This is a genomic window from Streptomyces sp. NPDC045846, assembly GCF_056431605.1.
Window position 1 is genome coordinate 1 of record NZ_JBWKKJ010000002.1, and the last position, 57,671, is coordinate 57,671.

Annotated in this window: 44 protein-coding genes, 1 rRNA gene and 1 other RNA gene (1 of these 46 running past the window's edge); 26 read left to right on the top strand and 20 right to left on the bottom strand. The window is 71.8% G+C overall.

What is annotated here, in order from left to right:
• A 5S ribosomal RNA gene (gene rrf, locus AC07F3_RS05035) occupies positions 1-71 on the top strand; the annotation flags it as partial.
• A 135-nt stretch (positions 72-206) separates the two neighbouring features.
• Here rrf and AC07F3_RS05040 read toward each other — a convergent pair.
• Genes AC07F3_RS05040 through AC07F3_RS05060 form a run of 5 tightly spaced genes read right to left on the bottom strand, consistent with a single transcriptional unit; the run spans position 207 to position 5,611 of the window.
• Positions 207-1,517, bottom strand: a complete 1,311-nt coding sequence (locus AC07F3_RS05040; protein ID WP_479110635.1) for a DUF58 domain-containing protein — start codon at positions 1,515-1,517, stop codon at positions 207-209.
• A 9-nt stretch (positions 1,518-1,526) separates the two neighbouring features.
• Positions 1,527-2,510 (bottom strand): AAA family ATPase, encoded by a 984-nt coding sequence (locus AC07F3_RS05045; protein ID WP_479110637.1) that lies wholly within the window; start codon positions 2,508-2,510, stop codon positions 1,527-1,529.
• On the bottom strand, positions 2,507-3,679 hold the full coding sequence (locus AC07F3_RS05050; protein ID WP_479110639.1) for a DUF4350 domain-containing protein: 1,173 nt from the start codon (positions 3,677-3,679) through the stop codon (positions 2,507-2,509). The genes AC07F3_RS05045 and AC07F3_RS05050 overlap by 4 nt, the downstream gene beginning before the upstream one ends.
• Entirely contained in the window at positions 3,676-4,365 is a 690-nt protein-coding gene (locus AC07F3_RS05055) for a DUF4129 domain-containing protein (protein ID WP_479110641.1), read from the bottom strand. The genes AC07F3_RS05050 and AC07F3_RS05055 overlap by 4 nt, the downstream gene beginning before the upstream one ends.
• Before the next feature lie 4 nt (positions 4,366-4,369).
• Complete coding sequence (locus AC07F3_RS05060) at positions 4,370-5,611, bottom strand: DUF7847 domain-containing protein (protein ID WP_479110643.1); 1,242 nt, start codon at positions 5,609-5,611, stop codon at positions 4,370-4,372.
• Between the two features lie 158 nt (positions 5,612-5,769).
• Here AC07F3_RS05060 and mtnA point away from each other — a divergent pair, with 158 nt between their 5' ends.
• The 7 genes from mtnA (at position 5,770) to AC07F3_RS05095 (ending at position 14,432) form a co-directional block, all read left to right on the top strand.
• Positions 5,770-6,918 carry an S-methyl-5-thioribose-1-phosphate isomerase gene (mtnA, locus tag AC07F3_RS05065; RefSeq protein ID WP_479110644.1) on the top strand — a complete coding sequence of 383 codons (1,149 nt, stop codon included), beginning with the start codon at positions 5,770-5,772 and terminating at the stop codon, positions 6,916-6,918.
• A gap of 4 nt (positions 6,919-6,922) precedes the next feature.
• Positions 6,923-7,612: a two-component system response regulator MtrA gene (gene mtrA, locus AC07F3_RS05070; RefSeq protein ID WP_189389435.1), complete on the top strand. Its 690-nt coding sequence runs from the start codon at positions 6,923-6,925 to the stop codon at positions 7,610-7,612.
• Position 7,613: 1 nt separating this feature from the next.
• The gene (gene mtrB, locus AC07F3_RS05075; protein ID WP_479110646.1) at positions 7,614-9,614 is read left to right on the top strand and encodes an MtrAB system histidine kinase MtrB; all 2,001 of its coding nucleotides are present in this window, start codon (positions 7,614-7,616) and stop codon (positions 9,612-9,614) included.
• The gene (locus AC07F3_RS05080) at positions 9,604-11,487 is read left to right on the top strand and encodes an LpqB family beta-propeller domain-containing protein (RefSeq protein ID WP_479110648.1); all 1,884 of its coding nucleotides are present in this window, start codon (positions 9,604-9,606) and stop codon (positions 11,485-11,487) included. Before mtrB ends, AC07F3_RS05080 begins: the two co-directional genes overlap by 11 nt.
• Before the next feature lie 106 nt (positions 11,488-11,593).
• Complete coding sequence (locus AC07F3_RS05085; RefSeq protein ID WP_479110650.1) at positions 11,594-12,421, top strand: ComF family protein; 828 nt, start codon at positions 11,594-11,596, stop codon at positions 12,419-12,421.
• A gap of 314 nt (positions 12,422-12,735) precedes the next feature.
• A complete protein-coding gene (gene hpf, locus AC07F3_RS05090; protein WP_479110652.1) occupies positions 12,736-13,425 on the top strand; it encodes a ribosome hibernation-promoting factor, HPF/YfiA family in 690 nt (229 codons plus the stop codon).
• Positions 13,426-13,673: 248 nt separating this feature from the next.
• Entirely contained in the window at positions 13,674-14,432 is a 759-nt protein-coding gene (locus AC07F3_RS05095; protein WP_479110654.1) for a response regulator, read from the top strand.
• Here AC07F3_RS05095 and AC07F3_RS05100 read toward each other — a convergent pair.
• Together AC07F3_RS05100 and AC07F3_RS05105 are read right to left on the bottom strand one after the other, a co-directional pair.
• Entirely contained in the window at positions 14,425-15,591 is a 1,167-nt protein-coding gene (locus tag AC07F3_RS05100) for a winged helix-turn-helix domain-containing protein (RefSeq protein ID WP_479110656.1), read from the bottom strand. The two genes, AC07F3_RS05095 and AC07F3_RS05100, sit on opposite strands and share 8 nt — an antisense overlap.
• Before the next feature lie 42 nt (positions 15,592-15,633).
• Positions 15,634-16,206 carry a GNAT family N-acetyltransferase gene (locus tag AC07F3_RS05105; RefSeq protein ID WP_479110658.1) on the bottom strand — a complete coding sequence of 191 codons (573 nt, stop codon included), beginning with the start codon at positions 16,204-16,206 and terminating at the stop codon, positions 15,634-15,636.
• Between the two features lie 198 nt (positions 16,207-16,404).
• On the opposite strand from AC07F3_RS05105, the gene secA reads away from it, so the two are divergent.
• Positions 16,405-19,254: a preprotein translocase subunit SecA gene (gene secA, locus AC07F3_RS05110; protein WP_479110660.1), complete on the top strand. Its 2,850-nt coding sequence runs from the start codon at positions 16,405-16,407 to the stop codon at positions 19,252-19,254.
• Positions 19,255-19,308: 54 nt separating this feature from the next.
• Here secA and AC07F3_RS05115 read toward each other — a convergent pair whose 3' ends face one another.
• Positions 19,309-19,716, bottom strand: coding sequence for an Rv3235 family protein (locus tag AC07F3_RS05115; protein ID WP_479110662.1), 408 nt, complete (start codon positions 19,714-19,716; stop codon positions 19,309-19,311).
• Between the two features lie 279 nt (positions 19,717-19,995).
• On the opposite strand from AC07F3_RS05115, the gene AC07F3_RS05120 reads away from it, so the two are divergent.
• Positions 19,996-20,502: a DUF6912 family protein gene (locus AC07F3_RS05120; protein ID WP_388982363.1), complete on the top strand. Its 507-nt coding sequence runs from the start codon at positions 19,996-19,998 to the stop codon at positions 20,500-20,502.
• Positions 20,503-20,558: 56 nt separating this feature from the next.
• Positions 20,559-21,254: an HAD family hydrolase gene (locus AC07F3_RS05125; RefSeq protein ID WP_479110664.1), complete on the top strand. Its 696-nt coding sequence runs from the start codon at positions 20,559-20,561 to the stop codon at positions 21,252-21,254.
• A gap of 13 nt (positions 21,255-21,267) precedes the next feature.
• Here the strand turns inward: AC07F3_RS05125 and AC07F3_RS05130 are convergent, their stop codons facing one another.
• On the bottom strand, positions 21,268-21,834 hold the full coding sequence (locus AC07F3_RS05130) for a DJ-1/PfpI family protein (RefSeq protein ID WP_479110666.1): 567 nt from the start codon (positions 21,832-21,834) through the stop codon (positions 21,268-21,270).
• Positions 21,835-22,292: 458 nt separating this feature from the next.
• Here AC07F3_RS05130 and AC07F3_RS05135 point away from each other — a divergent pair, with 458 nt between their 5' ends.
• Entirely contained in the window at positions 22,293-27,293 is a 5,001-nt protein-coding gene (locus tag AC07F3_RS05135; protein WP_479110667.1) for an NAD-glutamate dehydrogenase, read from the top strand.
• Between the two features lie 65 nt (positions 27,294-27,358).
• Here the strand turns inward: AC07F3_RS05135 and AC07F3_RS05140 are convergent, their stop codons facing one another.
• The 3 genes from AC07F3_RS05140 to AC07F3_RS05150 all read right to left on the bottom strand — a co-directional run bounded on the left by AC07F3_RS05140 (position 27,359) and on the right by AC07F3_RS05150 (position 30,494).
• Complete coding sequence (locus AC07F3_RS05140) at positions 27,359-28,684, bottom strand: glycosyltransferase 87 family protein (RefSeq protein ID WP_479110669.1); 1,326 nt, start codon at positions 28,682-28,684, stop codon at positions 27,359-27,361.
• 96 nt (positions 28,685-28,780) lie between these two features.
• The gene (locus AC07F3_RS05145) at positions 28,781-29,590 is read right to left on the bottom strand and encodes an ABC transporter ATP-binding protein (protein ID WP_479111874.1); all 810 of its coding nucleotides are present in this window, start codon (positions 29,588-29,590) and stop codon (positions 28,781-28,783) included.
• 10 nt (positions 29,591-29,600) lie between these two features.
• Entirely contained in the window at positions 29,601-30,494 is an 894-nt protein-coding gene (locus AC07F3_RS05150) for an ABC transporter permease (RefSeq protein WP_479110671.1), read from the bottom strand.
• A 211-nt stretch (positions 30,495-30,705) separates the two neighbouring features.
• On the opposite strand from AC07F3_RS05150, the gene AC07F3_RS05155 reads away from it, so the two are divergent.
• Positions 30,706-31,338, top strand: a complete 633-nt coding sequence (locus tag AC07F3_RS05155; protein WP_479110673.1) for a TetR/AcrR family transcriptional regulator — start codon at positions 30,706-30,708, stop codon at positions 31,336-31,338.
• Positions 31,339-31,427: 89 nt separating this feature from the next.
• On the opposite strand, the gene AC07F3_RS05160 is transcribed toward AC07F3_RS05155, so the two are convergent.
• The 5 genes from AC07F3_RS05160 to AC07F3_RS05180 all read right to left on the bottom strand — a co-directional run bounded on the left by AC07F3_RS05160 (position 31,428) and on the right by AC07F3_RS05180 (position 40,909).
• Positions 31,428-33,677: a bifunctional glycosyltransferase/CDP-glycerol:glycerophosphate glycerophosphotransferase gene (locus tag AC07F3_RS05160; RefSeq protein ID WP_479110675.1), complete on the bottom strand. Its 2,250-nt coding sequence runs from the start codon at positions 33,675-33,677 to the stop codon at positions 31,428-31,430.
• Positions 33,678-33,856: 179 nt separating this feature from the next.
• Entirely contained in the window at positions 33,857-34,738 is an 882-nt protein-coding gene (locus AC07F3_RS05165) for a carbohydrate ABC transporter permease (protein WP_479110676.1), read from the bottom strand.
• 79 nt (positions 34,739-34,817) lie between these two features.
• Positions 34,818-36,170, bottom strand: coding sequence for a carbohydrate ABC transporter permease (locus tag AC07F3_RS05170; RefSeq protein ID WP_479110678.1), 1,353 nt, complete (start codon positions 36,168-36,170; stop codon positions 34,818-34,820).
• Positions 36,171-36,177: 7 nt separating this feature from the next.
• On the bottom strand, positions 36,178-37,569 hold the full coding sequence (locus tag AC07F3_RS05175; RefSeq protein ID WP_479110680.1) for an ABC transporter substrate-binding protein: 1,392 nt from the start codon (positions 37,567-37,569) through the stop codon (positions 36,178-36,180).
• 232 nt (positions 37,570-37,801) lie between these two features.
• Positions 37,802-40,909 carry an FtsK/SpoIIIE domain-containing protein gene (locus tag AC07F3_RS05180; protein ID WP_479110681.1) on the bottom strand — a complete coding sequence of 1,036 codons (3,108 nt, stop codon included), beginning with the start codon at positions 40,907-40,909 and terminating at the stop codon, positions 37,802-37,804.
• 397 nt (positions 40,910-41,306) lie between these two features.
• On the opposite strand from AC07F3_RS05180, the gene AC07F3_RS05185 reads away from it, so the two are divergent.
• From AC07F3_RS05185 to AC07F3_RS05200, 4 genes are all read left to right on the top strand, one after another.
• The gene (locus AC07F3_RS05185) at positions 41,307-42,956 is read left to right on the top strand and encodes a serine/threonine-protein kinase (protein ID WP_479110683.1); all 1,650 of its coding nucleotides are present in this window, start codon (positions 41,307-41,309) and stop codon (positions 42,954-42,956) included.
• Between the two features lie 142 nt (positions 42,957-43,098).
• Complete coding sequence (locus AC07F3_RS05190) at positions 43,099-44,343, top strand: serine/threonine-protein kinase (protein ID WP_479110685.1); 1,245 nt, start codon at positions 43,099-43,101, stop codon at positions 44,341-44,343.
• 59 nt (positions 44,344-44,402) lie between these two features.
• Positions 44,403-45,509 (top strand): peptide chain release factor 2, encoded by a 1,107-nt coding sequence (prfB, locus tag AC07F3_RS05195; RefSeq protein ID WP_479110686.1) that lies wholly within the window; start codon positions 44,403-44,405, stop codon positions 45,507-45,509.
• Between the two features lie 442 nt (positions 45,510-45,951).
• Positions 45,952-46,830 (top strand): hypothetical protein, encoded by an 879-nt coding sequence (locus tag AC07F3_RS05200; RefSeq protein WP_479110688.1) that lies wholly within the window; start codon positions 45,952-45,954, stop codon positions 46,828-46,830.
• Positions 46,831-46,903: 73 nt separating this feature from the next.
• Here AC07F3_RS05200 and AC07F3_RS05205 read toward each other — a convergent pair whose 3' ends face one another.
• Positions 46,904-47,095, bottom strand: a complete 192-nt coding sequence (locus AC07F3_RS05205; protein WP_114036588.1) for a hypothetical protein — start codon at positions 47,093-47,095, stop codon at positions 46,904-46,906.
• Between the two features lie 264 nt (positions 47,096-47,359).
• Between AC07F3_RS05205 and ftsE the strand changes: the two genes are divergently transcribed.
• From ftsE to ssrA, 5 genes are all read left to right on the top strand, one after another.
• Positions 47,360-48,049 carry a cell division ATP-binding protein FtsE gene (ftsE, locus tag AC07F3_RS05210; protein WP_114036589.1) on the top strand — a complete coding sequence of 230 codons (690 nt, stop codon included), beginning with the start codon at positions 47,360-47,362 and terminating at the stop codon, positions 48,047-48,049.
• 46 nt (positions 48,050-48,095) lie between these two features.
• Positions 48,096-49,013 (top strand): permease-like cell division protein FtsX, encoded by a 918-nt coding sequence (gene ftsX, locus AC07F3_RS05215; RefSeq protein ID WP_114036590.1) that lies wholly within the window; start codon positions 48,096-48,098, stop codon positions 49,011-49,013.
• 80 nt (positions 49,014-49,093) lie between these two features.
• Entirely contained in the window at positions 49,094-50,290 is a 1,197-nt protein-coding gene (locus tag AC07F3_RS05220; protein WP_479110691.1) for a S41 family peptidase, read from the top strand.
• A 34-nt stretch (positions 50,291-50,324) separates the two neighbouring features.
• A complete protein-coding gene (smpB, locus tag AC07F3_RS05225; RefSeq protein ID WP_469838818.1) occupies positions 50,325-50,852 on the top strand; it encodes an SsrA-binding protein SmpB in 528 nt (175 codons plus the stop codon).
• A gap of 80 nt (positions 50,853-50,932) precedes the next feature.
• Positions 50,933-51,302, top strand: a transfer-messenger RNA (tmRNA) gene (ssrA, locus tag AC07F3_RS05230).
• 108 nt (positions 51,303-51,410) lie between these two features.
• On the opposite strand, the gene AC07F3_RS05235 is transcribed toward ssrA, so the two are convergent.
• Together AC07F3_RS05235 and AC07F3_RS05240 are read right to left on the bottom strand one after the other, a co-directional pair.
• Positions 51,411-51,830, bottom strand: a complete 420-nt coding sequence (locus AC07F3_RS05235) for a hypothetical protein (RefSeq protein ID WP_479110693.1) — start codon at positions 51,828-51,830, stop codon at positions 51,411-51,413.
• A gap of 76 nt (positions 51,831-51,906) precedes the next feature.
• Complete coding sequence (locus AC07F3_RS05240; protein ID WP_479110695.1) at positions 51,907-53,145, bottom strand: MFS transporter; 1,239 nt, start codon at positions 53,143-53,145, stop codon at positions 51,907-51,909.
• Positions 53,146-53,247: 102 nt separating this feature from the next.
• On the opposite strand from AC07F3_RS05240, the gene AC07F3_RS05245 reads away from it, so the two are divergent.
• The 4 genes from AC07F3_RS05245 to AC07F3_RS05260 all read left to right on the top strand — a co-directional run.
• On the top strand, positions 53,248-54,255 hold the full coding sequence (locus AC07F3_RS05245; protein WP_479110697.1) for a LysR family transcriptional regulator: 1,008 nt from the start codon (positions 53,248-53,250) through the stop codon (positions 54,253-54,255).
• Between the two features lie 154 nt (positions 54,256-54,409).
• Positions 54,410-55,078 carry a hypothetical protein gene (locus AC07F3_RS05250; protein ID WP_479110699.1) on the top strand — a complete coding sequence of 223 codons (669 nt, stop codon included), beginning with the start codon at positions 54,410-54,412 and terminating at the stop codon, positions 55,076-55,078.
• A 189-nt stretch (positions 55,079-55,267) separates the two neighbouring features.
• A complete protein-coding gene (locus tag AC07F3_RS05255; protein ID WP_479111876.1) occupies positions 55,268-57,370 on the top strand; it encodes a bifunctional polysaccharide deacetylase/glycosyltransferase family 2 protein in 2,103 nt (700 codons plus the stop codon).
• Positions 57,367-57,671, top strand: partial view of an acyltransferase family protein gene (locus tag AC07F3_RS05260; protein WP_479110701.1) — the 5' portion only. The gene runs 853 nt beyond the window's last position; the window shows 305 of its 1,158 coding nt (coding positions 1-305); the start codon lies at positions 57,367-57,369; its stop codon lies off the right edge, out of view. Before AC07F3_RS05255 ends, AC07F3_RS05260 begins: the two co-directional genes overlap by 4 nt.

Sequence of the window (57,671 nt, forward strand, 5' to 3'; positions counted from 1 at the left end):
CGGAAGCTAAGCCTTTCAGCGCCGATGGTACTGCAGGGGGGACCCTGTGGGAGAGTAGGACGCCGCCGAACAAATTGTGGGGAAAGCCCCGCACCGAGACCCGTAGGAATACGGGTTCATGGTGCGGGGCTTTTTCGCGTTCACGGGAGGAATCGAAAGTCTGGAAGGGGCCTGGAGGAAGCCCTCCAGGCCCCTTCCCCCCTGGTTTACAGGCGGCCCGCCGCCTTCAGCTCGAGATACGCGTCGGCCAAAGCAGGCGCCAGTCCGTCCGGAGGGGCGTCGACGACCGTGGCGCCGTGGCGCATCAGTTTCTCGGCGATGCGGCGCCGCTGCTGCTGAGCCTGGCTGGCCGCTGCGGCTTCGTAGACCGCCTCGATGTCACCCCGTGCCGTTGCCATCCGCTGAATGTGAGGGTCGGCCACAGACGCCACGAGCACCGTATGGCGCTTGGTCAGTTGCGGCAGTACGGGGAGCAGGCCCTCTTCGGCTGCCGCTGTATCCAGGCTGGTCAGCAGGACGATCAGAGAGCGGCGAGGCGCATGGGTCAGGGCTGCTGCGCTGAGGCCGCGGGCGTCGGTCTCCACCAGGGAGGGCTCCAGCGGGGCCATCGCGTTGACCAGTGCGGGCAGGAGTTCGCCTGCGGCCCGGCCCTGCACCTGCGCGCGTACCTGGCGGTCGTACGCCAGGAGATCTACGCGATCGCCGGCTCGTGAGGCCAGGGCCGCGAGCAGCAGCGCGGCGTCCATCGCTGCGTCGAGCCGAGGCACGTCGCCGACTCGGCCGGCCGAGGTGCGACCCGTGTCGAGGACGACCAGGACGTGGCGGTCGCGCTCCGGACGCCAGGTTCGAATGGCGACATTGCCCCGGCGGGCGGTGGCACGCCAGTCGATGGAGCGGGTGTCATCGCCAGGAACGTACTCGCGGAGGCTGTCGAATTCGGTTCCCTCGCCGCGGGTCAACACGCTGGTGCGGCCGTCGAGTTCACGGAGCCGGGCCAGGCGGGACGGAAGGTGCTTGCGGCTGGTGAAGGGCGGCAGCACTCGGATGGCCCAGGGGACGCGGTGGCTGCCCTGGCGGGCGGCCAGGCCGAGCGGGCCGTACGAGCGGACGGTGACGCGGTCTGCGTGCCGTTCGCCCCGCCGGGTCGGCCGCAGCGTGGTGGACAGGCGGCTTCGTTCGCCGGACGGGATCGTCAACGGGTGCCGGGACGCGGCCTGTTCGGTTCCGGTCGGCCAACTGCTGGGTGGCCAGGCGTCCCTGAGCTGGGCGCGGAGGCGGCGGCTGGACGGATTGGTGACGGTGAGGCCGACCTCGACCGCGTCACCAAGTCGAACGGATGTATCACCAGTTCGGGTGAACTGGAGCTTCCGTACTGGCGCGGCGCAGGCGTAGTCGCACAGAATTGCGAGTGCAAGGGGGCCGTCGACTGCCAGCATCCCGGTCCAGCTCGGGGCGAAGACGCCCACGGGAATGGAGCCGAGAGCGGCCAGGAGTGCGGAGCGTCCGGTGAGAGCCATGGGGGCGCCTCAGCGGGGCACGGGGACGTGGGCGAGGACCGAGGCGATGACGGAGTCGGCGGTCACACCCTCCATCTCGGCTTCGGGGCGCAGTTGGATGCGGTGGCGAAGTGTGGGGAGTGCCAGGGCTTTCACATCGTCCGGGGTGACGTAGTCCCGGCCGGTGAGCCAGGCCCAGGCCCGGGCCGTGGAGAGCAGTGCGGTGGCGCCTCGGGGGGAGACCCCGAGGTTGAGCGAGGGGGATTCACGCGTGGCACGACAGATATCGACGACATAGCCGGCGATCTCGGACGAGACGGAGGTCTTGGCGACGGCGGCGCGGGCGGCTTCGAGGTCGGCGGGACCGGCGACCGGGCGCACGCCCGCAGCCTTCAGGTCGCGGGGGTTGAAGCCGTTCGCATGCCGGGCCAGCACGTCTATCTCGTCCTGGCGTGACGGCAGCGGAACCGTCAACTTCAGCAGGAACCTGTCCAGTTGGGCCTCGGGCAGCGGGTAGGTGCCTTCGTACTCGACCGGGTTCTGTGTGGCGGCCACCAGGAACGGGTCGGGCAGCGGACGCGGGGTGCCGTCGACCGTGACCTGGCGCTCCTCCATTGCTTCGAGGAGGGACGACTGGGTCTTGGGCGGGGTGCGGTTGATCTCGTCGGCGAGCAGCAGGTTGGTGAAGACCGGCCCCGGCTGGAAGGAGAACTCGGCACTGCGGGCGTCGTAGATGAGCGAGCCGGTGACGTCGCTCGGCATGAGATCGGGGGTGAACTGGACGCGCTTGGTGTCGAGTTCGAGGGAGGCCGCCAGCGCCCGCACCAGAAGGGTCTTGGCGACACCCGGTACACCTTCGAGCAGCACGTGGCCGCGGCAGAGGAGGGCCACGACCAGGCCGGTCACGGCCGAGTCCTGGCCGACCACGGCCTTGGCGATCTCGGCGCGCAGGGCTTCCAGGGAAGCGCGGGCGCTGTCCGGGTTCGCTGCGGACTCGGGGGTGCGGTCGCTCATGAAGTGCGTACCTCTCTTTCGAGGGCGTCGAGGTCGTCCGCGAGGCGGACCAGTGCGGCGTCGTCGGCGGGTGTCGGGCCGAAGAGCAGGGAAAGGGGGTCGCGGTCGGCGGCGGGGAGCCGGGCGGCGACGGCGGGGACGAGCGCCTCGGGTGAGTGTGCCGCGGAGGCGGCCACGCCCAGGAGGGGGGCCAGGCGGGTGCGGGTGGCCGAACGGAGGGTGTCGGCCGCACGGTCGCGGGCGTTCGCCTTGCGGTAGAGGCGGGCGCGGCCCTCCGTGGCCTCGGACGCGCGGATGGCGACCGGGAGTCGCTCGATGACGAGCGGGCCGAGCCGGCGGGCGCGCCAGATGGCGGCGAGCACGGCGGCGAGGGCGAGTTGGAGGGTGGCCCAGCGCCATCCGGACGGGATCAGGTCGAAGAAGGAGCGTTTGCCGGCGTCGGTGGCAGACGCGTCACCCAGCGAGGGGAGGTACCAGACCAGATGGGGTCGAGCGCCGAGCAGTTGGAGAGCGAGAGAGGCGTTGCCCTCTTTGTCGAGCCGGTGGTTGAACAGGATGTCGGGGGCGCCGAGCAGGACGGTGTCGCCCTGGCCTCGGCCCGCGGTGTGGAGCAGGGTGGGAAGGCCGCCGGCCGCGTAGCAGCCCTCGGCGTCCTCGTCAGGGGCCACGTAGCGGACGCCGCCGGTGTCCGCACGGCCCGCGCGCAGGGCGGCGGGCTGCGTGCAGGCGGGGTCACGGGGCTTGACCGGGACGGGGCTCTCGGTGTGTACGCCGGGGGCGAGGACCGTCAGGGACGCCTCGGTGGGGGCGACGAGGATCGTACGGCTGCCGGAGTCGGCGGTGGCGGTGCGGAGTTGGCGCTGCTGTGCCTCGGTCAGGAGGTCGGGGACGGCGACCAGCAGGGTGGTGCCGGGGCCGACGGAGGCTGTCGCCTCGTCCAGCGTGGTGACCACACGGGTGGAGACACCCTGGCCCTGGAGGAGTTGGGCGACGGCGCGGCTGCCGTACTGGTCGGCGGAGCGGGGGTCGAGGCTGCCGTGCCGGGAGTCGGAGTGCAGGGCGGCGAGCGCGATGCCGGCCGTGAGCAGGACGGCGAGGGCGAGCAGCAGGCCGCGCGTGCGGGTCCACAGCTGGTGTGCCGTGACCGAGGTGGAGGTGGGTGCGGTCATGCGACGGCCCCCGGGGTCGCGCCGCTCAGGACGGGTTTGGTGCGGGCGAGGTCCTGGTCGAGGTCGCGGAGCCGTGCGTATGCCGCCTCGTCGGTGGCGCGGCCGCCGTATGTGACGTCGTCGAACGTCCGGGCGGCGGCGCGGAGCCGGTCCGTGTGGCCGGGCAGCGTACGGCCCGCCTCGGCGGCCGCTTCGTCGGCGGTGCGGCCGGGGCGCGGGTCGAGCAGGGCCCGCTCCTCCAGGGAGCGGACGATGGCCCGCATCCGTTCCTGGACGGCTTCGTTCCAGCGCCGGGCCGCGGCGTGCGCCTCCGCGGTGGTGCGGTGTTCGGCGGCGCTGCGCGGGCGGTCGTCGAACACGGTGCCCCCGGAAGTGGCCGTGCGCTGCGGGCTGCCGAGCCGCCACCACAGTGCGGCGATCAGCGCGAGGACGACGACGGCGATCACGATCAGGCCGAGCGGGCCGCCGGGGGCGGCACCGGACGCGGAGTCGAAGAGCGATCCGACCCAGTCCCAGAAGGCGTTGAGGGCTCGCTGGAGGAGGCTCGGGTCGTTCTGGTGGTATGCCGGGTCGGACAGTTCGCGATGGGCCGCCTCGCGGGCGGGGTTGCGTCCGATGTCCACCGGAGGCTGTCCGGATGCGCCGTTCAGCAGTCGTGCCGTGATGAAGCCCCCCGCTCCTGACACTCCATCAGCTCCCGGGTGTCTCGTAGCCGGGCACGCCCGCGGCGCGGGCCAGTTCGAGGTCGAGTGCCTCGCGGCGGATGCGCTGGTCGATGTAGAGCAGCACGCTGACACCCGCGGCGATGGGGTAGGTGATGGCCGACGCGATCACGGCTCCGATCCCGGAGATGACCAGGTACGTCCAGCCGAACTCGGGGGTGGTTCCGCTCAGCAGGTCGTGGAAGTTGTCGCTGTTCACCGCCATCGCGATCCCGGTGAACGGGAACATGATGATCATCGAGACGATGCCCATCAGGATCGACGTCAGCAGGGTGATGCCGAGGATCCGCCACCAGGAGCCGTTGACCAACTTGGTGGAGCGGCGCAGGGACTGGACGATGCTCTGCCGCTCCAGCATCAGAGCCGGGGAGGCCAGGCTGAAGCGGACGTACAGCCACAGGGCGACCACGGATGCGGCGAGGCCGCCGAGTACGGCGAGTGCGGCGCCACCGCCGCCCCCGAGGAGCGCGCCGGGGAGGATGCCGACGGCGAAGATCGCGCCGAACATGACGAACAGGAGGGCGAGCAGCCCGAGCAGGCTCAGCAGCCGCGGGCGGGCCTCGGCCCACGCGGCGCCCAGGCTCACCGGGCGGCCGAGCACAGACCGGCTGACCACGATGGTGAGGACGGCCGTCGTGAAGAGGGTGGCGAGCTGGCCGATGATCAGGGGCGGCGTGAGGTCGAGCAGGCTGGACTGCAAGGAGTCGAAGGCCTGGTTGATGGCCTCGGTGCCGGTGGCGTTCGGGTCGACCGCGGCCGGGGTCGGCAGGATGAAGCGGACGGTGAGGATCTGGGCGATCTGGGAGATCACCGCAACGGTCAGCGTCAGCCCGAGGACGGTGCGCCAGTGGGCGCGGGCGGTGGAGACGGCCCCGTCGAGGATCTCGCCGACACCCAGCGGGCGCAGCGGGATGACACCGGGCTTGGCGGCGGGCGGACGGCCGTAGTTCTGGTTCCAGTTGGGGCCCGGGGGCTGCCCCGGCACCTGGCCCCATCCGCCGCGGCCCTGCTGGCCGCCCCAGCCCGGTGCGGGCGGCAGAGGCGTCTGACCGGCTCCCGGAGGGGACCACTGGGTGGCCGGGGGCTGGTCCTGCGACCACTTCGAGGAGGCGCGGGCCCGGTCGGAGGGCTCGGGCGCCGGGGGCGTGCCGGAGTCTTCGCCGTCGGAGGGGGCCGATCCGGGCGAAGCCCAGCCCGGAGAGTCGTTCACGGTCGTCCACCTCGTGGATTGGTCACGGGACCGGCGACTGCGCCTGCCGGCTCCTTCGGGTTGGCTGCCATGGTGCCATGTGGATCCCGGCCGCGGACCTGCCCTCGTATCTCGTTCGCACCTTCAATTGTCGGCCGCTCACGGGGCAGACTGGGCAGATGGCTGATCAGGACGTGCGAACCACCACGGGACCCGGCCCTTCCGGAATCCCCTCGCTGCGCTGGGACGAGCCGCCGGAGGGCCCCGTGCTGGTCCTCCTGGACCAGACCCGACTGCCCGCCGAGGAGGTGGAGCTCGTCTGCACGGATGTGCCGGGGCTGGTGCTGGCCATCCAGACGCTGGCGGTACGCGGGGCCCCGCTGCTCGGCATCGCCGGGGCCTACGGGGTGGCGCTGGCCGCCGCCCGCGGCTACGACGTGGAGGAGGCGGCGGCGCACCTCGCGGGGGCGCGGCCCACCGCGGTGAACCTGGGGTACGGCGTGCGGCTGGCGGCCGGGGCGTACCGGGCGGCTCTGGAGAAGGGCGTGGGGCCGGTTGAGGCCGGGGCGGCGGCGCTGGCCGCGGCCAAGGAGCTGCACCGGGCCGACGCCGAGGCGAGCGCGCGGATGGCCCGGCACGGGCTGGCACTGCTCGACGAGCTGATGCCGGGCGGCAGTCACCGCATCCTCACCCACTGCAACACCGGCCGACTGGTCTCCGGCGGCGAGGGCACCGCCTTCGCGGTCGCGCTGGCCGCGCATCGCGCGGGCCGACTGCGGCGGCTGTGGGTCGACGAGACGCGGCCGCTGCTGCAGGGCGCGCGGCTGACGGCGTACGAGGCGGCGGGCAGCGGGATGGCGTACAGCCTGCTGAGCGACAACGCGGCCGGCTCGCTGTTCGCGAGCGGCGAGGTGGATGCTGTCCTCGTCGGCGCCGACCGCATCGCGGCCGACGGCTCGGTGGCCAACAAGGTGGGCAGCTATCCCCTCGCGGTGCTCGCCAAGTACCACCATGTGCCGTTCGTCGTGGTCGCGCCGGTCACCACGGTGGACCTGGACACTCCCGACGGCGCTTCGATCGAGGTCGAGCAGCGGCCCGGCCAGGAGGTGACGGAGTTCACTGCGCCGCAGGTCCCGGGGGGCGGCTGGGGGTCCGCATCCGGGCTGCCGGTGGCACCGCTGGGAACGCAGGCGTACAACCCCGCCTTCGATGTGACACCGCCGGAACTGGTCACGGCGATCGTCACGGAGGAGGGCGTTCTGTCCCCGGTGACAGGCGGCGGGCTGAGGGAGCTGTGTGCCAGGTCACGCCAGGTAACGATTAGCTAATGGGATGATGACGTTTATGAAGGGACGCGTCCTTGTCGTCGACGACGACACCGCACTGGCCGAGATGCTCGGCATTGTGTTGCGTGGAGAAGGTTTTGAGCCGTCGTTCGTAGCGGATGGCGACAAGGCACTGGCGGCATTCCGTGACGCCAAGCCCGACCTGGTGCTGCTCGATCTCATGCTGCCCGGACGGGACGGCATCGAGGTCTGCAGGCTGATCAGGGCCGAGTCGGGTGTGCCGATCGTCATGCTCACCGCGAAGAGCGACACCGTGGACGTGGTGGTCGGCCTGGAGTCCGGGGCCGACGACTACATCGTGAAGCCGTTCAAGCCGAAGGAGCTGGTCGCCCGGATCCGGGCCCGACTGCGCAGGTCGGAGGAGCCCGCGCCGGAACAGCTCGCCATCGGCGACCTGGTCATCGACGTGGCGGGGCACTCGGTGAAGCGGGACGGGCAGTCGATCGCGCTGACCCCGCTGGAGTTCGACCTGCTGGTCGCGCTCGCCCGCAAGCCGTGGCAGGTGTTCACTCGGGAGGTACTGCTCGAACAGGTCTGGGGCTACCGCCACGCGGCGGACACCCGCCTGGTCAACGTGCATGTCCAGCGGCTGCGCTCGAAGGTCGAGAAGGACCCCGAGCGGCCGGAGATCGTGGTGACCGTCCGTGGGGTCGGTTACAAGGCAGGACCGAGCTGAGATGACCCAAGAAGCTGGGCGCAAGACGTCCTGGGGCGGCCGGTTGCTCCAGGAAGGAGCGCCCGGCGGTCCGGTGCTGCGCCTCGTCGTGCGCTGGCTGCGGCGCCCGCTGCTGCCCGCCGCACGGCTGTGGCGGCGCAACATCCAGCTCAGGGTGGTCGCGGCCACCCTGCTGATGTCGCTGGGCGTCGTCCTGCTGCTCGGCTTCGTGGTCATCGGCGCGGTGCGCAACGGCCTTCTCGAAACCAAGGAGAAGGCGGCCGAGAGCCAGTCCGCGGGCGGTTTCGCGGTCGCGAAGGACAAGGCGGGCGCGCCCGTCTCGACCGGTGGCGACGACACCACCGCGGGCCGGGGCTCCGGCTCGTCGGTGAGCTGGCGCAACGACCTGGTGACCCAGCTGGCGAGCAGCGGCCAGGGCGCGTTCTACGTCGTCGCCCTGGGGTCGGCCTCATCGGACTCGGACTCGGCTTCCAGCAACAGGGGGCCGCGTGCCTCCGGATACGTCGACCCTCGCGCGAGCGTTCCGCAGAGTCTGCGGGACAGCGTCGACGAGGGGGCCGGCGCGTTCAAGACGTACACCTCGATCAAGTTCACCGACGGCCAGGAGGCCGAGCCGGGCCTGGTCGTGGGCACCCGGCTCAAGGACGTCGACGGGCAGTCCTACCAGCTCTACTACCTCTTCCCGCTGGTGCAGGAGGAGAAGTCGCTCACCCTGGTCAAGACGACCCTGGCGACCGCCGGGCTCTTCGTCGTGGTGCTGCTCGGGGCCATCGCCTGGCTCGTGGTGCGGCAGGTGGTGACGCCGGTCCGGATGGCCGCGGGAGTCGCCGAACGGCTCTCCACGGGCGTCCTCAGAGAGCGTATGAAGGTCACCGGCGAGGACGACATCGCGCGCCTCGGCGAGGCCTTCAACAAGATGGCGCAGAACCTCCAGAGCAAGATCAACCAGCTGGAGGAGCTGTCGCGGATGCAGCGGCGGTTCGTCTCCGACGTCTCGCACGAGCTGCGCACCCCCCTGACGACGGTACGGATGGCAGCCGATGTCATTCACGAGGCGCGGGTCGACTTCGATCCGGTGACCGCACGCTCGGCAGAGCTGCTCGCCGGGCAGCTGGACCGGTTCGAGTCGCTGCTCGCCGACCTCCTGGAGATCAGCCGCTTCGACGCGGGAGCGGCGGCCCTGGAGGCCGAGCCGATAGACCTTCGCGAGGTCGTACGGCGGGTCATCGAGGGTGCCGAGCCGCTGGCCGAGCGCAAGGGCACGCGGATACGGGTGGCCGGTGACGAGCAGCCCGTGGTCGCCGAGGCCGACGCCCGCCGGGTCGAGCGGGTACTGCGCAACCTGGTCGTCAATGCCGTCGAGCACGGCGAGGGCCGGGACGTCGTGGTGCGCCTCGCGGCGGCGGGCGGAGCCGTCGCGGTCGCGGTGCGGGACTACGGCGTCGGGCTGAAGCCCGGCGAGGCGACGCGGGTGTTCAACCGGTTCTGGCGGGCCGATCCGGCGCGCGCCCGTACCACCGGTGGTACCGGCCTCGGCCTGTCGATCGCCGTCGAGGACGCCCGGCTGCACGGCGGCTGGCTGCAGGCCTGGGGCGAGCCGGGCGGGGGTTCCCAGTTCCGGCTGACCCTGCCGCGCACCGCCGACGAGCCGCTGCGCGGATCGCCGATACCGCTGGAGCCGGAGGACTCACGGGCCGCCCGTGAGCGGGCGCGGACCGAGGCGGCGTCCGCGCAGACGCAGGGCAACCGGCTCTCCACCGTGCCGACGCCGCGGCTCGACCGTTCCGCGCTGCCCGTGCCGCCCACGGCCCCGGTGCGCCCGCGCACCTCGGGGCCCGCGGCCAGCCCCGCTGGGCTGCCGGGTGGTGGCGGGGGCCGGGTGGTGGCCCGGCGCACCGAAGCGGAGGGCGCACGCCCCGGCGCGGAGCGCGGGGAGGACGCGGTGGGCCAGGAGCGGCTCACCGAAGTGACCGACCAGGAGGGATCGGCCCGTGGGCGCTGACCGGGGGAGGGGCCGCGCACTGCTGCGGTCGGTGGTCGTGCTGGGTGGCGGCTCGCTGCTGGTGTCGGGCTGCGCGTCCATGCCGAGCAGCGGCGACGTGCACTCGGTTTCGGCGTCCCAGCGGGCCGATTCGCAGGTGCAGGTGTACGCGGTGCCACCGCGGCCCGGCGCCGAGCCCAACGAGATCGTCGCGGGCTTCCTCGAGGCGATGACCAGCGACGACCCGAAGTTCGCGATGGCCCGCCAGTACCTGACCGTGAAGGCGGCCAAGGACTGGCAGGCCAACCAGGTCACCGTGCTGGCCGACGGCCCCGACCCGCAGCCCAACCGGTCCAGCGACCGCGGCGCGGACTCGAACGGCTTCACGTTCACGGTGTCCGGCAAGCCCGTCGCCGTGGTCGACAAGCAGCGCGCCTACCAGCCGGCCAAGCCGCAGGACACGTACAGCCAGACCATCCACCTGGTGCGCCAGAGCGGGCCCGACGGCACGGGCAAGGAGTGGCGCATCGACGCGCTGCCGGAAGGGCTGCTGCTCGGGCAGTCCGACTTCCAGCGCATCTACCGCTCCGTCAACACGTACTACTTCGCCGCCGGGCAGAACCGCCTCGTCGCCGACCCGGTGTACGTGCGCCAGCGCACCGACCCCGAGACGCAGATGAACCTGGTCACGCAGACGGTGCAGTCGGTGCTGGACGGTCCGACCAACTGGCTGAAGCCGGTGGTCACTTCGACGTTTCCGACGGGGACGGCGCTGAAGGGCGGCACCAAGTCGCTGTCCCTGGACGATCGCAACGCCCTGAAGGTGCCACTGAACGAGCGGGCCTCCAACGCCGGTGGGGCGCAGTGCAAGCGGATGGCGGCCCAACTCCTTTTCACCCTGCGGGATCTGACGAATACGCCGATATCCCAGGTGGAGTTCGACGGGGCCGACGGCTCCCCGCTGTGCGTGCTCAGCGGTGGCCAGGCCGAGACGTACGCGCCGGACCGCATGTCGACCAGCCCCGGTCAGTACTTCGTGGACGCTGGTGGCCATGTGGAGCGGATGCGGGCCGACGCCGGCGGCTCCGACAGTTCGGACAGCTCGGACGACTCGGTGGTGACCGAGCCGGTGCAGGGCCCGTTCGGCAAGGGCGAGCAGCAGGTGCGCACGGTCGCGGTCTCACGGGACGAGAAGCGCGCGGCCGGGGTGTCGGCGGACGGCAGGTCCCTGCTGGTGGCGCCGCTCTCGGCGGGTGGCGAGCTGGTGCGGACGACGGTGACCAGCGACGACAAGGACGCGAAGAACGGCGGCCTGTCGGCGCCCAGTTGGGACGGGCGGGGAGACCTGTGGGTGGCCGACCGCAATCAGGCCAAGCCGCGGCTGCTGCGCCTCGCGCAGGGCGCGGGGGAGCCGGAGGCCGTCGATGTCGCCGGCCTCAACGGCGCGCAGATCCAGCAGGTCCGCATGGCGGCGGACGGTGTGCGCGTCGCGCTGCTCGTGTCCCAGGGCGGCCATACGACGCTGCGGATCGGCCGGGTGGAGCGCAGCGGCGGAGGCGACAAGAGCATGGTGTCCGTAGTCGAACTGCGCCCCGGGGCGCCGCAGATGGAGGACGTCACCGCCGTGTCCTGGGCCGGGCGCAGCCGCCTGGTCGTGGTCGGCAAGGAGACCGGCGGGGTCTCCCAGCAGCTGCGCTATGTGCAGACGGACGGGTCGACCTCGGCGTCCGGCACCCTGCCGAGCGTCAACAAGGTCACGGACATCGCGGCCACCGACGACGACCGGATGCCCCTGGTGGCGCATTCGCAGGAGGACGGCATCGTGCGGCTGCCGCCGGGGGCGAACTGGCGGACGGCCGTCAAGAAGGGCTCGGCGCCCGCGTATCCGGGATAGCCGGCCGCCCGGGGCCCGTGCGGAAGGTTTTCCACAGCCCTCCGGGCCCGGCGCGGGTTTTCCACAGGGGTGGCCGGGTCCCGCTCCCCTTGGCACAGTGGAAGCCATGCGGGGGTGGTGGCGGGAGTTCTCCGGCCTTGTGCTGCCGACCGCCTGCGGCGGCTGCGGGAGGCCGCGTACGGCGTTGTGCGAGCGGTGCAGGGCGGCGCTGCTCGGGGCGCCCGCGTGCCGGGTGCGTCCCGAGCCGGAGCCGGCCGGGCTGCCCGCGGTGTACGCGGCCGCGCCCTACGAGGACGCGGTGCGCGCGGTGCTGCTCGGGCACAAGGAGCGGGGCGCCCTCGGCCTTGCCGGAGTGCTGGGACAGGCGCTGGCGGGCGCGGCGCGGGCTGCCGCCGGGCCGGCTGGGCGGGGGCCGTTGCTGCTGGTCCCGGTGCCGTCGTCGCGGCGTGCGGTGCGGGCGCGCGGACACGACGCGACCCGGCGCGTGGCGCTGGCCGCCGCGCGTGAGCTGCGCCGGGCCGGGACGGACGCGAGGGTGGCCGCGGTGCTGCGCCAGCGGCGTGCGGTGGCCGACCAGGCGGGCCTGAGCGCCCCGCAGCGGCTCGCGAATCTGTCCGGGGCCCTGGTGGTGGCGGGCGGTGGTGAGGGGCTGCTGGCGGGTGGCCGAGTGGTCCTGGTGGACGATCTGATGACCACGGGCGCATCGCTGGTGGAAGCGGCGCGTGCGATCCGTGGGACGGGGGTAGTCGGTCCTCGTAGGGACGTCGTGGACGGAGATGGATGCCCAAGGCAGGGAATTTTGGGCCCTCCCCGGGCGGGGACAGCGCATCGCCGCTGGGGAGCCGGATTGAAGGCGTGGGACGCCGGTGTTCCGCGCCCCGTCGCCGCCGTCATCGCGGCCACTCCGGAATCGTTCGCGACAAAACGGAACTGACCGAGAAGCCGCATCGTTGCAGGTAGTGAGAGGACGGAAACACCCGAGTGGAGGTACGTGCGGGTAGCGGGTGCCGACATCCGGCCGGGCGAGCTATGTTCGGTTGTGAGGAATGGCGAAAGACCGTTCACTTAATGCACGGCTGAGCTTCGGCGCGTTTTCACTTACCCCCGACTTGGTGGGGTGGGGATCTTCTCGACGGGGGAGGAGGAGGTGATACGTCACCGAGTCCGACGCCCCGGCACTCACCGGGGTCTGGTGCAAAAGGGAGCAGCTCCGCTCTGAGGCGGAGTGATCCGGGAACGGAGTTCTGCGTGGACATCGTCGTCAAGGGCCGCAAGACCGAGGTGCCCGAGCGGTTCCGCAAGCACGTGGCCGAGAAGCTGAAGCTGGAGAAGATCCAGAAGCTCGACGGCAAGGTAATCAGCCTCGACGTCGAGGTGTCCAAGGAACACAACCCGCGGCAGGCGGACCGTTCGGACCGGGTGGAGATCACCCTCCACTCGCGCGGCCCGGTGATCCGTGCGGAGGCGGCGGCAGCAGACCCGTACGCGGCGCTCGACCTGGCGACCGGCAAGCTGGAGGCGCGGCTGCGCAAGCAGCACGACAAGCGCTACACGCGCCGGGGCAACGGGCGGCTCTCGGCCGCCGAGGTCGTCGATGTCGTGCCGGGTGTCGCGGAGTTGAACGGAAACGGCGAGCCTGTGGACGGTTCGAAGGAAGAGCGCATTCCCACCACCAGGATCGGCTCGCTCGAGGTGCAGGGCGAAGGACCGCTGGTGGTCCGCGAGAAGACGCATGTCGCAGCCCCGATGACGCTCGACCAGGCGCTCTACGAGATGGAGCTGGTCGGGCACGACTTCTACCTGTTCGTCGACTCGGAGACGAAGCACCCCAGTGTCGTCTACCGGCGGCACGCCTACGACTACGGCGTCATCCACCTTGAGACCGACCCGCTCGCCGGTGAGGACGCGAGCGGCGCGGGCGGTGCGCTGGGCGGCTGACCCCGGCCGGAAGGACCACGGAGGACCCGCTGGCCCGGCGCGCTGAACGTCCGCGGACGGCACGCCGTACCACCGGGTGATGGTGCCCCTGGAGCGCTTGTGCGCCCCCGGGGGCACCACCGTGCGACCACGGGATCACCCTTCTGTCGGCCGGGCATGAAATCATGGCCTCGCACGCCAACCGCAGCTCCCTGGAGCATGGTTGGGCAGCACACCAACGCGGGCCACGGCCTTCAGGGGGAGGAACGATGGCGGACAGCTTCGGGCCGGTGCACGACGGTTCCCATGCCGACAGCCCGAGCGGTGGGGACCACGAGGCCGGCATGCACGCGGGCGGGTCCCGCAAGGAGCCGATCCGGGTCCTGGTGGTGGACGACCACGCCCTGTTCCGCCGGGGCCTGGAGATCGTGCTGGCCGCCGAGGAGGACATCCAGGTCGTCGGCGAGGCGGGGGACGGCGCGGAGGCGGTGGACAAGGCGGCCGATCTGCTGCCGGACATCGTGCTGATGGACGTGCGGATGCCCCGGCGCGGCGGCATCGAGGCCTGCACCTCCATCAAGGAGGTGGCCCCCAGCGCGAAGATCATCATGCTGACGATCAGCGACGAGGAGGCCGACCTCTACGACGCGATCAAGGCGGGCGCGACCGGCTACCTCCTCAAGGAGATCTCCACCGACGAGGTGGCCACTGCGATCCGGGCGGTCGCCGACGGGCAGTCCCAGATCAGCCCCTCGATGGCCTCCAAGCTGCTCACCGAGTTCAAGTCGATGATCCAGCGCACCGACGAGCGCCGCCTGGTGCCCGCCCCCCGGCTCACCGACCGTGAGCTGGAGGTCCTCAAGCTGGTGGCCACCGGAATGAACAACCGTGACATCGCCAAGGAGTTGTTCATCTCCGAGAACACCGTGAAGAACCACGTGCGCAACATCCTGGAGAAGCTGCAGCTGCACTCCAGGATGGAAGCGGTGGTCTACGCGATGCGCGAGAAGATCCTGGAGATCAGGTAGCCAGTGCCGAGGTGAGCGCCGCGACCTCCTGCGGTGTCCCGGCCCGCTCGACCCGTACCGACTCGCAGCCCACCCACCGGGCGGCCTCCAACAGGGCCTGCGCCATGGGCCGTACGGCCTTCGGCGAGTCGAGCGAGACCTGCTTGGCGACCAGGGTGCGGCCCTCGCGCGCCGGGTCGACCCGGCCGATCAGCCTGCCGCCGGAGAGCAGCGGCATCGCGAAGTACCCGTGGATCCGCTTCGGCTTGGGGACGTAGGCCTCCAGGCGGTGGGTGAAGCCGAAGAGCCGCTCGGTGCGGGCGCGCTCCCAGACCAGGGAGTCGAACGGCGAAAGCAGCGTGGTGCGGTGGCGGCCGCGCGGCTCGGTGGCCAGCGCCTCGGGGTCCGCCCAGGCCGGCTTGGACCAGCCCTGCACGGTGACGGGCACCAGACCGGATGCGTCGACCACCGCGTCGAACTGCTCGCCCTTGATGCGGTGGTAGTCCGCGATGTCCGCGCGGGTGCCGACCCCCAGCGACTGCCCGGCCAGCCGCACCAGGCGGCGCAGGCACTCGGTGTCGTCCAGATCGTCATGGAGCAGGACGCCCGGAATGGCCCGCTCGGCCAGGTCGTACACCCGCTTCCAGCCGCGCCGCTCCGTGCAGACCACCTCGCCGTACATCAGCGCCCGCTCGACGGCGACCTTGGACGCCGACCAGTCCCACCACTCGCCCTTGTTCTTGGCGCCGCCCAAGTCCGTTGCCGTGAGCGGGCCTTCGGCGCGCAGCTGCTTGATCACCTGCTCGTACGTGCCGTCCGGCAGCTCGTGGTTCCAGTGCGGCCGCGAGCGGTAGGCGCGGCGGCGGAAGGCGAAGTGGGGCCACTCCTCGACGGGCAGGACGCACGCCGCGTGCGACCAGTACTCGAAGGAGTGGCCACCGCTCCAGTACGCCTCCTCGACGGCCTTGCGGCCGACCGCGCCGAGGCGGGCGTACGGAATGAGCTCGTGCGAGCGGGCGAGCACCGAGATGGTGTCGAGCTGGACCGCGCCGAGGTGGCGCAGCACCCCGCGCACCCCGCCGCGCCGGTCGGCCGCGCCGAGGAGGCCCTGGGCGCGCAGGGCTATCCGGCGGGCCTCGTCGGCGGACAGTTCGGCGGCGGGAGGCGGCAGGCTCGTCATGCTCCGCACGATAGTGGCCGCCACTGACAACGCGGGGCCGGATCAGCTCCGTGCGGGCAGGTAGGGGAGCAGGCCGGGCAGGCCCAGGTCGGAGGGGAGCAGGGCGCCGACCCAGCTGTCCCTGCGGGAGCCCTGGTGCACGGTCGACGAGCGCAGAATGCCCTCCATGGTGAATCCGAGCTTCAGGGCGACCGCGCGGGAGGCCTCGTTGCCGACCTCCGCCCGCCACTCCAGGCGGTCGACGGCGGCCGACTCGAAGGCCCAGCGGGCCGCGGCCGTCGCGGCCTCGGTCATGTAACCGCGGCCCCGGTGCTCCTTGACCGCCCAGAAGCCCAGCTCGGCCAGGCCCGGCCCGCGCCGCGTCACCCCGAGCACGGCGACCAGGGCCGCACCGTCCGCGGTCAGGACGGCGAAGGCGTAGTCGGTGTCGTTGCGCCAGCCGTCCGGGCAGTGGGTCGAGGTGAAGTCGTCCGCGTGCTCGCGCAGGTACGGCGAGGGGACGGTGGTCCAGCGCTGGATGTCGGGATCCTGACAAGCCGCCCAGAGGGCCTCGGCGTCCTGGGGGCCGACGGGGCGCAGCAGCAGGCGGTCGGTGGTGAGGGTCACGGGGTCCATCGGCAGATTGTCCGTGGTCCGTGCGGCCGGAGCCAACCTCATTTGCCGCCCGGCCCGGCACCTTCGGGGAGTCCCGTCCGTTGTCGTAACGGCAGACCTCCCGGCGCGGCCGGGTCCTCGCATACGATGACCGTTGCTGTACCCACACCCATAGCCACTCGACCGCGCCAGGCCCGACCGGCAAGGAGACCAACCCCCGTGTCCGTCCTCTCAAAGATCATGCGTGCAGGCGAAGGCAAGATCCTGCGCAAGCTGCACCGCATCGCGGACCAGGTCAACTCCATCGAAGAGGACTTCGTCAACCTCTCCGACGCCGAGCTGCGTGCCCTCACCGACGAGTACAAGGAGCGGTACGCGGGCGGCGAGAGCCTGAACGACCTGCTCCCCGAGGCCTTCGCGACCGTGCGCGAGGCCGCCAAGCGCGTCCTGGGCCAGCGTCACTACGACGTCCAGATGATGGGTGGCGCCGCCCTGCACCTCGGCTACGTCGCCGAGATGAAGACCGGTGAGGGCAAGACCCTCGTCGGCACGCTGCCGGCGTACCTGAACGCGCTGTCCGGCAACGGCGTGCACCTGATCACGGTCAACGACTACCTGGCCGAGCGCGACTCCGAGATGATGGGCCGGGTGCACAAGTTCCTCGGTCTCGAGGTCGGCTGCATCCTCGCCAACATGTCGCCCGCCGAGCGTCGCGCCCAGTACGCCTGCGACATCACGTACGGCACGAACAACGAGTTCGGCTTCGACTACCTGCGCGACAACATGGCGTGGTCCCAGGACGAGCTCGTCCAGCGCGGCCACAACTTCGCGATCGTCGACGAGGTCGACTCGATCCTGGTCGACGAGGCCCGTACGCCGCTGATCATCTCCGGCCCGGCCGACCAGGCCACCAAGTGGTACGGCGACTTCGCCAAGTTGGTCACGCGCCTGTCCAAGGGCGAGGCGGGCAACCCGCTGAAGGGCATCGAGGAGACCGGCGACTACGAGGTCGACGAGAAGAAGCGCACCGTCGCCATCCACGAGCCGGGCGTGGCCAAGGTCGAGGACTGGCTGGGCATCGACAACCTCTACGAGTCGGTGAACACCCCGCTCGTGGGTTACCTGAACAACGCCATCAAGGCGAAGGAACTGTTCAAGAAGGACAAGGACTACGTCGTCATGGACGGCGAAGTCATGATCGTTGACGAGCACACCGGCCGTATCCTCGCCGGCCGCCGCTACAACGAGGGCATGCACCAGGCGATCGAGGCGAAGGAAGGGGTGGACATCAAGGACGAGAACCAGACGCTCGCCACGATCACCCTGCAGAACTTCTTCCGCCTCTACAAGCGCCACGACCAAGAGGGCAAGGAAATGCCGGGCCTCTCCGGCATGACCGGTACGGCGATGACCGAGGCCGCCGAGTTCCACCAGATCTACAAGCTCGGCGTCGTCCCGATCCCGACCAACCGGCCGATGGTCCGCAAGGACCAGTCCGACCTGATCTACCGCACCGAGGTCGCCAAGTTCGAGGCGGTCGTCGACGACATCGCCGAGAAGCACGAGAAGGGCCAGCCGATCCTGGTCGGCACCACCTCGGTCGAGAAGTCCGAGTACCTCTCGCAGCAGCTCTCCAAGCGCGGCATCCAGCACGAGGTGCTCAACGCCAAGCAGCACGACCGTGAGGCGACGATCGTCGCCCAGGCCGGCCGCAAGGGCGCCGTCACCGTCGCCACCAACATGGCCGGACGAGGCACCGACATCAAGCTCGGCGGCAACCCGGACGACCTCGCCGAGGCCGAGCTGCGCCAGGCGGGCCTCGACCCGGTCGAGCACGCCGAGGAGTGGGCCGCCGCGCTGCCCGCCGCCCTGGAGAAGGCCGAGCAGGCCGTCAAGGCCGAGTTCGAAGAGGTCAAGGAGCTCGGCGGCCTGTACGTCCTTGGCACCGAGCGGCACGAGTCGCGGCGCATCGACAACCAGCTGCGCGGCCGCTCCGGCCGTCAGGGCGACCCGGGCGAGTCCCGCTTCTACCTGTCGCTCGGCGACGACCTGATGCGCCTGTTCAAGGCCCAGATGGTCGAGCGCGTGATGTCGATGGCGAACGTGCCGGACGACGTCCCGATCGAGAACAAGATGGTGACGCGCGCGATCGCGTCCGCCCAGTCGCAGGTCGAGCAGCAGAACTTCGAGACCCGCAAGAACGTCCTGAAGTACGACGAGGTGCTCAACCGCCAGCGCGAGGTCATCTACGGCGAGCGCCGCCGCGTCCTGGAGGGCGAGGACCTGCACGAGCAGGTCAGGCACTTCATGGACGACACGATCGACGCCTACATCCAGGCCGAGACTGTCGAGGGCTTCGCCGAGGAGTGGGACCTGGACCGGCTGTGGGGCGCCTTCAGGCAGCTCTACCCGGTGAAGGTCACCGTGGAGGAGCTGGAGGAGGCAGCGGGCGACCGGGCCGGCATCACCGCCGAGTTCATCGCCGAGTCCGTCAAGGACGACATCTACGAGCAGTACGCCGCCCGTGAGGAGCAGCTCGGCTCCGACATCATGCGTGAGCTGGAGCGCCGCGTGGTCCTGTCGGTCCTGGACCGCAAGTGGCGCGAGCACCTCTACGAGATGGACTACCTCCAGGAGGGCATCGGCCTGCGGGCCATGGCGCAGAAGGACCCGCTGGTCGAGTACCAGCGCGAGGGCTTCGACATGTTCAACGCCATGATGGAGGGCATCAAGGAGGAGTCGGTCGGCTACCTGTTCAACCTGGAGGTCCAGGTCGAGCAGCAGGTCGAGGAGGTGCCGCTGGAGGACGCGGCGCCCGCTCCCTCGCTCGGCAAGGAGGACACCATCCCGGCCGCGCGTCCGGAGATCCGTGCCAAGGGCCTGGACGCCCCGCAGCGCCCGGACCGGCTGCACTTCTCGGCGCCGACGGTGGACGGCGAGGGCGGTGTCGTCGAGGGTGACTTCGACAACGGCGACGACGAGCCGGCCCGCTCGGAGTCGGACGGCATGACGCGCGCCGAGCGCCGCAAGGCGCAGAAGACCACGGGCGGCCGTCGCCGCAAGAAGTAGGTCGCGCTTCACGTCGTCGAGGGGCCCGGCACCGGAAGGTGCCGGGCCCCTCGGCTATGCCGGGACGCGTTCGCCGCCGAGCTCGACCGCGGCGCACCGCCAGCGCAGGTCGGCGCCCCGCTCCAGGCGGAAGGCCATGGCGCGCACCTGCTCGCCCGCCGCGATGCAGGCGGCCGCCTCCACGATCCCGCGGTCCAGCGGGGCCGCGCGGCAGGACCGTACGACGGGCCGGGTGCCGCGGGTGCGGAACGGGGTGCGCGGGGCCAGCCGCACCAGCTGCTCGTAGGCGTCGCCGACGGTCAGGCCCAGCATCCAGTGCACCGGCCGCTCGCCGCTGAGCACCGCGAGCAGCTTCTGCGCGAACAGCTCGTGCGGGGTGAGCCGCTGCGGCCGCCGGGTCCCGGTGCCGCCGGGCCTGCGCTGGTCGCCGCGCCCCGCCGGCCCGGTCGTGGTCCTGCTCATGGCTGCCGCCCCCTTTGATACCAGTGGGTAACTTCTGTTGGGGATCTTGTACGGGGGCGGCGGGAGCGGCCGCAAGGACCGCCACCCGGGTGCCGGAAGGGCTCACCGATTCACCTATCCGGGTGAGCGGGTGGTGCGTCTCCCCAGGTGGGGGCCGTCCCGGCAGGTTCCGCAGGGGAGGGCCGCCGTGACGGTACCGGCAGCTCGAAGGGGGACTCCCGCGCGTATCCTGAACGCGTCTCACGACCGGATGGGACGACGAGAAGAGAGCGGTCTGTCATGCGCGTCTACGTACCCCTGACCATCTCCGGTCTCGCGGCGGCACACCGGGCGGGCGAGCTGGGCCCCGGGCCGCTCACCGCCTACGCCGTCACGCCGGGCCTGCGCGAGTGGTACGTCTCCGACGACATCGAGGAGCTGGAGTACGCCGCGCTCAGCCGCGCCGCGGCCGCCTCGCTGCGGCTGCTCGCCGGAGCGCCGGACACCGCCAGGCGCCGCGTCGTGATCGCCGTGGACGTGCCGGACGGCACGGTGACCGCCGACCCCGACAGCGCGCTGGACGCAAGCTCGCTCGGCGAGGTCACGGTCGCCTCCGCGGTCGCGCTGGCCAAGGCGGCCGCCGTGCACGTGGACGCCGAGGACGCGGTGGCCGACGTGACCGCCGCGGCCGACGCGCTCGGCGCCGCCGACCACGGCGACGACGACGCCCAGTTCACCGTGGACGGCGCCGAGGACCACGAACTGCTCTGGTTCGGCGTGCAGGAGATCCCCAATCTGATCGCCTGACCTGCGCGAACGCCCGCTCGCGGTCGATTGTCAGTGGGGGTGGGTACCGTTTTGGCATGGGGAACGGCAGGCAGGACACGGGGAAGCGCCAGGCCCATCTGGTCTGGGACTGGAACGGCACACTGCTCGACGACAACGCGGTGATCATCGAGGCGACCAACGCCGCCTTCGCGGAGCTCGGCCTGGCGCCGATCACGCTGGAGCGGTACCGCGATCTGTACTGCGTGCCGATACCCCGCTTCTACCAGCGCCTGATGGGCCGGCTGCCCACGGACGCCGAGTGGCTCGTCATGGACGCGGCCTTCCACGAGCAGTACTGGGCGCGGGCCGACGCCTGCGGGCTCACCGAGGGCGCGGCCGAGCTCCTCGCGGCGCGTTGGGCGGCCGGGCTCAGCCAGTCGCTCCTGTCCATGGCGCCGCACGAGCACCTGGTCCCGATCGTGCGGCGGCACGGCATCACCGAGCACTTCCTCCGGGTCGACGGGCGCACCGGGCCCTCGCACGGCAGCAAGGCGGAGCACATGGTGCGCCACCTCACCGCGCTGCGGGCCGCGGACGCGGCGATATCCGGAGAGCGGGTCGTAGTGATCGGCGACGCGGTGGACGACGCCGTGGCGGCGGCCGCGGTGGGCGCGCGGGCGGTGCTGTTCACCGGCGGCTCGCACAGCCGGGCCAGCCTCGCCGCGGCGGGGGTGCCGGTGGTCGACACCCTCGCCGAGGCGGTGGCCGTGGCCGAGGACCTCGTGGCCTGAGCCGCGGGCCCGCCTAGGTGACCGGCGCCTTCGCGCGCAGCACGGTGAGGAACTCCCGCATCCAGCGGGAGTGGTCCGGCCAGGCCCGCGCGGAGACCAGGGTGCCGTCCACGACCGTCTCCGCGTCCGTGAAGGTCGCGCCCGCCGTCTGCATGTCCAGCTCCAGGGCGGGATAGGCGGTGACCCGGCGCCCGCTCAGGCCGCCGATCGCGGCCGTCAGGAGCGGGCCGTGACAGATCTGGGCGACGGGCTTGTCGGTGTCGAAGAAGGCCTTCAGGATCTTCCTCAGCTCCGGGTCGTTGCGGAGGTACTCGGGGGCCCGACCGCCCGGGATCACCAGGGCGGCGTACTGCCCGGGGTCGACTTCGGAGAAGGCCAGGTCGGCGGGCCAGGTGTAACCGGGCTTCTCCGTGTACGTGTCGAAGCCCGGCTCGAAGTCGTGGATCACGAACCGCAGCTTCTTGCGGGCCGGGGCCGCGATGTGGACGTCGTAGCCCTCCTCGCGCAGCCGCTGGTAGGGGTAGAGGACTTCCAGGGATTCGGCGGCGTCACCGGTCACGATGAGGATCTTGGCTGCCATGAGTGCACTCCCTCTGAAGGCTGGACCTCACGTGGCTGGAGGTCGATCGCACCTGCGGGTTCCGTACCGTCAACCTGCCCGCGCGGCGCCCGTTTGCCAAGAGGCTCGTTCCCGCCGCCGCGTCGCTGTCCAGAGTGTCAAACTTCGGGCCCAGCTTTTGTACACATAAGGCTCATGACGGGTCGGGGGGAAGGGGCGATAGCCTTGACCCGTGATCAGCGCGATATGCCGCGGAGGCACTGACGCCTCTGCCCTGCGCCCGGAGCACCACCGTGCCCGGGCAGTCGCTGATTCCCTCCACCCGGAATCAAGGCCCGAAGCCACAAAATTGGCCGGTAAGCGCCCGGGTATCTCTCATCGCGGCATAGCGTCGACACCGACCGGACACCCCGCGTCGTGGCGTTGCGTCGCTTCTTTCCCCTACGTCACGCAACGGCGCGCGACAGGAGCCAGAGGACATGCAGACCAAGCTGGACGAAGCCAAGGCCGAGCTGCTCGCACGGGCGGCCCGGGTAGCTGAGAACAGCCCGGCCGGGGGGCCCGGAGGCCTGGGGGACACCCCCCGGAGCGACCGGGCAGCCACGACCGGGGCCGCGAGCGAGGAAGGTCCCGACCAGGGCGTCCTTCTCGGGTACCTCCAGCGCTACTACCTGCACACCGCTCCCGAGGACCTGGCCGACCGCGACCCGGTCGACGTCTTCGGCGCAGCGCTCTCCCACTACCGCCTCGCGGAGAACCGGCCGCAGGGCACCGCCAACGTCCGGGTGCACACCCCGACCGTCGAGGAGAACGGCTGGACCTGCAGCCACTCCGTGGTCGAGGTCGTCACCGACGACATGCCCTTCCTGGTCGACTCGGTCACCAACGAGCTGTCCCGGCAGGGCCGCGGCATCCACGTCGTGATCCACCCGCAGGTCGTGGTGCGCCGCGACCTCACCGGCAAGCTCATCGAGGTCCTCGACACCGGCGCCCAGACCGCCGAGCTGCCGCACGACGCGCTCACCGAGTCCTGGATCCACGTCGAGATCGACCGCGAGACCGACCGCGCCGACCTGAAGCAGATCACCGCCGACCTGCTGCGTGTCCTGTCCGACGTACGGGAAGCCGTCGAGGACTGGGAGAAGATGCGCGACGCCGCGCTGCGCATCGCCGACGAGCTCCCCAAGGAGCCGAGGGCCGGAGACCTGCGCGACCAGGAGGTCGACGAGGCCCGCGAGCTCCTGCGCTGGCTCTCCGACGACCACTTCACCTTCCTCGGCTACCGCGAGTACCAGCTCACCGACGACGACTCCCTCGCGGCCGTCCCCGGCACCGGCCTCGGCATCCTGCGCTCCGACCCGCAGCACGACGTGGACGGCAAGGGAGAGGTCCACCCCGTCTCCCCGTCCTTCAGCCGGCTGCCCGCCGACGCCCGCGCCAAGGCCCGCGAGCACAAGCTCCTCGTGCTGACCAAGGCCAACAGCCGCGCCACCGTGCACCGCCCCTCCTACCTCGACTACGTCGGCGTGAAGAAGTTCGACGAGCAGGGCAACGTCGTCGGCGAGCGCCGCTTCCTCGGCCTGTTCTCCTCGGCCGCGTACACCGAGTCCGTGCGCCGGGTGCCGGTCGTGCGCCGCAAGGTCGAAGAGGTCCTCAAGGGCGCCGGGTTCTCGCCCAACAGCCACGACGGCCGCGACCTGCTCCAGATCATGGAGACCTACCCGCGCGACGAGCTGTTCCAGACCCCCGCCGACCAGCTGCGCTCCATCGTGACCTCCGTCCTGTACCTCCAGGAGCGGCGCCGGCTGCGCCTGTACCTGCGCCAGGACGAGTACGGCCGCTACTACTCGGCGCTGATCTACCTGCCGCGCGACCGCTACACCACGGGCGTCCGGCTGCGGCTCATCGAGATCCTCAAGGAGGAGCTCGGCGGCACCAGCGTCGACTTCACCGCCTGGAACACCGAGTCCATCCTGTCCCGGCTGCACTTCGTGGTGCGCGTCCCGGCCGGCACCGAGCTCACCGAGCTCACCGACGCCGACTCCGAGCGCATCGAGGCCCGCCTGGTCGACGCCGCCCGCTCCTGGGCCGACGGCTTCTCCGACGCGCTGAACGCCGAGTGCGGCGAGGAGCGCGCCGCCGAGCTGCTGCGCCGCTACGGCCACGCCTTCCCCGAGGGCTACAAGGCCGACCACTCGCCGCGCGCGGCCGTCGCCGACCTCGTACACCTGGAGCAACTCACCCACGGGCGGCGGGACTTCGCGCTCTCCCTGTACGAGCCCGTGGGCGCGGCCCCCGGCGAGCGCCGCTTCAAGATCTACCGGATCGGCGAGCAGGTCTCGCTGTCCGCGGTCCTCCCGGTGCTCCAGCGCCTGGGCGTCGAGGTCACCGACGAGCGGCCCTACGAGCTTCGCTGCGCGGACCGCACGCACGCCTGGATCTACGACTTCGGCCTGCGCATGCCGAAGAAGGTCAACGGCACCGGCGACTACCTGGCCGACGACGCCCGCGAGCGCTTCCAGGAGGCCTTCGCCGCCACCTGGACCGGCGCCGCCGAGAACGACGGCTTCAACTCCCTGGTGCTGCGGGCCGGGCTCAACTGGCGCCAGGCGATGGTGCTGCGCGCCTACGCCAAATACCTGCGCCAGGCGGGCTCCACGTTCAGCCAGGACTACATGGAGGACACCCTCCGCGACAACGTCCACACCACCCGGCTGCTCGTCTCGCTCTTCGAGGCGAGGCTCTCGCCGGGCCGCCAGAAGGCCGGGACCGAGCTCATCGACGGGCTCCTCGAAGAGCTCGACGGCGCCCTCGACCAGGTGGCGAGCCTGGACGAGGACCGCATCCTGCGCTCCTTCCTGACCGTCATCAAGGCGACGCTGCGGACCAACTACTGGCAGAAGACGGCCGAGGGCACCCCCCACGCGTACGTCTCGATGAAGTTCGACCCGCAGGCCATCCCCGACCTCCCGGCGCCCCGCCCGGCGTTCGAGATCTGGGTGTACTCGCCGCGCGTCGAGGGCGTCCACCTGCGCTTCGGCAAGGTCGCCCGCGGCGGTCTGCGCTGGTCCGACCGGCGTGAGGACTTCCGCACCGAGATCCTCGGCCTGGTCAAGGCGCAGATGGTGAAGAACACCGTCATCGTGCCGGTCGGCGCCAAGGGCGGCTTCGTCGCCAAGCAACTGCCCGACCCGTCGGTGGACCGCGACGCCTGGCTCGCGGAGGGCATCGCCAGCTACAAGACGTTCATCTCGGCGCTGCTCGACATCACCGACAACCTGGTCGCGGGCGAGGTCGTGCCGCCGGCCGACGTGGTGCGCCACGACGAGGACGACACCTACCTCGTGGTCGCCGCCGACAAGGGCACCGCGACGTTCTCGGACATCGCCAACGACGTGGCGATCAGCTACGACTTCTGGCTCGGCGACGCCTTCGCCTCCGGCGGCTCCGCCGGATACGACCACAAGGGCATGGGCATCACCGCCCGCGGCGCCTGGGAGTCCGTCAAGCGGCACTTCCGCGAGCTCGGCCACGACACCCAGAGCGAGGACTTCACGGTCGTCGGCGTCGGCGACATGTCGGGCGACGTGTTCGGCAACGGCATGCTGCTCTCCGAGCACATCCGCCTGGTCGCGGCCTTCGACCACCGGCACATCTTCCTCGACCCGAAGCCGGACGCGGCCGTCTCCTACGCCGAGCGCCGCCGCCTGTTCGACCTGCCGCGCTCCAGCTGGGCCGACTACAACAAGGAACTGCTCTCGGCGGGCGGCGGCATCCACCCCCGCACCGCCAAGTCGATCCCGCTGAACGCCCAGGTCCGCGAGGCCCTCGGCATCCCGGCGGGCGTCACCAAGCTGACCCCGGCCGACCTGATGCAGGCCATCCTGAAGGCCCCGGTCGACCTGCTGTGGAACGGCGGCATCGGTACGTACGTGAAGTCGTCCGCGGAGTCCAACGCGGACGTCGGCGACAAGGCCAACGACGCGATCCGCGTCAACGGCGAGGACCTGCGGGTCAAGGTCGTCGGCGAGGGCGGCAACCTGGGCCTGACCCAGCTCGGCCGGATCGAGTTCGACCGCAAGGGCGGACCCGAGGGCGAGGGCGGCAAGGTCAACACCGACGCCATCGACAACAGCGCGGGCGTGGACACCTCCGACCACGAGGTGAACATCAAGATCCTGCTCAACGGCCTGGTCGCCGAGGGCGACATGACCGTCAAGCAGCGCAACAAGATCCTCGCCGCGATGACCGACGAGGTCGGCCACCTGGTGCTGCGCAACAACTACGCGCAGAACGTGGCGCTGGCCAACGCGGTGGCGCAGTCGCCCTCGCTGCTCCACGCCCACCAGCGGTTCATGCGGCGCCTGGGCCGCGACGGCCACCTCGACCGGGCGCTGGAGTTCCTGCCCAACGACCGCCAGATCCGCGAGCTGCTCAACAGCGGCAAGGGGCTCAGCCAGCCCGAGCTCGCCGTGCTCCTCGCGTACACCAAGATCACGGTGGCCGACGAGCTGATCCACACCGGTCTGCCGGACGACCCGCACCTGGCCAGGCTGCTGCACGCCTACTTCCCGCAGCAGCTGCGCGAGAAGTTCACCGAGGCCGTCGACGCGCACGCGCTGCGCCGCGAGATCATCACGACGGTCCTGGTCAACGACACCGTCAACATCGGTGGTTCGACCTTCCTGCACCGGCTGCGCGAGGAGACCGGGGCGTCGCTCGAGGAGATCGTGCGGGCGCACGCCGCGGCCCGCGAGATCTTCGGCGTGAGCGCGGTGTGGGACGCGGTGGAGGCGCTCGACAACAAGGTCGCCGCCGACGTCCAGACCCGCATCCGGCTGCACTCGCGCCGCCTGGTGGAGCGCGGCACCCGCTGGCTGCTCAACAACCGGCCGCAGCCGCTCCAGATCGCCGAGACCATCGAGGACTTCTCGGCCGGGGTCGCCCAGGTCTGGGACGCGCTCGCGGACCTGCTGCGCGGCGCCGACCTGGAGTGGTACCAGGGCATCCTGGACGAGCTGACCGAGGTGGGGGTGCCCGAGGAGCTCGCGCGGCGGGTCGCCGGGTTCTCCTCGGCCTTCCCGGCGCTCGACATCGTGGCCATCGCGGCCCGCACCGGCAAGGAGCCGCTCCAGGTCGCCGAGGTCTACTACGACCTGGCCGACCGGCTGCGGATCACCCAGCTCCTGGACCGGATCATCGAGCTGCCGCGGGCCGACCGCTGGCAGTCGATGGCGCGTGCCGCCATCCGCGAGGACCTGTTCGCGGCGCACGCCGGGCTGACCCAGGACGTCCTGTCGGTCGGCAACGGCACCACCTCGCCGGAGCAGCGTTTCAAGGCGTGGGAGGAGAAGAACGCGGCGATCCTGGGCCGCGCCCGCACCACCCTGGAGGAGATCCAGTCCTCCGACGCGTTCGACCTGGCGAACCTGTCGGTCGCGATGCGGACGATGCGGACACTGCTGCGCACGCACAGCTGAGGCCCCCGCACCCGGCCCGTCGCAGGACGGGCCGGGTGCGGCCGGTCGTGCCGTGCCCGCGCTCCTCAGGGGGCCTGGGCATCGTGTTGGAAGGGGCGTCCACCCTCGGGTGGGCGCCCCTTCAGCGTGGTCGTGGAGGCCGTCACCGTGGCCGACCACAGCCTGCGGCAGGAGACCAGCGCCGCCGCGAGCAGCAGGGCGTTGCGCGCGGTCATGATGCCGGTGCCCAGCGCGGTTCCGGCCATGACCTCGCCGTACAGGCAGGGGAAGGCCAGGGTGCTCAACGCGGCCGCAGGGAGCAGGAGTTGGGCGACCGGGCGCTGGGTGGTCTGGCGCGAGGCGAGGCACACCGCGGCCAGACCGAGCAGCCAGATCAGGTACTGGGGGCTGATCACCCGGCTGGTCACCGTGAACAGGAGCACCGCGCACAGTGCCGCGTCGGGGGGCACCGCCACCGTCCAGCGCCGGGCGCGCACCCGCCAGAACAGCAGCCAGCAGAAGGCGAGTCCGGTCAGCGCGAGGCTGAGCGTGGCCAGGGCGGAGACGTACGACCCGGTGAACTCCATGGCCCCGTACCGGTAGACGACCCGGCCGGGGCGGCCGGAGACGAGATGGGCGAGCTGGAGCGCGGTGCCGCCGAGCGATTCGATCTGGATGCCGCGGCTGCTCTGCTGGCGGGCGAAGTCCAGGGCGTGGTCGAAGGCGAGCGCGAGCACGGCGAGCAGGGCGGTGGCCGAGCCGAGCGCGCCGAGCAGTGCGCGCCGGGCGCCGCGGCCGGGCGGGGCGCCGATGAGGGTGAGCAGGGGCCACACCTTGACCAGGGCGCCGACGCCCGCGAGTGCGCCGCCCAGGCCGGGCCTGCGGCGCAGCGTGAGCAGGGCGGCCACCGCGAGGGCGGTGACCTGCACGTCGTAGCGGGCGTACGGGAGGTGCAGGAGCAGCGGGAGGCCGCCCACCCAGAGCCAGGCCCCGGCCGCGCTGCCGCCGGGGCGCGCGCCCGCCCGGACCAGGGCGCGGGCGATCAGCGCGTCGCAGCCGACGGCGACGGCGGTGAAGGCCTGGAAGAAGGTGAGGAAGGGGAACAGGGCGGGCGTGAGCAGCACGGCTCCCGCGCCCGGCGGGTACTGCCAGGTGGGGTCACCGAAAGGGAAGGTGCCCGTGCTGAGCTGCTCGTACCAGTGCCGGTAGAGGACGTACACCTCGCCGGTGACCCCGCCGACGCCGAGCCGGTCGGTGACCAGGAAGTGCAGCATGAGCGCGCGGGTGGCGAGCCAGCCGGCGGTGAGCGCCGCGTACCGGGTGCGGCGGCCGAAAGCGCCCGGGTCGGGTGCGGGCGCCGGGGCGGGGATGCGGACCCGGGCGGGCGGCGGGGGCATCTGAGAGGGCGTCATCGCGCGAAGTTTATGCGCGCTTTGTCCGGATTGTGCGAGGCGCCGCGACAGCGTGGTGCGGGGCGCCCCGGGAGCGCCCCGCCGTGTGCGGCCCGGCTACTTCTTCTTCGTGAACTGTTCGTACGCCGCGATCACCTCGGCCGTCGGGCCGTCCATCCGCAGCGTGCCGGACTCCAGCCAGAGGGTCCGCTCGCAGGTCTCCCTGATCGAGGCGTTGCTGTGGCTGACCAGGAAGACCGTGCCCGCCTCCGCGCGCAGCTCGTTGATGCGCTCCTGGCTGCGGCGCTGGAACCGGGCGTCACCGGTGGCCAGGGCCTCGTCGATGAGCAGGACGTCGTGGTTCTTGGCCGCGGCGATGGAGAACCGCAGCCGCGCCGCCATGCCGGAGGAGTACGTGCGCATCGGGAGCGAGATGAAGTCGTCCTTCTCGTTGATCCCGGAGAAGTCGACGATGTCGTCGTAGCGCTCGCGCACCTCTTCGCGGGACATGCCCATGGCGAGCCCGCCGAGGGTCACGTTGCGCTCGCCCGTCAGGTCGTTCATCAGGGCCGCGTTCACGCCGAGCAGCGAGGGCTGCCCCTGGGTGTAGATCTTGCCCCGGGCGGTCGGCAGCAGGCCCGCGACCGCCTTGAGCAGGGTCGACTTGCCCGAGCCGTTGGAGCCGATGAGGCCGATCGCCTCGCCCCTGCGGGCCACGAAGGTGACGCCCTTGACGGCGTGCACCTCGCGCATGCCGGGGGTCTCCTTGCGCGAGACGATCCGGTTGAGCGCGGCGGTGGCCCCGCCCTTGCCCTTGGCGCCGGTCCCGTTGACCTTGTAGATGATGTGCACGTCGTCGACGATCACGGTCGGTTCGCCGAGCCCGGCCACCGGGGCGTTCGCCACCGCGTCGTGCGTCTGGTCCAGCGTCTGGGTGTCAGCCACGGCCGTACTGCTCCTCTGCCTTCCAGAAGTAGATGAACCCGGCGGCCAGCGCGACGAACGCCCAGCCGGCGGCCACCGCCCACACGTGCGGGGGCAGCTTGTTGGCGTGGAAGCTGCGGATCATCGCGAACCGGACCAGGTCGATGTAGACCGCGGCCGGGTTGAGCCCGAGCAGCTGCGCCACCAGGTGGTTCATCTTCTTGAGCTGCGGGCCCAGGTTCCACATCACGCCGGACATGTACATCCAGGTGCGCAGGATGAACGGCATCACCTGGGCGACGTCCGGGGTCTTGGCGGTGATCCGGGCCATCACGAGCGAGAGGCCCGTGTTGAACATCGACTGAAGGACCAGCGCCGGAACGAGCAGCAGCCACGAGACGCCGGGCAGCTGGCCGAAGCACATGATGATGATCGCGAGCGCGGCCAGCGAGAACAGGAGCTGCTGGAGCTGCTGGAGGGCGAGCGAGACGGGCAGCGAGGCGCGCGGGAAGTGCAGCGCCCGCACCAGGCCGATGTTGCCGGTGATCGCGCGGGTGCCCGCCATGATCGAGTTGGCCGTGAAGGTCCAGATGAACACGCCCGTGACCAGCCACGGGATGTAGTCCGGCGTGCTGGACTTGTTGCCCATCAGGATGCCGAAGATGAAGTAGTACACCGCGGCGTTCAGCAGCGGCGTCATCAGCTGCCAGATCTGGCCCAGCTTGGCCTCGCTGTACTGCGCGGTCAGCTTGGCGGTGGCGAACGCCGTGATGAAGTGGCGCCGGGCCCACAGCTGCCGCACGTACTCGGGCAGCGAGGGGCGGGCGCCGCTGACCTTCAGGCCGTACTTCTCGGCCAGCTCGGCCGGGCTGAGGGCCTGCTCACCCGTGTACCGGGAGGACTGCATCGGGATGGAGGCCGATGCGGCCGATGGTGCTGCCGTCTGGCGCGCAGCTGCGGTCTGGCTCACTACGGTCGCTTTCGCCGGGGGATCCCGGGAGGCTTTCCCGGGGCGGGGCATCAAGGGCGACGGAACGGACCCGTATCGTCGCTACGGCGAGAGTAGGACGCCTCGACGTCGCAACGCAACCGTCTCGTCGCAACGCTATGCTCAAGGCATGACCAAGACGGACCCGGAGACCACCACGAACCGCCCGCAGCCACGCCGTGCGCCCGCCGGCGCCGCCGTGCTGCGCGAGGACGTGACGGACGCCATCCGGGCGGCCGTCTTCGAGGAGCTCGCCGCGGTCGGCTTCGCCCGGATGTCCATCGAGGGCATCGCGCGCCGCGCGGGGGTCGGCAAGACCGCGGTCTACCGGCGCTGGAAGTCCAAGCTCAGCCTGGTCCTCGACCTGGTGTCGGCCTTCGCGGAACAGGGCCTCCCGGTGCCGCACACCGGCTCTCTCTACGGAGACATCCGCGCCCTGCTCGCGGTCGCCTCGCTCGCCCTGCGCCATCCGATCGCCTCGCAGGTCATCCCCGACCTCCTGGTCGAGTCCGTACGCCATCCGGAGATCGCCGACGCGATCAAGGCCGCGCTGCTCGACGGGCAGCAGGGGGTGGCCGCGGTCGTCGTGCGCGAGGCCGTCGAGCGGGGCGAGCTGCCCCCGGGCGCCGACCCCGACCGGGCGCTCGACCTGATCGTCGGCCCGCTGTACTGGCGGCTGGTCGTCGTCAAGGGCCCCCTGCCGAAGGGCTACCTCGACGACCTGGCCAAGTCGGCCGTGGCCGCGCTCAAGGCGGTCGCCTAGCCTCCGGAGCGCCCCCGCGGCGCGTCCGGTCGAGTGCGCCCCGCGCCCGTGCGGGGCGCGGGGAACCGCCTGATCCGCGGCGGGCGCGCTCAGCGCCCCGCGCCCGAGTCCACCGTCGCCGGGGCGAACTCCGCGCCGCCCACGCGCTGTTCGGGCAGGTTCCGGGCGGCCGGAGCGGCCCCCGTCTCGCCGAGGAAGACGCGCCGCACCACCCGCTCGGCCGCGTGCCCGTCGTCGTACGGGCAGAAGCGCGCGCGGAACGCCGCCCGCAGCTGGGCCGAGCGGGAGCCGCGCCAGTGGCCGGTGGTGAAGATGTCGATCAGCTCGTCCTCGGTCCGCGCGACCGCGCCCGGCGGACGGCCGCGCAGATCGAAGTAGGTGCCCCGGGCCGCCTCGTACGCCTCGCGGTCGTCGTCCAGGATCACGATCGGCCGGTCCAGATTGGCGTAGTCGAACATCAGCGACGAGTAGTCCGTGACCAGCGCGTCCGAGACCAGGCAGAGCTCCTCGACCGACGGATGGCCGGTGACGTCCAGGACGCGCGGCAGCGGGGTGGGGCTGAGCGGTGCGTGATAGGCGAAGTGGGCGCGGGTCAGCAGGAAGAACTCCGGGCCGAGCGCGCGGCCCAGCCGTTCGAGGTCGAGCGGACGGTGCTGGACGCGGCTGTAGTCGCGGTACGTCGGGGCGTACAGGATCACCGTCGACTGGCCCGGGATGCCGAGCCGTTCGCGCAGCCGCGCCGTGTCGGCGGGGGTGGCCCGGCGCAGCACGTCGTTGCGCGGGCTGCCGTATTCGAGCGTGGTGTAGGCGGCGGGGAAGGCGCGCTCGCCGGTGAGCGTGGCGTGCCGGTTCGCGGACAGGACGAAGTCCCACTTGTCGGCGTCCGCGAGTAGCCGCGCGAAGTCCGTGCCGCGGGAGGCCGCCGGGCGGTCGGTCAGGTCCAGGCCCACCCGCTTGAGCGGGGTGCCGTGATGGGTCTGGAGCAGGATCTGGCCGGGCCGCTTGACCAGGCGGTGGTCGAACTCCACGTTGTTCACCAGGTACTTGGCGCGCGCCAGCGCCGAGAAGTAGCCGAACCCGCCGGGCCGCACCCGGCGGGTGGCCGCGGGGACGGTCGCGTCCTGGTCGGGCGTGGTGACCCAGGCGGTCCGCATCGCGGGGAGCAGTTCGCGGACCATCGCCTCGATGGCGGCCGGGCCGCACGCGTAGCCGCGGTTCCAGTACGCCGCGAACACCGCCAGGTCGTCGCGCAGCGGCAGCCGCAGCTGGACGCGGTAGTGCAGGCGCAGCGCGGCCGAACGGGCCGGGCGCAGCACCGCCGAGGCCAGCGCCCGGGCCCGGCCGCGCAGCGAGCGGATGCCCCGCAGCACGCGGTAGGTGCGGTACGTGCCGAACCGGACCCCGGCGTAGCGCAGCCCGGCCGCGCCCGGCACCCGGTGGCGGCCGTAGTGGGCGCGGGCCAGGCGGAAGAACTCGGCGCGGGTGCGCGCGGAGAGGCCGGGAGCGGTCAGGACGTCGGCGGAGGCGGCGGCCAGGTGGTCGGCCATCCGGCGCGCGAGCACCGGCCGCCAACCGCTCAGCCCCGGGCGGGAGTCGACGAAGTCGAAGGCGCGGTCGTACTGGGGGAAGAGGTCGAAGTGGCGGCCGGCCGCGGCGGCCGGGCCGCGCCGCCTGCGGTGGTGCACGCAGACCCGCTCCAGGGTGCTGAGCGAACCGGCCGACAGGAGGGCGGCGTACGTCCAGAAGGTGTCCGTGTGGCGGCCGGGCGGGAAGGCGAGCCCCTCGCGCTCGACGAACTCCCGCTTGTACGCCTTGTTCCAGCAGGGCGTGGGCTGCCTCAACAGGGCGGGGCGCTCGGCCAGTTGGAAGGAGGCGGGACCGGACTCGGTGAGGTGCGGCGGCAGCTGCGGCCGCTCCGTCTCGCCCGACCAGTGGGTGTGGGCGTGGCCGAAGACCAGGACGTCGGGGTCGCCGGAGGCCTTGAGCCGGTCCGCGATGTCGCGCAGGGCGTGCGGCGCGAGGGTGTCGTCGCCGTCGAGGAACAGGACGTACTCGCCGGTGGCGCGGGCGAGCCCGGCATTGCGGGCGGCGCCCGGACCCTGCCCCGGGTCGGCCGGGTCCGGCGGCAGGTGGACGGGGACGACGCGGGGGTCACGGGCGGCGACCTCGTCGATGATCTCGCCGCAGGAGTCGGGGGAGCCGGCGTCGACCGCGATCACTTCCAGGTCGAACGCCGGGCTCTCGTCACTCTCGTACGTCTGACTCAGTACCGATTCCAGACAAGCGTGGAGATGGGCCTGGAGCTTGTACGCGGGCACGATGACGCTGAACCGGGGCAACGGACATCCTGGGGGCGTGAGAGGGCACGGGCGGATGGCCCGTGAACGTCCGAAGGAGTGATCGGGTTACGCCGAGGGTGCCGTCCGGCGTAGTCCCGTGATCATGCCCTTGACGTCGCGTCATTGCGGCGCGCGGGCATGATCGTTCGATCGGGTGATCAAGTCCGTTGTGCGTGTGCTCACTTCACCGCTCCGGCCATCACCCCCGAGACGAACTGCCGCTGGAAGGCGAAGAAGACGGCGAGCGGGATGACCATCGAGACGAAGGCGCCCGGGGCCAGTACGTCGATGTTGTTGCCGAACTGGCGGACCTGCTGCTGGAGGGCCACCGTGATCGGCGGGTGCTTGGAGTCGGCGAAGATCAGCGCGACCAGCATGTCGTTCCAGACCCACAGGAACTGGAAGATGCCGAGCGAGGCGATCGCCGGACCGCCGAGCGGCATCACGACGCGGGTGAACAGGCGGATCTCGCCCGCCCCGTCGAGCCGGGCCGCCTCCAGGAGTTCCCTCGGGATCTCCGCGAAGAAGTTGCGCAGCAGGAAGATCGCGAAGGGCAGGCCGAAGGCGACGTGGAAGACGATCACGCCGATCGTCGTCTCGAAGATCCCGATCTGCCCGAAGAGCTTGGCGACCGGCACCAGGGCGACCTGGACGGGCACGACCAGCAGGCTCACCACGACCATGAACCACCAGTCGCGGCCCGGGAAGTCCATCCAGGCGAAGGCGTACCCGGCGAGCGAGCCGATGACGACGACCAGGACCGTGGCCGGGACGGTGATCGCGACCGTGGAGAGCAGGGAGTTGGTGATCGTGCTGTTGTCCAGCAGGTTCGCGTAGTTGTGGAAGGTGAGCCGGGACGGATCGGTGAACGTCTTCCACCAGCCCGTCGAGGCGATGTCGGAGGGGCTGCGCACGGAGGAGAGCAGCAGCCCGACGGTCGGCATCAGCCAGAAGAGGCCGACCAGGATGAGGAACACGCGCAGCACACCGCCGCCCGCCCGCGACGCGATGCGCGCGGGCAGCGACTGCCTGGCCCTGACGATCCCTTCGGCAGCGGTCATCGCCTGGCCTCCCCGCGCCCGCACCGGATGTTGCCGTGCTGTTCCGGGGAGCGGCCCCCGGACGCCGTGCGCCGGGCCGTCATCGCTTGGCCTCCCGTCGCATGCGGCGGATGTTGAAGAGCATCACCGGGATCACCAGGAGCAGCAGCAGGACGGCGATCGCGCTGCCGATGCCGAGGTCCGCCTCGGTGCCGAAGGAGGAGCGGTAGAGCTGGAGGGCCAGGACGTTGGCGTCGGCCTGGCTGGAGCCCGGAGCGATGATGAAGACCAGGTCGAAGATCTTCAGGACGTTGATCATCAGGGTGACCAGCACGACCGCGAGGACCGGAGCGAGCAGCGGCACGGTGACCCGGCGGAACACCTGCCACTCGTTCGCGCCGTCCACCCGCGCCGCTTCGAGCAGCTCGCGCGGCAGCCCCGCGAGACCGGCCGCGATGAGCACCATCGCGAACCCGGCCCACATCCAGATGTACGAGCCGATGATGGCCGGGGTGACCAGGGCCGGGCCCAGCCATTCGACGCCGTTGTACGGCTCGTGGAAGTTGCTCTCGGGCAGCCGGAGTTGGGCCCCGTCGGCCGCGGCGGGCAGGGAGAACGTGCCGTCGGCCGCGGCGGTGGCCGAGGCGACGACCTTGCCGTCCTTGACGGCCTCGACCTTCATGCCCTTGAGGCCGGGCTCCTTGGCGTCGATGGTGTTCGGCCTGCCGCCGCCGCCCTTGGTGAAGTCGAGCCAGACCGTGCCGGTGACCTTGCCCGGGTCGGCCGTCGCGGCCTTGGCGGGCCCGGCCGACGTGGGCATCTTGTCGGCGGCGACCCCCACCAGGGGAAGCAGCACGGGCTGCCCGGTGTGCACCGCGGACCGGGTGACGAACGTCCCGGCGCCCCCGTCCTTGAGCGGCGCGCTGGGCAGCGGATGCGCCTTGGGGTAACCGGCCGACTCGGTGAACGTGTCGTGCACGCCCACCACCACGGCGTTGGCGACCCCGCGCGCCGGGTCCTGCTCGTACACCAGGCGGAAGATGATGCCCGCGGCGAGCATGGAGATGGCCATCGGCATGAACACGATGAGCTTGAACGCCGTTCCCCAGCGCACCCGTTCGGTCAGTACGGCGAAGATCAGGCCGAGGGCGGTGGCGATCGTCGGGGCGCAGACGACCCAGATCGCGTTGTTCTTCACCGCCGTGCGGATGGTGTGGTCCGTGAACAGCGTCTTGTAGTTGTCGATCCCGGCGAAGGCGTGGCCGGACTGGTCGAAGAAGGAGCGGTAGATCGAGAACCCGATCGGATAGACCACGAGCGCACCGAGCAGCACGAGCGCGGGCAGCAGGAAAACGGCCGCGATCCACGTGCGGGTTCCGGTGACGCTCTTGAGGGTCCTGGGCGCGGGGGGCGTGGCGGGAGGCGGAGCGCCTCCCGCCGTGGCGGTCGTCATCGCCGGATCAGTTCTTGAACGCCGCGGCCGCGTCGGCCTCCAGCCTGGACTGGGTGCCCGCGATGTCGGACGGGTTCTTCAGGAAGTCCTGGAGGTCCTTCCACTCGCCCTTGCCGGGGGTGCCGCCGAAGGACTGCGGAGCCTGGTCCGACATGTCGAAGCGCACGTTGTCCCCCGCCGCGATCAGCGCCTTGGCGATGCCGCGCTGCACGTCATTGGGGTACACGGCGAGGTCGAGCGCCTTGTTCGGCGAGACGTAGCCGCCGGCCTTCGCCCAGATCCGCGCGGCGTCGGTGGACGCCAGCCAGGTGAGCAGCGCCTGCGCGCCCTTGGAGTCCTTCAGCGCCACCGCCGCGTCGCCACCCGTCACGACGGGGGCCTTGTCGCCCACGGCGGGGAACGGGAACGCCTTGGCGTCGGTGCCGACCTTGGCGGACGTCTGCGCGATGTTGACGGCGGCGAAGTCGCCCTCGAAGACCATGCCCGCCTTGGGCTGGTCGCCGCCGGTGAAGGTCTGCGTGACGGAGGCGGGGAACTCGGTCTGGAGCGCGCCGTTGGTGCCGCCCGCGATCAGGTTCGGCTTGCCGAAGAGCTGGGCGAGCGTGGTGAGCGCGTCCTTGACGGACGGGTCGGTCCACTTGATCGCGTGCTTGGCCAGCTGGTCGTACTTCTCGGGCCCGGCCTGCGAGAGGTAGACGTTCTCGAACCAGTCGGTCAGGGTCCAGCCGTCCGCGCCGCCCACCGACACCGGGGTCACCCCGGACGCCGAGATGGTGTCGGCGGTGCTGAGGAAGTCCTTCCAGGTGGCGGGCGCGCTCACGCCCGCGTTCTGGAAGACCTTGGTGTTGTACCAGACCAGGGACTTGTTGGCGGCCTTGAAGTAGACCCCGTACTGGGTGCCGTCGACCGAACCGAGGTCCTTCCACACCTTCGAGTAGTTCGCGTCGAGCTGCGCCTTGGCCTCGGGGCCGACCGGCTTGGCCCACTTCTTCGCCACGGCCTGCTGGATCGCGCCGACCTGGGGGAGCATCGCGACATCGGGCGGGCTTCCTCCGGCGATCTTGGTGCCGAGGAAGTTGACGATGGGGTCCTGGGCGGGCACGAAGGTGACGGTGGCCCCGGTCCGCGCCTCGAACTCCTTCAGCACGTTCACGAAGTTGGCCTGTTCGGGCCCCGTCCACACGGCGGCGACCTCGATCTTCTCCCCGTTCAGCTTGGGGAGTTGGACCCCGCCCGCGGACGCCGAGCCGGAGGCGCTGGCGGACGGCGTGCTCTTCTTCCCGCCGTCGTCCCCGCACGCGGCCGCGCCGAGCGCGAGCCCGCCGATGGCCAGGGCGGATATGAGGGTGCGACCTGTCGTGGTGCGTGTGATGGTGCGGCCTGTACGAGTGCTGCGCATGCGTGCCCCGTCTCTCCCGTGCGCGTACGAACCGCCGCGCCCGGTGACGCAGGCGCCGCCGCTCTCGTCCCGTTCGACAGTCCTACGCCCGGTGCGGGGGCGTCGCAATACCGCCTTCGCTCTCGCATTGGCGATCGTGATGGGCTTGTGACGTTGGGTCATGCGGGATGTCCCAACTGCCTCCCATTGCGGCCGGGTTGATCCACTCGGGGCCCCCGCACCGGACCCGGCGTCAGGGCAGCGGCGGCACCGGTGGCGCGTTGACCAAGGACGCCGCGCGGTCGAGGGCGCTGGCGAGCAGGGCCAGGTCCGTCGGCCCGTTGCCGAGCTCGCGCACCGGCCGGCGGGCCGGCGGGTCGCCCATCCGCTCCCACTCCAGGACCACGACCGTCGGCCGCTGGGTGGCGGTGCGCGGTATGCGCCCGGTGACCCGGCCGCCCTGGAACGGCACCGACGCCCCGTCCGGCTGGTGCAGCCGGCCCCGGCCCGGGGACGGGTCCTCCGGCGAGGGCGAGGCGGGCGGCGCGTCGAGCACGACCCGGTGCCGGGCGCCGCGCGCGAGCTCCGTGTCGGCCGTGCGGTCGGGCCGGGCCGAGGACGCCACGAGGTGCACCCCGAGCCGCTCGCCCTCGCGGGCCACCGCCTCCAGGGCCCGGACGACCGAACCCGCGGCCGGCCGGCCGGGGCTGCCGAGCGCGGGCGCGACCAGCGCGTCCAGATCGTCGACCAGGACCACCAGGCGGGGCAGCGAGGGTCCTTCCTCGGTGCGGCTGCGCGCCACCGGGCGCAGCCGCAGGGTGCTGCTGCCCGGCGGGTCGAGGTCGCCCCGGCTCTCCGCGGCGGGTGCCTGGCGCTGCCCGACGAGACGCCCGGCGACCTCGCGCCGGGTCTGCCACTCCGCGAAGCCGAGCCCCCCGAGCACCTCGGCCCGGCGCTTCAGCTCGGCCCCGAGTGCCTGGGCGAACTCCCGCATCCGGACCGGGTCGGAGGCGATCAAGTGGGTGGACACGTGCGGAAGTTCGGTACAGGGCCGCAGGCCCTCACCGCGTTCGCCGCCCGCGCCGTCGACCAGGATCAGGCCGAGCCGGTCGGGCCGGGCGCCCGCCGCGAGCGAGGCCGCGACGGCGCGCAGCAGCTCGGTGCGCCCGCTGCCGGGCGGGCCCTCGACGAGCAGATGGGGGCCCTCGGAGGCGAGGTCCACCCCGACCGGGCCGTGCGGGCCGGTGCCGAGCACGGCCGTTCCGTCCGGCGCCGACTCCCAACGGGCCATCAGGGAGGCCGGGGTGGCCCGGGCCAGCCCCAACTCGTCCAGGAGGCGGGAGGACCGGGGCAACGAGGAGGCGAGGCGCCCGGTCGAGGCGGCCGTGCCGTCGCCGGTGCGCAGCGGGGCGAGCGCGCGGGCGAAGCGCTCGGCCCAGGCGCGCGAGACCGCGTCGACCGCGGCCACCGTGCCGTGCCCGGCGGGTCGGCCGCCCGCGGTGCGCAGCAGCCGCAGGGCGGTGGCCACGTCACCGCTGAGCAGGGCGACCGCGCCGCACTCGCGGAACGCGAGCGAGGCCGCGCACGCCGTCTCGTACGTGGCGGCCACCGGGGAGGCGGCCGAGGCGGGCGGCGCCTCGGCGAGGCAGAGCAGATGGATGCCCGCCGCGGCGCCCGCCGCGGCCAGCCGCGCGGTGGTCTCGCGCAGCGGGGCGGAGCCCGGGTCGCCGTCCACGACGACCACCGTGAACGGGCCCTCGTACTGGGCGGCGGCCTCGGCCACCGCGGCCCGGTCCGCCGAGGCCCAGCCGGGGCCGAGCGGGCCCGCGTCGAGCCGTCTGACCAGCTCGGCGGTGCGTGCGGTGGCCTGGTCGCGGTCGTACGCCAGGAGCAGCCGGCAGTCCTGGCCGTGGGCCGGGCGGACCTGCGGGAGCCAGCCCAGCCAGTCCCACTCGGCGGTGCGCGCCTGGAGGCCGCGCGCCCGGTCCGTACTGATGAGGACGATCTCCAGGGTGGTCGGCGCGTGCAGCGCGGCCAGCTGGGCGATGACCGAGCGGGCGAGCCCGGCCAGCCGGTCGCGCGGCCCCGCGAGCCCGAGCGCGCCCACCTCGCGCAGCCCCACCGTGACCGGCACGGCGGCCAGCTCGCCCCGGTCCGCGGTGCCGACCCGGACGGCGAGCGCCTCCGGATGGCCCGGCTCGCGCTCCCACAGCCGGGGCCCGGGGCCGAGCGCGGTCAGGAGCAGCGCGGCCGGATCGGGCCAGCTCTCCGGCGCGGGCTCGGCCGGGGCCCGCTGCGGTTCGGCGGGCGCCCGCTCGGGCACCGCCTCGCCGCGCCCGCCGGTCAGCCGCCGCGCCCAGGCCCCTATCCCGCGCCGACGGCCGCCGTCCGGCGCGTCGGCCCGGGCGTGCTCGACCTCCTCGGGGCCGGTGAGGGGGCCTTCGGGCAGCCTGGTGCCGCGCGTGGGAGTGCCCTGCCGTCTGCTGGGGGGCGCGGGCTCGCGGTGGTCGTCCCGGCCGTCGTGCCCGTATCCCGAGGGCGCTCCGAGCGCGTCGATCCCGGCGCCGTACGCCTCCTCGTGCGCGCCCGGCTCCAGGGGCGCGAGGGGGGAGGGGGAGGTGCCGAAGGAGTAGGCCGTCTCACCGGCCGGGGGGCTCAACCGCGGCGTGGGGCCCGGCAGTTCACCCCCGGCGGCGAAAGCGGGGGAGGAGGGCGGGGTCACCCGGAGGTGGCCCTCGCCGTCCGGCACCGTGGCCAGGGACGGCTCCGGCTCGGGGCCGCCGGCCGAGAGCCGCAGGGCGGACTCGCCGATCCGCAGCAGCGCGCCGGGCGCGAACCGGACCGGCCGGGGGCCGATCTCGCGGCCGTCGACCTGGGTGCCGTTCGTCGAGTTGAGGTCGGCCACGCTCACCCGGCCGTCCTCGCCGACCGTCACCTCGCAGTGCCTGCGGGAGACGTCCGGATCGTCCAGCGGCACGTCGGACTCGGTGGAGCGGCCGATCCCGATGCGGCCGCCGTGCAGCAGGTGGACGCCGCCCGCGTCGGGCCCCGCCACCACGTGCAGCCGGGCCGGGGCCGGGCCGTCGTGGGCCGGCTCGTCCTCGGCGGGGGCGCCGAGCGAGAGCACCGCGCCGTCCACCAGGGGCGGCTCGCCCAGGACGCGGCGCTGCGCGTCGAGCCGCTCGCGGCCCGCGAACAGCACCACGGAAGCGCCCGAGACCTCCGCGCCGGAGGCGGCCGAGGCAAGGCCGGACGCGACGGCCGCGAGTGCCGTCCCCGCCGGGGCGGTGACGAGCACGTCGCAGGCGCGCGCCACAGCGTGGCCGCTGCGCGGCGCGAGGACGGTCAGCCGGATCTGCATCGCCTCGGCGGTCCCTTCTGCGCGGGGGTGCCAAGAAGGGGGAGCAGCCCTGTGATTCCCCCCACCCGGCACACATGTCGTGCTGAGGGCATCCTCGCACCTGCCACTGACAACACGCCCGTCGCCCACCTCGAATTGATCTTGATTGGTCGGCTCCGGACGCAAATGTGGACGGAAAAGTGGCTGGTTGCGACCGAGTGGGGCATTTCGAAGGGATGCCGGGCACGGACGTTCGGCAACCTTCCGTGCGAAGACCGCGTCTTCCCTGAGAACCATGAGAAGACGGTGAACAAGCTGGTGGCGCCGACCCCACGACCCGTCGGCGCCCGCGGGGGCGGCACTAGAGTGGGCCGGAAACCCACACAGCGATGGACGCGAGCAGCAGGGAGCGCATGACGTGCGGCCGGTAGGCAGCAAGTACCTGCTCGAGGAGCCGCTCGGACGCGGCGCCACGGGCACTGTCTGGCGAGCCCGCCAGCGAGAGACCGCGGGCTCCGAGGCGTCCGTGGCGGGCCAGCCGGGCGAGACCGTGGCGATCAAGGTCCTCAAGGAGGAGCTGGCCAACGACGCGGACGTGGTGATGCGCTTCCTGCGCGAACGCTCCGTGCTCCTGCGGCTGCGCCACGACAACATCGTGCGCACCCGGGACCTGGTGGTCGAGGGTGATCTGCTCGCCCTGGTCATGGACCTGGTCGACGGCCCGGACCTGCACCGCTACATCCGCGAGAACGGCCCGCTCACGCCGGTCGCCGCGTCCCTGCTCACCGCGCAGATCGCCGACGCGCTCGCCGCGAGCCACGCCGACGGCGTCGTCCACCGCGACCTGAAGCCCGCGAACGTCCTCCTGGACGAGCGCGACGGCGCGATGCACCCGATGCTCACCGACTTCGGCATCGCGCGCCTGGCCGACTCCCCGGGCCTGACCCGTACGCACGAGTTCGTGGGCACGCCCGCCTATGTCGCGCCCGAGTCCGCCGAGGGCCGCCCGCAGACCTCCGCAGTCGACATCTACGGCGCCGGAATCCTGCTGTACGAGCTGGTCACGGGGCGCCCGCCATTCGCGGGCGGCACCGCGCTCGAAGTCCTGCACCGCCATCTGAGCGAGGAGCCGCGCCGCCCCACCACCGTGCCGGCCCCGCTGTGGACGGTCATCGAGCGCTGCCTCAGCAAGGACCCGGAGCGGCGCCCCAGCGCCGAGAACCTGGCGCGCGGGCTGCGCGTCGTCGCGGCCGGCATCGGCGTCCACTCCACCCCGGCCCAGGTCGAGGCGGCCGACGGGGTGGGCGCGCTGCTCGCCCCCGACCCGGCGCCGGCCCCGGTCCCGGAGGCGCCGGGCGCCGCCGACCCGACGCAGGTGCTGCCGAGCAACGCGGGCTCGTACGACCCGGCGGCGGCCACCTCGGTCCTGCCGCACACCGGCCAGGCGCCGAACGCCGACCCGACGGCCGTCATGCCGCCGGTCCCGCAGGGGCAGCCGCAGCCGCAGGGGCCGCACCCCTGGCAGTCCCAGCTCCAGGCGGCACGCGACCGCAACGAGCAGACCCAGCTCGGCTACCTGCCGCCCGAGCAGGACCCGCTGCGCCGCCGCCCGCACCGCCAGCAGCAGCCCCCGCAGGGCTACGGCCAGCCGCAGCAGGGGTACCCGCAGCAGGGCCCGCCGCAGGGCCGCCCGCCCCAGCGCCAGCAGTACGCCCCGCCGCCGCAGCCCTACCAGCAGCAGCAACCGCAGCAGTACGCGCCGCAGCGTCAGCGGTACGCCCCGCCGCAGCCGCCGCCCCAGCAGCCGCAGGCCCCGGCGCGCGAGCCGCGGGAGCCCCGCGAGCCGCGCAGGCGCAGCCCGAACCGGATGCGGATCCCGGGCCTCGGCTGCCTGAAGGGCTGTCTCTTCACCTTCCTGCTGCTCTTCGTCGCGGGCTGGCTGATCTGGGAGCTGACCCCGCTCCAGGACTGGGTCGCCCAGGGCAAGAGCTACTGGCAGGCCATTGGTGACGGGATTTCGACGGTATCCGGCTGGATCAAGAGCATCGGCAACTCCGGAAAGCAGTGATCACGGGGCCCGGCCCCGCCGGTCCGGGACGCGACTTCGTGGATTTGTCGACTTCCAGAGGGTGATTTCGGCGCCAGAAGTGAAGGTTGGCGTCCCGGCCGCGTAGCCTCAGCGTGCACAGCCAGCCGCTGAGGGAGCAGTCTTGGCACGGAATATCGGCAGCCGGTACACCGCCCACCAGATCCTGGGCCGCGGCAGCGCCGGCACGGTGTGGCTCGGCGAAGGGCCCGAGGGCCCCGTCGCCATCAAGCTGCTGCGCGAGGACCTGGCCGCCGATCAGGAGCTGGTCGGCCGCTTCGTCCAGGAGCGCACCGCCCTGCTCGGCCTCGACCACCCCCACGTGGTGGGCGTGCGCGACCTGGTGGTCGACGGCAACGACCTCGCCCTGGTCATGGACCTGATCCGCGGCACCGACGTGCGTACCCGCCTGGACCGCGAGCGCCGGCTCGCCCCCGAGGCTGCCGTGGCCATCGCGGCCGACGTCGCCGACGGGCTCGCCGCGGCCCACGCGGCCGGCATCGTGCACCGGGACGTGAAGCCCGAGAACATCCTCCTGGACATGCAGGGCCCGCTCGGCCCCGGCGGCGCCCACCCCGCCCTGCTCACCGACTTCGGCGTCGCCAAGCTCATCGACACCCCCCGCCGCACCAAGGCGACGCGGATCATCGGCACCCCGGACTACCTCGCGCCCGAGATCGTCGAGGGCCTCCCGCCGCGCGCCGCCGTCGACATCTACGCGCTCGCGACGGTCCTGTACGAGCTGCTCGCGGGCTTCACCCCGTTCGGCGGCGGCCACCCCGGCGCCGTACTGCGCCGCCACGTCACCGAGACTGTCGTCCCGCTCCCCGGCATCCCGGACGAGCTGTGGCAGCTGATCGTCCAGTGCCTGGCCAAGGCCCCGGCCTCCCGGCTGCGCGCCTTCGAACTCTCCGTCCGGCTGCGCGAGCTGCTCCCCCTGATCGCGGGCATGCCCCCGCTCGACGTGGACGAGCCGGACGCCGAGGGCGACGAGGACGAGGAGGCGTACGAGGACCCGTACCCGACCGCCCCCACCAGCCCCCGCCGCGGCGCGGTCCCGCTGGTGCCGGGGGCGCAGCACGACTCCGCGAACCGGGACACCCACACCAGCATGCGCGTCCCCGGCCCCGACGAGCTGGCCGGCGGCCCGCTGGGCACCGCCCGAGCGCCCCGCTCCGCGGGTGCCCCGCGCCCCGGCTCGGCCCGCCACCGCGCCGACCAGGTCCGCAAGCGCAGACTCGTCCTGACGGCCTCGGCGGTGGCGCTCGCCGCGGCGGTCGGGGTGGGCGGCTGGCTGGCCCTGAGCGACGACTCCGGCAAGCAGCCGCCGCCGCAGGACACCAAGAACTCCGCGCCCCCCGCCCCCTAGCGGGGCGGGGATCGGGCGGCCCGGGGAACGCCGGAGCGCGCAGCCGTTACGCTGGACCCGTGGCAGTCGTCGATGTATCCGAAGAGCTGAAGTCCCTCTCCTCGACCATGGGGTCGATCGAGGCCGTCCTGGACCTCGACACGATGAGGGCAGATATTGCTGCGCTCGAAGAGCAGGCGGCCGCCCCGTCCCTGTGGGACGACCCGGAGGCGGCGCAGAAGATCACCAGCAAGCTTTCGCACCTCCAGGCGGAGCTGCGCAAGACCGAGGCCCTGCGCGGCCGGATCGACGACCTCGGGGTGCTCTTCGAGCTCGCCGAGGAGATGGACGACCCGGACACCCGCACCGAGGCCGAGGCCGAGCTGGAGTCCGTGAAGAAGGCGCTGGACGAGATGGAGGTCCGCACCCTCCTGTCCGGCGAGTACGACGCCCGTGAGGCGCTGGTCAACATCCGCGCCGAGGCCGGCGGCGTCGACGCCTCCGACTTCGCCGAGCGCCTCCAGCGCATGTACCTGCGCTGGGCCGAGCGGCACGGCTACAAGACCGAGGTGTACGAGACCTCGTACGCGGAAGAGGCCGGCATCAAGTCGACCACCTTCGTGGTCAGTGCGCCCTACGCCTACGGCACGCTCTCCGTGGAGCAGGGCACGCACCGCCTGGTCCGCATCTCGCCCTTCGACAACCAGGGCCGCCGCCAGACCTCGTTCGCGGGCGTCGAAGTGCTGCCGGTCGTCGAGCAGTCCGACCACGTCGAGATCGACGAGTCCGAGCTGCGCATCGACGTGTACCGCGCGTCGGGCCCGGGCGGCCAGGGCGTCAACACCACGGACTCCGCGGTCCGCATCACGCACATCCCGACCGGCATCGTGGTCTCCTGCCAGAACGAGCGCTCGCAGATCCAGAACAAGGCGAGCGCCATGAACGTCCTCCAGGCCAAGCTCCTCGAGCGCCGCCGCCAGGAGGAGCAGGCGCTGATGGACTCGCTCAAGGGCGACGGCGGCAACTCCTGGGGCAACCAGATGCGTTCGTACGTCCTGCACCCGTACCAGATGGTGAAGGATCTGCGCACCGAGTTCGAGGTCGGCAACCCGCAGGCGGTCCTCGACGGCGAGATCGACGGCTTCCTCGAAGCGGGCATCCGCTGGCGCAAGCAGCAGGAGAAGTAACCCGCCCGAGCGCACGCGCGGTTGGGCATGAAGACGCCGGGTCCCGGAAGAAGGGGACCCGGCCTTTTCTTGTGTGGGGGTCGCGTGTGCCCGCGGTGGCGATTGCGTAGCGGCGCGAAGCGCGGGCATGGCCTGAGGTCGAATTCGCTGGCGCAAGCGGGAATTGGGCGACTCGGCGCTTTGTCGACTTGCGAACTGGCATGGGAGAGGCGTCAGTTCCGGTCTTCTGTCACAGTCGTATTCCCGTACGCCAGGCAAGTGGGGCGATTTCGGGCATTGCGTGCGCAACGACCTTGACGGCATCTTTAAAACTGGCAAAGCTAACGCGCGGCATGCGTATCTCTGGGGCGTGTGTGACGGGGGGAGGGGCTCCATCGCTTCCCCGGCGTTGCCGCCCCGGGCGCTGCTCCATGACGAGACAGCTACTGGGGGTAGCAGGCAGATGACCAAGAACACGCGGGTCCGCGTCGCGCGGATAGCAGCCGGTGCGGTGATTGCCGCCGGTGCGTCCCTGACCGCGGCGGGGGCGGCCCAGGCCGTCGGTCTCAACTCCAACGACGGCAAGGCCAAGAGCACCTACGACGAGCCCTGCGTCCCGGGTGCGCCGCTGTGCGACACCACGGGCGGCCAGTCGACCGGTTCCACCACCTCCGGCTCGACCGGCTCCACCACCGCCGGTTCGACCGGTTCCACGACGGACGGTTCGACCGGTTCGACGAGCACCTCGGGTTCGACGGGTTCCACCGGCTCCACGGGCTCCACCGGTTCGACGGGTTCGACCGGCTCCACGGGCAGCACGGGCTCGACGGGCAGCACCGGCTCCACGGGCTCGACCGGCAGCACGGGTTCGACCGGCTCCACGGGCTCCACCGGTTCGACGGGTTCGACCGGCTCCACGGGCAGCACCGGCTCCACGGGCAGCACGGGCTCGACGGGCAGCACCGGCTCCACCGGCACGACCGGTTCGACGAGCACCTCGGGTTCCACCGGGACCACGGGTTCGACGGGTTCGACCGGCAGCACGGGCTCCACCGGTTCGACGGGTTCGACCGGCTCCACCGGCTCCACCGGCTCCACCGGCTCCACGGGCTCGACCGGCACCACCGGTTCGACCGGGACCACGGGCACCACCGGCAACACCGGCACCAACCCCGACACCGTCGGCTCGCAGCCGGTCGAGCAGGGGCAGCAGAAGGAGGAGCTCGCCGCCACCGGTGCGGGCGGGACCACCTTCCTGCTGGTCGGCGCCGCGACCATGATCGCGGGTGGCATCGGCTTCCGCCTCATGCCGCGCCTCGCGGGCGGCCGTAACGCCGCGTAAGCGGTATAGAACGCAGAGGAGGGCCCCGGGTGCGATCCGCACCCGGGGCCCTCTTCGCGTGAGGACCGGTCTCTCAGACGGTCTGGTGGGCCAGCAGGGCGCAGGCCCCTATCAGCACGATGAGCAGCGTCACCAGCGCCGCAGGGGTCAGTGAGCCCCACTGGCCCTCCTGCTGCAGGCGCTCCCGGTTCGCCCGGCAGACGCGGCAGCGGCCCTCGCTCACGGGCGCCGCGCAGTTGGCGCACACCAATCGGTCATAGGTCATGCGCTCTCCTCCTCCCGCGCGGCGGAGCCGGCGCATACAGCGTTCAACCCGCTATCTCTCCGCTCAACGCTCAGGGAAACGCAACCGTTCCCCCTACCACTGTGCCAGCTCCCGCGCGTTTCGGCGCGCCCCGCCTGATTCATCCCGGTCCCGGCCCCCGACCAGCGGGACATAAGGTGCATCCCCGGACGGGGCCTGCGCGGGCTCGTCCCGTTCGCGTAAGGTCACGCACACCTATACTCCCGGCCGACCCGTGGTGCACCCGTGATCCGATTCGACAATGTCTCCAAGACCTATCCCAAGCAGAACCGACCAGCCCTGCGGGAAGTCTCCCTCGACATCGAGAAGGGGGAGTTCGTCTTCCTTGTCGGCTCGTCCGGTTCCGGGAAGTCGACCTTTCTGAGACTGATCCTGCGTGAAGAGCGCGCCAGCCATGGGCAGGTGCACGTGCTCGGCAAGGACCTGGCCCGGCTCTCCAACTGGAAGGTGCCGCACATGCGGCGCCAACTGGGCACCGTCTTCCAGGACTTCCGACTGCTCCCCAACAAGACCGTCGCGGAGAACGTCGCGTTCGCCCAGGAGGTCATCGGGAAGCCGCGCGGCGAGATCCGCAAGGCCGTGCCGCAGGTGCTCGACCTCGTCGGGCTCGGCGGCAAGGAGGACCGCAGGCCCGGCGAGCTCTCCGGTGGTGAGCAGCAGCGCGTGGCCATCGCCCGCGCCTTCGTCAACCGGCCCATGCTGCTCATCGCGGACGAGCCGACCGGCAACCTCGACCCGCAGACCTCCGTCGGCATCATGAAGCTGCTCGACCGGATCAACCGGACCGGCACCACCGTCGTCATGGCGACCCACGACCAGAACATCGTCGACCAGATGCGCAAGCGCGTCATCGAGCTGGAGTCCGGCCGTCTCGTACGTGACCAGGCGCGCGGCGTCTACGGCTACCAGCACTGAGCGCCGTAGAGCACTCGTCGAGCACTGAAAGGCTGAAATCGTCGCCATGCGCGCCCAGTTCGTTCTCTCGGAGATCGGGGTCGGTCTCCGTCGCAACCTGACCATGACGATCGCCGTCGTCGTCTCCGTCGCCCTCTCACTGGCCCTGTTCGGCGGTTCGCTGCTGATGCGGGACCAGGTCAACAACATGAAGGGCTACTGGTACGACAAGGTCAACGTCTCCATCTTCCTCTGCAACAAGGCGGACGCCGAGAGCGTCGCCAAGTGCGCCAAGGGCGCGGTGACCGCCCAGCAGAAGAAGGACATCGAGGCCGACCTCAAGAAGCTGGACGTCGTCCAGACGGTGTCGTACGAGTCGGCCGACGAGGCGTTCAAGCACTACAAGGAGCAGTTCGGCAGCTCCCCGATGGCCGGTTCGATCACGCCCGACCAGATGCAGGAGTCCTTCCGCGTCAAGCTCAAGGACCCGGAGAAGTTCAACGTGGTCGCCACCGCGTTCGCGGGCCGCGACGGCGTCCAGTCCGTACAGGACCAGAAGGGCATCCTGGAGAACCTCTTCGGGCTGCTCAACGGCATGAACGTGGCGGCCATGCTGGTCATGTTCGTCATGCTGATCGTCGCGCTGATGCTGATCGTCAACACCGTGCGCGTCTCCGCCTTCAGCAGGCGGCGCGAGACGGGGATCATGCGCCTGGTGGGCGCCTCCAGCTTCTACATCCAGGCGCCGTTCATCATGGAGGCCGCCTTCGCCGGGCTGATGGGCGGCGTGGCCGCCGCGGGCTTCCTGGTCGTCGGCCGCTACTTCATGATCGACCACGGGCTCGACCTGGCGCACAAGCTGAACCTCATCAACTTCATCGGCTGGGACGCGGTGTTGGCGAAGCTCCCGCTGGTCCTCGCGGCGAGCGTCCTGATGCCCGCGCTCGCGGCCTTCTTCGCGCTGCGCAAGTACCTCAAGGTCTGACCCCGCGTGTGACATACGCCCCGGGCGCCGTAGGAGCAACAGCCCCTACGGCGCCCGAGCCGTGTCCTAGACTCGGCGCCATGCCCGGCCCGGACCTCTGTCCCAGGCCCCGCGGTGTGCGCCGCGGGGCTGCTCTGGCATTGGTCTTCGCGAGCGTCCTGGTGACGGCGGCCGCCACCAACTGCCTGCCGCGCGCCGAGGAACGGCCCGCGCCGCTCGCCGCGGGACCGGCCGCCGCGGCGCTCGACCCGCGCGAGGGGCACACCACCCGCGGCGGCGACCGCACCGCCGAGGACGTGGCCCGCGCGGCCGCCGAGGCGCAGGCCGACGGGAAGTCCGCGACCCGGGCCGCCGAGGAGGCCGTGGGCCGCAGCGGGGACCGCTGGGGCGCGGTGTACGACAAGGCGCAGTTCGAGCAGTACGCGGACGCCCTCGACGGGCGCTACACCGGAGTGGGCCTGTGGGTGGCCCGCACCGCCGACGGCCGCACCGAGGTGACCCGGGTCCAGGCCGGCGGCCCCGCCGACCGCGCGGGCATCGAGCCGGGCGACCTCCTGCGCAGCGTCGACCACTGGTCGGCCGACGGGCAGCCCGTCACCGAGACCGTCGCCCGGCTGCGCGGCGACGCGGCCGGGAGCAAGGTCGTCGTCGGTCTGGAACGCGGCTCGCGCACCTGGACCCGGACGCTGGACCGGGCGGTCCTGGACACCGAGGCCGTGGCCGTCGAGAACCTCTCCGCCAAGGTCGTCATGATCAAGGTGGCGGCCTTCACCAGGGGCTCGGGCGAGCGCGTACGGGCCGCCGTGCACCGGGCTCCGAAGGGCGCCGGCATCCTGCTCGACCTGCGGGGCAACAGCGGCGGCCTGGTCGGCGAGGCGGTCACCGCCGCCTCCGCCTTCCTCGACGGCGGTCTGGTCGCCACGTACGACGTGCACGGAAAGCAGCGGGCGCTGTACGCGGCCGACGACGGGGACGACGCCAGGCCCCTGGTGGTGTTGATCGACGGCGGCACCATGAGCGCGGCCGAACTGCTCACCGGCGCGCTCCAGGACCGCGGCCGCGCGGTCACCGTGGGCTCGCGCACCTTCGGCAAGGGGTCGGTGCAGATGCCCACCGGCCTTCCGGGCGGCTCGGTCGCCGAGCTGACCGTCGGCCATTACCGCACCCCCTCCGGCCGCGGTCTCGACGGCAGGGGCATCACCCCCGACCTCCCGGTCACCGACCGTCCGCTCGAACACGCCGAGACGGTCCTGAGCGGTCTCGGCGGCACGTCTTAAACCTGTTGCGCCGGGGTGCGAAAATGGCCGCACTATGGCTAAGAACACGGGCAAGGACAAAGAGAAGGACAGCAAGCGCAAGCTGGTCGCGCAGAACAAGAAGGCACGGCACGACTACCTCATCATCGACACCTACGAGTGCGGTCTGGTGCTCACCGGCACCGAGGTGAAGTCGCTGCGCCAGGGCCGCGCCTCGCTGGTGGACGGCTTCGTGCAGATCGACGGCGGCGAGGCCTGGCTGCACAACGTGCACGTGCCGGAGTACGCGCAGGGCACCTGGACCAACCACAGCGCGCGGCGCAAGCGGAAGCTGCTGCTGCACCGGGTGGAGATCGACAAGCTGGAGTCGAAGTCCGGGGAGTCGGGTCACACGATCGTGCCCCTCGCGCTGTACTTCAAGGACGGCCGGGCCAAGATCGAGATCGCGCTCGCCAAGGGCAAGAAGGAGTACGACAAGCGGCAGACGCTGCGCGAGAAGCAGGACCGGCGCGAGACGGACCGGGCCATCTCCGCGGTCAAGCGCAAGGAGCGGGCGAGCCTGCGGCAGGCCCGCGCGGAATAGGCTGGCACCCTCGGGCGTTGGTCACGTACGATGGCACTGCACCTCGACGAAGGTGCGGCAACACCTTGAAAAAACAACATGGGGATGATCGGTTTCGACAGCGGATGTCGAAGCAGGGGAAGCGTGTCGAGGAAGCGGCAATGATCTCGTAAACCATATGTCGCAAACAATAATCGCCAACACCAAGCGCGATACCTTCGCCCTCGCTGCCTAAGTAGCGACTTGCGAAGTGTCAGCCCGGGGCTGTTCCCGACCCGGATCCTGGCATCAGCTAGGGAACTAAACTTCCGGACCCGGTCACGGGGTCCGGAAGGAAATCAAACAGTGACTGGGCCCGTCGGCGACTTGTTCGCGTGATTGCCGGGGCCGAGAAAATCACAGCGAACTGCACACGGAGAAGCCCTGTTTTTGCACCGTTGGACGCGGGTTCGATTCCCGCCATCTCCACGATCGAGGAGAACCGGACGTCCGGATCACCTCGCCCCATGTAGGCAAAGGCCCGGTCGCTTTCGAGCGGCCGGGCCTTTGTCGTGCCCAGGGCTTTGCCCGGGCCGGAGGTCAGGCGACCGGCTGGCCGGTCAGCATGCCCAGGAGCTGGTCCATCTCGTTGCGCCACAGCCGGTGCACGTTCATGCGGGTCGGCTTCGGCTGCCCCGGCAGCTGGCAGCGGAACGAGCTCCACAGGGTGTTCCGCCGGACGTCGCTGATCATCCGCATGGCCTCGGCGGGCGGGATCGCCACGACGATCTCCTGCGGGCGGTTGTTCCACCGGCTGGCCCGGTGCAGCAGCACGGCCTGCTGGGTCACGGTGATGAAGTAGTACGTCAGGAAGGCCTGGCCTATGCCGCCGAACATGCTCATCAACCAGACGCTGGGGCCCGCTATCGCCTGGATCATGACGATCGGGCGGTCCTGCGGGTTGGCCTGCGCGATCGCCTCGGCGACCTGCTGCTGGATGGTCGACTTCTTCACGGCCATGGGGAGGGGCCTTTCCTGACGCGGGGGCACGCCGGAGCGGAACGTGGTCACGCTCGGGCGGAAGGGGACGCCCCGCTCAGCCGCGGGGCGGTGCAGCGTACCGTCCCCGTCCCGTGGCGCACACCACCAGGGCGACGGCCGCCGCGCAGACCGGGACCAAGTAGCCCATCGCGGCGCCCGCTTGCTCGACGACCTGGCCGCCGGTGGCGGAACCGGCCGCGATGCCGCCGAGGATCGCGGTGACGGCGAGGGTCATGCCCTCGTTCAACCGGCCCTCGGGAGTGAGCCGCTGGACCAGGGTCATGCCGGTGACCATGGTCGGGGCGGTGGCCGCCCCCGCGCACAGCAGGGCCGCCGCGAGCGCGAGGAGCGAACCAGCGGACCGCGCCGCGAGCAGCGGCAGGCACATCAGGGCGGTCATGGCCGCCACGCAGCCGACGAGCCGCCGGGACACGCTGCGGGCGGGGCGCGCCGACCCGTACAGGAGCCCCGCGACGCACGAGCCCGCCGCCTGGAGCGCGAGCACCGGGCCCGCCGCCGGGCCGAGGCCGAGCCCGGCCGTGTACGCGATGGTCACCACCTCAAGGGAGCCGAAGACCGCGCCGGTGGCGAGGAAGACCGCGAGCAGCGGGGCGAACCCCCGGGTGCGGAAAGGGGACTTGGCGGTGGCCGTACGGGGTGAGACGGGCGGCTCGGTCGCGCGCTGGGCCGTGAAGAGCAGCATGCCCGTCATCAGCAGCACCGCGCCCACGAGCGTGCCGGCCTCGGGGAAGAGGGCCGAGCAGAGGAAGGCGGCGGCGACCGGACCGAGCATGAAGCAGAGCTCGTCGGCGGCCTGTTCGAAGGAGTTGGCGGTGTGCAGGGCGGCCGCGTCCTTTAGGGAGGGGCCGCCGTGCAGATGGGCCCAGCGGGCGCGGGACATGCCGCCGGTGTTGGGGGTGGTGGCGGTCGCGGCGTGCGCGGCGAACAGGGTCCAGTCCGGGGCGCCGAAGTGCACGCACAGGAGCAGGGCGAGCGAGCCGAGGACGGCAACCGCCGTCGCCGGTACGGCGATTCGGGCCTGGCCGTGCCGGTCCACGAGCCGGGCCGTCCAGGGGGCGACCAGCGCGGTCGCGGCGAGGCCGGTGGCGGTGACGGCACCGGCCAGCGCGTACGAGCCGCGCGCGCCCGCGATCATGATCACGGCGCTGACGCCGAACATGCCCATGGGCAGCCGGGCGATGAGGTTGCCGAGCGTGAAGGCGCGGGCTCCGGGGGTGCGGAAGAGGCGTACGTACGGGTTCGGGCGGCGGGTGGGCGGGGTCGGCTGCGGCATGCCCCGATCCTGTTCGGGGCCGGCTCACGGGGTCCAACACCTGATCAGCGCCCATTCACCCACTCTTGTTGTCAACGCCCGTGATGCGGTTGACTTCCGCGCGTGCCCCACGACCTGGACCCGCGGCTGCTGCGCTCGTTCGCGGCCGTCGCCGACGAGCTGCACTTCACCCGCGCCGCCGCCCGCCTCTTCGTCGCCCAGCAGGCACTGAGCCGCGACATCCGGCGCCTGGAACGGGAGTTGGGCGCCGAGCTCTTCGCGCGGACCACCCGCGCGGTGGCGCTCACGGCGGACGGGGCCCGGCTGCTGCCGTACGCCCGCAAGGTGCTCGCCGCCCATGACGAACTGCGCGGCGCGTGGGCGGGGGAGGGGCAGCGGCCGCTGCTCGTCGACGTCTCGGCGCCGGTCGGCACCGGTGCGCGGGTGCTCGCACGGGCCCGCGCACAGGCGCCCGGCGTCGAGTTCGTGGCCCGGTTCATCAGCGGGCTCACCGGGGCCGCCGCCGAGATCCTCGCCGGGCGGCTCGACGTCTCCTTCGGCCGGGTCGCCGGGCTCGACCCGGCCGTCCTCGCGGGCCTCGCCCACCAGCCGGTGCGCTTCGAGCGGATGGCGGTGCTGGTCGCCGAGGACCACCGCCTCGCGGGCCTCGCCCAGGTGCCGTTGGCGGCGCTCGCGGGCGAGACGCTGTACGCGGCGGCGGGCAATCCGGCCACCCTGGAGTGGACCGACCTCGCCGAGCGGCTCTTCGCGGGGCGCGGCATCCGGACGGCCGCGCCGTTCCCGGAGATCGCGGGGGAGGAGGAGTTCGTGCGGGTGGTGCGCAAGCAGGGCTGGTCGGTCCTCGCCAGCACCGAGTTCATGGACGTGCCCGGCATGGTGGTCCGCCCGCTGACCGGGCCCGTACCGCTCGCGCCGGTCTCGCTGGTGTGGCGCAAGGGGTTCTCGCATCCCGGCATCGAGGTGCTGCGGCGGGTCGCGGCCGAGGCCTCGGCGGAGCACGGCTGGCTGGAAAGGCCCCCCGGAAGCTGGCTGCCCGAGCCCGACTTGTCCCTGATGGCGGCTGATGCCCCGCATGCGTCCCGTCGAAGTCGAACATCACGCGATACGTGAACACATGTCCATAGGCTCGTGCGCTACATTCATCGCCCGGGTGCGGCGGGATAGTGGGGGCGCTCGGAACGGGTGGGTTCTCCCTGTTCCGGCTGAGGCGCCCGGGAGTCGTGCGCGCAACCCGCGAAACACATTTCAGGGAGTGCGTACGAAAATGGACAGTGGAATAGTCGGCGGGCCGGGGGGACAGCCCCGTCCCGACCGCTCGGAGGGCGACCAGCCGCCACGTGACGCCACGATGCAACTCGGCGTGTTCGCAGAGCAGTTGAGTCCGCCCGCGCCCCGGTTCAGCAAGCCCGACCCGCGCCTGAGCGTGCCCCGGCCGAGGTCGGCCGAGCCCGAGCCGGTCCAGCGGTCCGCCACGCAGAAGATCCCGGTCTTCAAGCCGTTGCGCGCGGCCTCGGCCGAGCGGGCCGTGTTCGTGGACGCCAGCGGACGGCGCGGCAAGAAGATCCGCTGGCTCGGCTGGATCTTCGGGCTCGCGGCCACCGGCTTCGCCGTGGCGCTCGTCGGCTCGCTGCTCGGCGGCAGCGCCCGCGCCCCCGGCCTCAACCTGCCCGAGGGCAGCAAGGCCGACTCCGTGACCGCGCCGCCGCGGGCCGCCGCCTCGCAGCCGCCGTCGCCGAAGGCGTCGTCGACGAAGAAGGACGTGGCTCCCGCGCACACCGTCTCCAAGGCGCCCACCTCCAAGACCTCCAAGTCCCCGCACAGCGCCACCCCCGCCACGGGCCACAGCCCGGTGCGGTCCTCCCCGCACCCCAGCACCTCGCACAAGCCGTCCGCGCGGGCGGCCTCCTCCGCCGTCGGCGCGACCGGCGCCTGAGCACCGCCGTCCCGGGTCCGCCCGCAGTGGCCCGGACAGCGGCCCTGAGCACCGCCTCAGCACCCCTCACCACCTCCTGAGCACCAACCCCGTACGGCGACCCCGGCGTACCGGCCCGAAGGCGTAACGACACCTGCCATGAGAACCACCAAGGCCAAGCCGCGGCCGGCGCGGCGCAAGCGGCTGCCCATGCGCTACCTGCTGCCGCTTCTGCTGCTCGTCGCGCTCGTCGCGATGCTGATGCTGCGCGGCTACGTGCACAGCGAGATCTCCGCGGACCACCGCGTCCGCGATCCCGCGCCCACCGACAAGGTGCCCGAGAAGATCATCGACGGCGGCCCGGTCATCGACGCGCGCACGCCCGGCAAGCCGGTCAGCCTCCAGATACCGGACCACAAGATCGTCATCACCTTCGACGACGGCCCGGACCCCACCTGGACGCCGAAGGTCCTGGACGAGCTGAAGAAGTACCACGCGCACGCCGTCTTCTTCGTGACCGGAACCAACGCCTCGCGCTACCCGGACCTCATCAAGCGCATGGTCGCCGAGGGCCACGAGGTGGGGCTGCACACCTTCAACCACCCCGACCTCTCCTACCAGTCGAAGTCGCGGATCGACCGGGAGCTCTCCGAGAACCAGCTCGCGCTCGCGGGCGCCGCGGGCGTGCACAGCTCGCTGTTCCGGCCGCCGTACTCCTCGTTCGCCGACGCCATGGACAACGACACCTGGCCGGTCGTCCAGTACGTCGGCAGCAAGGGCTATGTCGTGGCGCTCGACTCCACCGACAGCGAGGACTGGCAGCGGCCCGGGGTCAAGAAGATCATCCACAACGCCACCCCCGAGGACAACAAGGGCGCCATCGTCCTGATGCACGACTTCGGCGGCGACCGCTCGCAGACCGTGGCCGCGCTCGACAAGTTCCTGCCGGACATGCAGGAGTCGGGCTACACCTTCGTCAACCTCACCACCGCGCTCGGCGCGCCCAGCGCGCTGACCCCGGTCAGCGGCATGGACCTGTGGAAGGGCGAGGCGTTCGTGGGCGCCGTCCAGGTCGCCGAGCACACCACCGACTTCCTCGTCGTGGGCCTCGCGATCGTCGGCGTGCTGGTGTTCACCCGGTTCGGCCTGATGCTGCTGCTCTCCTTCGCGCACGCCCGCAAGGTCCGCAGGAAGGACTTCCAGTGGGGGCCGCCGGTCACCGAACCGGTCTCGGTGCTCGTGCCCGCGTACAACGAGCGCGAATGCATCGCCAACACCGTCCGCTCGCTCATGGCGAGCGACCATCCGATCGAAGTGATCGTGATCGACGACGGTTCGAGCGACGGCACCGCCGACATCGTCGAGGCGCTCGGCCACCCCAACGTGCGCGTGGTGCGCCAGGAGAACGCGGGCAAGCCCGCCGCCCTCAACAACGGCATCGCGCACGCCCGTTACGAGCTCGTCGTGATGATGGACGGAGACACCGTCTTCGAGCCGTCCACCGTCCGCGAACTGGTCCAGCCCTTCGGCAACCTGCGCGTCGGCGCCGTCGCGGGCAACGCCAAGGTCGGCAACCGGGACTCGCTCATCGGCGCCTGGCAGCACATCGAGTACGTGATGGGCTTCAACCTCGACCGCCGCATGTACGACCTGCTCGGCATCATGCCCACCATCCCCGGCGCGGTCGGCGCCTTCCGCCGCCAGGCCCTGGAGCGGGTCGGCGGCATGAGCGAGGACACCCTCGCCGAGGACACCGACATCACCATGGCCATCCACCGCGACGGCTGGAAGGTGGTCTACAGCGAGAACGCCCGCGCCTGGACCGAGGCCCCCGAATCCGTCCAGCAGCTCTGGTCGCAGCGCTACCGCTGGTCGTACGGCACGATGCAGGCGATCTGGAAGCACCGCGGCGCCATCAAGGACCGCGGTCCCTCGGGCCGCTTCGGCCGCTTCGGCCTGCCGCTGGTCGCCCTGTTCATGGTGGTGGCCCCGCTGCTCGCCCCGCTCATCGACATCTTCCTGCTGTACGGGATCGTCTTCGGCAAGACCGAGCAGACCATCGTGGCCTGGCTCGTCGTGCTGATGATCCAGGCGGTCTGCGCGGCCTACGCCTTCCGGCTCGACAAGGAGAAGCTCACCCATCTGCTCTCGCTGCCGCTCCAGCAGGTCCTGTACCGGCAGCTGATGTACGTCGTGCTGCTCCAGTCCTGGATCACCGCGGTGACCGGAGGCCGGCTGCGCTGGCAGAAGCTGCGCCGCACCGGCGTGGTCGAGGCGCCGGGCAACCCGGCCGCGCGAAAGGCCGTCGGATGACCTCGTACGCGCAGGCTCCCGGGGCGGTGGCCGAGCCCGCCGCCCCGGCACCCCGGCCGCCCGCCCGCGACCGGTACTTCGACTTCCTGCGGGCCCTCGCCCTGTTCCGGGTGGTGCTCTACCACCTGATGGGCTGGGCCTGGCTGCCGCTCGCCTTCCCCTCCATGGGCGTGATGTTCGCGCTCGCCGGGAACCTGATGTCCCGCTCCCTGAAGCGGCCCGCCGTCCAGGTGGTGCGCGGCCGCCTGCGCCGCCTGCTCCCGCCGATGTGGCTGCTCGGCGCGGTCGGCATCACCGGCAT

What these genes read in the sequence shown, in the direction of transcription:
- AC07F3_RS05180 (WP_479110681.1), bottom strand. Translation starts at nt 40,909, where the DNA reads ATGCAGATCCGGCTGACCGTCCTCGCGCCGCGCAGCGGCCACGCTGTG.
- AC07F3_RS05140 (WP_479110669.1), bottom strand. Translation starts at nt 28,684, where the DNA reads ATGACGCCCTCTCAGATGCCCCCGCCGCCCGCCCGGGTCCGCATCCCC.
- AC07F3_RS05085 (WP_479110650.1), top strand. Translation starts at nt 11,594, where the DNA reads ATGCGGGGGTGGTGGCGGGAGTTCTCCGGCCTTGTGCTGCCGACCGCC.
- AC07F3_RS05165 (WP_479110676.1), bottom strand. Translation starts at nt 34,738, where the DNA reads ATGACCGCTGCCGAAGGGATCGTCAGGGCCAGGCAGTCGCTGCCCGCG.
- AC07F3_RS05120 (WP_388982363.1), top strand. Translation starts at nt 19,996, where the DNA reads ATGCGCGTCTACGTACCCCTGACCATCTCCGGTCTCGCGGCGGCACAC.
- AC07F3_RS05170 (WP_479110678.1), bottom strand. Translation starts at nt 36,170, where the DNA reads ATGACGACCGCCACGGCGGGAGGCGCTCCGCCTCCCGCCACGCCCCCC.
- AC07F3_RS05040 (WP_479110635.1), bottom strand. Translation starts at nt 1,517, where the DNA reads ATGGCTCTCACCGGACGCTCCGCACTCCTGGCCGCTCTCGGCTCCATT.
- AC07F3_RS05205 (WP_114036588.1), bottom strand. Translation starts at nt 47,095, where the DNA reads ATGACCTATGACCGATTGGTGTGCGCCAACTGCGCGGCGCCCGTGAGC.
- AC07F3_RS05250 (WP_479110699.1), top strand. Translation starts at nt 54,410, where the DNA reads ATGGACAGTGGAATAGTCGGCGGGCCGGGGGGACAGCCCCGTCCCGAC.
- AC07F3_RS05200 (WP_479110688.1), top strand. Translation starts at nt 45,952, where the DNA reads ATGACCAAGAACACGCGGGTCCGCGTCGCGCGGATAGCAGCCGGTGCG.
- AC07F3_RS05045 (WP_479110637.1), bottom strand. Translation starts at nt 2,510, where the DNA reads ATGAGCGACCGCACCCCCGAGTCCGCAGCGAACCCGGACAGCGCCCGC.
- AC07F3_RS05100 (WP_479110656.1), bottom strand. Translation starts at nt 15,591, where the DNA reads ATGACGAGCCTGCCGCCTCCCGCCGCCGAACTGTCCGCCGACGAGGCC.
- AC07F3_RS05150 (WP_479110671.1), bottom strand. Translation starts at nt 30,494, where the DNA reads ATGCAGTCCTCCCGGTACACGGGTGAGCAGGCCCTCAGCCCGGCCGAG.
- AC07F3_RS05135 (WP_479110667.1), top strand. Translation starts at nt 22,293, where the DNA reads ATGCAGACCAAGCTGGACGAAGCCAAGGCCGAGCTGCTCGCACGGGCG.
- AC07F3_RS05115 (WP_479110662.1), bottom strand. Translation starts at nt 19,716, where the DNA reads ATGAGCAGGACCACGACCGGGCCGGCGGGGCGCGGCGACCAGCGCAGG.
- AC07F3_RS05220 (WP_479110691.1), top strand. Translation starts at nt 49,094, where the DNA reads ATGCCCGGCCCGGACCTCTGTCCCAGGCCCCGCGGTGTGCGCCGCGGG.
- AC07F3_RS05235 (WP_479110693.1), bottom strand. Translation starts at nt 51,830, where the DNA reads ATGGCCGTGAAGAAGTCGACCATCCAGCAGCAGGTCGCCGAGGCGATC.
- AC07F3_RS05125 (WP_479110664.1), top strand. Translation starts at nt 20,559, where the DNA reads ATGGGGAACGGCAGGCAGGACACGGGGAAGCGCCAGGCCCATCTGGTC.
- AC07F3_RS05050 (WP_479110639.1), bottom strand. Translation starts at nt 3,679, where the DNA reads ATGACCGCACCCACCTCCACCTCGGTCACGGCACACCAGCTGTGGACC.
- smpB (WP_469838818.1), top strand. Translation starts at nt 50,325, where the DNA reads ATGGCTAAGAACACGGGCAAGGACAAAGAGAAGGACAGCAAGCGCAAG.
- AC07F3_RS05130 (WP_479110666.1), bottom strand. Translation starts at nt 21,834, where the DNA reads ATGGCAGCCAAGATCCTCATCGTGACCGGTGACGCCGCCGAATCCCTG.
- AC07F3_RS05255 (WP_479111876.1), top strand. Translation starts at nt 55,268, where the DNA reads ATGCGCTACCTGCTGCCGCTTCTGCTGCTCGTCGCGCTCGTCGCGATG.
- AC07F3_RS05175 (WP_479110680.1), bottom strand. Translation starts at nt 37,569, where the DNA reads ATGCGCAGCACTCGTACAGGCCGCACCATCACACGCACCACGACAGGT.
- mtrA (WP_189389435.1), top strand. Translation starts at nt 6,923, where the DNA reads ATGATGACGTTTATGAAGGGACGCGTCCTTGTCGTCGACGACGACACC.
- ftsX (WP_114036590.1), top strand. Translation starts at nt 48,096, where the DNA reads ATGCGCGCCCAGTTCGTTCTCTCGGAGATCGGGGTCGGTCTCCGTCGC.
- AC07F3_RS05240 (WP_479110695.1), bottom strand. Translation starts at nt 53,145, where the DNA reads ATGCCGCAGCCGACCCCGCCCACCCGCCGCCCGAACCCGTACGTACGC.
- mtrB (WP_479110646.1), top strand. Translation starts at nt 7,614, where the DNA reads ATGACCCAAGAAGCTGGGCGCAAGACGTCCTGGGGCGGCCGGTTGCTC.
- mtnA (WP_479110644.1), top strand. Translation starts at nt 5,770, where the DNA reads ATGGCTGATCAGGACGTGCGAACCACCACGGGACCCGGCCCTTCCGGA.
- AC07F3_RS05155 (WP_479110673.1), top strand. Translation starts at nt 30,706, where the DNA reads ATGACCAAGACGGACCCGGAGACCACCACGAACCGCCCGCAGCCACGC.
- AC07F3_RS05095 (WP_479110654.1), top strand. Translation starts at nt 13,674, where the DNA reads ATGGCGGACAGCTTCGGGCCGGTGCACGACGGTTCCCATGCCGACAGC.
- AC07F3_RS05105 (WP_479110658.1), bottom strand. Translation starts at nt 16,206, where the DNA reads ATGGACCCCGTGACCCTCACCACCGACCGCCTGCTGCTGCGCCCCGTC.